The organism is Streptomyces sp. NPDC006193, from assembly GCF_040613915.1.
Lineage (GTDB): Bacteria > Actinomycetota > Actinomycetes > Streptomycetales > Streptomycetaceae > Streptomyces.
On record NZ_JBEXTB010000001.1, the window covers coordinates 15,733 to 73,403 of the forward strand.

General features: G+C 73.9%; 42 protein-coding genes (1 of these 42 running past the window's edge). 16 read left to right on the forward strand and 26 right to left on the reverse strand.

Going from position 1 to position 57,671, the window contains the following annotated elements; genetic code table 11:
- Nucleotides 1-274: 274 nt before the first annotated feature.
- From ABZ261_RS00100 to ABZ261_RS00140, 9 genes are all read right to left on the reverse strand, one after another.
- The gene (locus ABZ261_RS00100; protein ID WP_356854274.1) at nucleotides 275-1,198 is read right to left on the reverse strand and encodes an LD-carboxypeptidase; all 924 of its coding nucleotides are present in this window, start codon (nucleotides 1,196-1,198) and stop codon (nucleotides 275-277) included.
- Nucleotides 1,198-3,201: a prolyl oligopeptidase family serine peptidase gene (locus ABZ261_RS00105; RefSeq protein ID WP_356854275.1), complete on the reverse strand. Its 2,004-nt coding sequence runs from the start codon at nucleotides 3,199-3,201 to the stop codon at nucleotides 1,198-1,200. Before ABZ261_RS00105 ends, ABZ261_RS00100 begins: the two co-directional genes overlap by 1 nt.
- 3 nt (nucleotides 3,202-3,204) lie before the next feature.
- On the reverse strand, nucleotides 3,205-4,509 hold the full coding sequence (locus tag ABZ261_RS00110; RefSeq protein ID WP_356854276.1) for a M20/M25/M40 family metallo-hydrolase: 1,305 nt from the start codon (nucleotides 4,507-4,509) through the stop codon (nucleotides 3,205-3,207).
- Nucleotides 4,502-5,335, reverse strand: coding sequence for a M55 family metallopeptidase (locus ABZ261_RS00115; protein ID WP_356854277.1), 834 nt, complete (start codon nucleotides 5,333-5,335; stop codon nucleotides 4,502-4,504). The genes ABZ261_RS00110 and ABZ261_RS00115 overlap by 8 nt, the downstream gene beginning before the upstream one ends.
- Nucleotides 5,336-5,446: 111 nt before the next feature.
- Nucleotides 5,447-6,166: a class I SAM-dependent methyltransferase gene (locus tag ABZ261_RS00120; protein ID WP_356854278.1), complete on the reverse strand. Its 720-nt coding sequence runs from the start codon at nucleotides 6,164-6,166 to the stop codon at nucleotides 5,447-5,449.
- Nucleotides 6,167-6,306: 140 nt separating this feature from the next.
- Complete coding sequence (locus tag ABZ261_RS00125) at nucleotides 6,307-8,754, reverse strand: SpoIIE family protein phosphatase (protein ID WP_356854279.1); 2,448 nt, start codon at nucleotides 8,752-8,754, stop codon at nucleotides 6,307-6,309.
- A gap of 141 nt (nucleotides 8,755-8,895) precedes the next feature.
- Nucleotides 8,896-11,343 carry an MFS transporter gene (locus ABZ261_RS00130; RefSeq protein WP_356854280.1) on the reverse strand — a complete coding sequence of 816 codons (2,448 nt, stop codon included), beginning with the start codon at nucleotides 11,341-11,343 and terminating at the stop codon, nucleotides 8,896-8,898.
- A 177-nt stretch (nucleotides 11,344-11,520) separates the two neighbouring features.
- Nucleotides 11,521-11,964: an SRPBCC family protein gene (locus tag ABZ261_RS00135; protein ID WP_356854281.1), complete on the reverse strand. Its 444-nt coding sequence runs from the start codon at nucleotides 11,962-11,964 to the stop codon at nucleotides 11,521-11,523.
- A gap of 437 nt (nucleotides 11,965-12,401) precedes the next feature.
- Nucleotides 12,402-12,782 carry a hypothetical protein gene (locus ABZ261_RS00140; protein WP_356854282.1) on the reverse strand — a complete coding sequence of 127 codons (381 nt, stop codon included), beginning with the start codon at nucleotides 12,780-12,782 and terminating at the stop codon, nucleotides 12,402-12,404.
- 461 nt (nucleotides 12,783-13,243) lie between these two features.
- Between ABZ261_RS00140 and ABZ261_RS00145 the strand changes: the two genes are divergently transcribed.
- From ABZ261_RS00145 to ABZ261_RS00160, 4 genes are all read left to right on the forward strand, one after another.
- Nucleotides 13,244-14,806 (forward strand): alpha/beta hydrolase, encoded by a 1,563-nt coding sequence (locus tag ABZ261_RS00145; RefSeq protein ID WP_356854283.1) that lies wholly within the window; start codon nucleotides 13,244-13,246, stop codon nucleotides 14,804-14,806.
- Between the two features lie 796 nt (nucleotides 14,807-15,602).
- Entirely contained in the window at nucleotides 15,603-17,864 is a 2,262-nt protein-coding gene (locus tag ABZ261_RS00150) for a glycoside hydrolase family 18 protein (RefSeq protein ID WP_356854284.1), read from the forward strand.
- On the forward strand, nucleotides 17,864-18,691 hold the full coding sequence (locus ABZ261_RS00155; RefSeq protein WP_356854285.1) for a hypothetical protein: 828 nt from the start codon (nucleotides 17,864-17,866) through the stop codon (nucleotides 18,689-18,691). Before ABZ261_RS00150 ends, ABZ261_RS00155 begins: the two co-directional genes overlap by 1 nt.
- Nucleotides 18,692-18,801: 110 nt before the next feature.
- Nucleotides 18,802-19,326 (forward strand): GNAT family N-acetyltransferase, encoded by a 525-nt coding sequence (locus tag ABZ261_RS00160; RefSeq protein ID WP_356854286.1) that lies wholly within the window; start codon nucleotides 18,802-18,804, stop codon nucleotides 19,324-19,326.
- 7 nt (nucleotides 19,327-19,333) lie between these two features.
- Here the strand turns inward: ABZ261_RS00160 and ABZ261_RS00165 are convergent, their stop codons facing one another.
- The gene (locus ABZ261_RS00165; RefSeq protein ID WP_356854287.1) at nucleotides 19,334-19,915 is read right to left on the reverse strand and encodes an adenylosuccinate lyase; all 582 of its coding nucleotides are present in this window, start codon (nucleotides 19,913-19,915) and stop codon (nucleotides 19,334-19,336) included.
- 411 nt (nucleotides 19,916-20,326) lie between these two features.
- On the opposite strand from ABZ261_RS00165, the gene ABZ261_RS00170 reads away from it, so the two are divergent.
- From ABZ261_RS00170 to pssA, 9 genes are all read left to right on the forward strand, one after another.
- On the forward strand, nucleotides 20,327-22,132 hold the full coding sequence (locus ABZ261_RS00170) for a 3-hydroxyacyl-CoA dehydrogenase family protein (RefSeq protein WP_356854288.1): 1,806 nt from the start codon (nucleotides 20,327-20,329) through the stop codon (nucleotides 22,130-22,132).
- A gap of 136 nt (nucleotides 22,133-22,268) precedes the next feature.
- Complete coding sequence (locus ABZ261_RS00175; RefSeq protein WP_356854289.1) at nucleotides 22,269-23,102, forward strand: TetR family transcriptional regulator; 834 nt, start codon at nucleotides 22,269-22,271, stop codon at nucleotides 23,100-23,102.
- Nucleotides 23,103-23,531: 429 nt separating this feature from the next.
- On the forward strand, nucleotides 23,532-24,869 hold the full coding sequence (gene ccrA, locus ABZ261_RS00180; protein WP_356854573.1) for a crotonyl-CoA carboxylase/reductase: 1,338 nt from the start codon (nucleotides 23,532-23,534) through the stop codon (nucleotides 24,867-24,869).
- Between the two features lie 16 nt (nucleotides 24,870-24,885).
- On the forward strand, nucleotides 24,886-26,913 hold the full coding sequence (locus ABZ261_RS00185) for a protein meaA (RefSeq protein ID WP_356854290.1): 2,028 nt from the start codon (nucleotides 24,886-24,888) through the stop codon (nucleotides 26,911-26,913).
- Nucleotides 26,910-27,875, forward strand: coding sequence for a CoA ester lyase (locus ABZ261_RS00190; protein ID WP_356854291.1), 966 nt, complete (start codon nucleotides 26,910-26,912; stop codon nucleotides 27,873-27,875). The genes ABZ261_RS00185 and ABZ261_RS00190 overlap by 4 nt, the downstream gene beginning before the upstream one ends.
- 2 nt (nucleotides 27,876-27,877) lie before the next feature.
- Complete coding sequence (locus ABZ261_RS00195) at nucleotides 27,878-28,390, forward strand: MaoC family dehydratase (RefSeq protein WP_356854574.1); 513 nt, start codon at nucleotides 27,878-27,880, stop codon at nucleotides 28,388-28,390.
- A gap of 3 nt (nucleotides 28,391-28,393) precedes the next feature.
- Nucleotides 28,394-29,599, forward strand: a complete 1,206-nt coding sequence (locus tag ABZ261_RS00200; protein WP_356854292.1) for an acyl-CoA dehydrogenase family protein — start codon at nucleotides 28,394-28,396, stop codon at nucleotides 29,597-29,599.
- A 169-nt stretch (nucleotides 29,600-29,768) separates the two neighbouring features.
- Nucleotides 29,769-30,425 (forward strand): phosphatidylserine decarboxylase, encoded by a 657-nt coding sequence (locus ABZ261_RS00205; RefSeq protein WP_356854293.1) that lies wholly within the window; start codon nucleotides 29,769-29,771, stop codon nucleotides 30,423-30,425.
- A gap of 22 nt (nucleotides 30,426-30,447) precedes the next feature.
- Complete coding sequence (gene pssA / locus ABZ261_RS00210; RefSeq protein ID WP_356854575.1) at nucleotides 30,448-31,266, forward strand: CDP-diacylglycerol--serine O-phosphatidyltransferase; 819 nt, start codon at nucleotides 30,448-30,450, stop codon at nucleotides 31,264-31,266.
- A 679-nt stretch (nucleotides 31,267-31,945) separates the two neighbouring features.
- Here the strand turns inward: pssA and ABZ261_RS00215 are convergent.
- Nucleotides 31,946-33,064 carry a glycerate kinase gene (locus ABZ261_RS00215; protein WP_356854576.1) on the reverse strand — a complete coding sequence of 373 codons (1,119 nt, stop codon included), beginning with the start codon at nucleotides 33,062-33,064 and terminating at the stop codon, nucleotides 31,946-31,948.
- Nucleotides 33,065-33,249: 185 nt separating this feature from the next.
- Between ABZ261_RS00215 and ABZ261_RS00220 the strand changes: the two genes are divergently transcribed.
- Both ABZ261_RS00220 and ABZ261_RS00225 read left to right on the forward strand, forming a co-directional pair.
- Complete coding sequence (locus ABZ261_RS00220; protein WP_356854294.1) at nucleotides 33,250-34,326, forward strand: ADP-ribosylglycohydrolase family protein; 1,077 nt, start codon at nucleotides 33,250-33,252, stop codon at nucleotides 34,324-34,326.
- A 28-nt stretch (nucleotides 34,327-34,354) separates the two neighbouring features.
- Nucleotides 34,355-34,849 (forward strand): NUDIX hydrolase, encoded by a 495-nt coding sequence (locus ABZ261_RS00225; protein ID WP_356854295.1) that lies wholly within the window; start codon nucleotides 34,355-34,357, stop codon nucleotides 34,847-34,849.
- Between the two features lie 138 nt (nucleotides 34,850-34,987).
- Here ABZ261_RS00225 and ABZ261_RS00230 read toward each other — a convergent pair whose 3' ends face one another.
- From ABZ261_RS00230 to ABZ261_RS00280, 11 genes are all read right to left on the reverse strand, one after another.
- Complete coding sequence (locus ABZ261_RS00230; RefSeq protein ID WP_356854296.1) at nucleotides 34,988-35,479, reverse strand: methylated-DNA--[protein]-cysteine S-methyltransferase; 492 nt, start codon at nucleotides 35,477-35,479, stop codon at nucleotides 34,988-34,990.
- A gap of 10 nt (nucleotides 35,480-35,489) precedes the next feature.
- On the reverse strand, nucleotides 35,490-36,968 hold the full coding sequence (locus ABZ261_RS00235) for an AlkA N-terminal domain-containing protein (RefSeq protein WP_356854297.1): 1,479 nt from the start codon (nucleotides 36,966-36,968) through the stop codon (nucleotides 35,490-35,492).
- Between the two features lie 76 nt (nucleotides 36,969-37,044).
- Entirely contained in the window at nucleotides 37,045-37,866 is an 822-nt protein-coding gene (locus tag ABZ261_RS00240; RefSeq protein ID WP_356854577.1) for a methylenetetrahydrofolate reductase, read from the reverse strand.
- A 286-nt stretch (nucleotides 37,867-38,152) separates the two neighbouring features.
- A complete protein-coding gene (locus ABZ261_RS00245) occupies nucleotides 38,153-38,602 on the reverse strand; it encodes a hypothetical protein (RefSeq protein ID WP_356854298.1) in 450 nt (149 codons plus the stop codon).
- 143 nt (nucleotides 38,603-38,745) lie between these two features.
- Entirely contained in the window at nucleotides 38,746-43,284 is a 4,539-nt protein-coding gene (locus tag ABZ261_RS00250; RefSeq protein ID WP_356854299.1) for an SAV_2336 N-terminal domain-related protein, read from the reverse strand.
- A gap of 40 nt (nucleotides 43,285-43,324) precedes the next feature.
- A complete protein-coding gene (locus ABZ261_RS00255) occupies nucleotides 43,325-44,512 on the reverse strand; it encodes a MoxR family ATPase (RefSeq protein ID WP_356854300.1) in 1,188 nt (395 codons plus the stop codon).
- A gap of 20 nt (nucleotides 44,513-44,532) precedes the next feature.
- The gene (locus ABZ261_RS00260; protein WP_356854301.1) at nucleotides 44,533-46,587 is read right to left on the reverse strand and encodes a hypothetical protein; all 2,055 of its coding nucleotides are present in this window, start codon (nucleotides 46,585-46,587) and stop codon (nucleotides 44,533-44,535) included.
- Entirely contained in the window at nucleotides 46,584-47,837 is a 1,254-nt protein-coding gene (locus tag ABZ261_RS00265) for a hypothetical protein (protein ID WP_356854302.1), read from the reverse strand. The genes ABZ261_RS00260 and ABZ261_RS00265 overlap by 4 nt, the downstream gene beginning before the upstream one ends.
- A gap of 226 nt (nucleotides 47,838-48,063) precedes the next feature.
- The gene (locus ABZ261_RS00270) at nucleotides 48,064-48,573 is read right to left on the reverse strand and encodes an O-acetyl-ADP-ribose deacetylase (RefSeq protein WP_356854303.1); all 510 of its coding nucleotides are present in this window, start codon (nucleotides 48,571-48,573) and stop codon (nucleotides 48,064-48,066) included.
- 744 nt (nucleotides 48,574-49,317) lie between these two features.
- Nucleotides 49,318-50,736 carry an NAD(P)/FAD-dependent oxidoreductase gene (locus ABZ261_RS00275; protein WP_356854304.1) on the reverse strand — a complete coding sequence of 473 codons (1,419 nt, stop codon included), beginning with the start codon at nucleotides 50,734-50,736 and terminating at the stop codon, nucleotides 49,318-49,320.
- 87 nt (nucleotides 50,737-50,823) lie between these two features.
- A complete protein-coding gene (locus tag ABZ261_RS00280; protein ID WP_356854305.1) occupies nucleotides 50,824-51,669 on the reverse strand; it encodes an inositol monophosphatase family protein in 846 nt (281 codons plus the stop codon).
- A 330-nt stretch (nucleotides 51,670-51,999) separates the two neighbouring features.
- Here ABZ261_RS00280 and ABZ261_RS00285 point away from each other — a divergent pair, with 330 nt between their 5' ends.
- On the forward strand, nucleotides 52,000-52,674 hold the full coding sequence (locus ABZ261_RS00285) for a hypothetical protein (RefSeq protein ID WP_356854306.1): 675 nt from the start codon (nucleotides 52,000-52,002) through the stop codon (nucleotides 52,672-52,674).
- Nucleotides 52,675-52,708: 34 nt separating this feature from the next.
- Here ABZ261_RS00285 and ABZ261_RS00290 read toward each other — a convergent pair whose 3' ends face one another.
- The 4 genes from ABZ261_RS00290 to ABZ261_RS00305 form a co-directional block, all read right to left on the reverse strand.
- A complete protein-coding gene (locus tag ABZ261_RS00290; RefSeq protein WP_356854307.1) occupies nucleotides 52,709-53,728 on the reverse strand; it encodes a TIGR03842 family LLM class F420-dependent oxidoreductase in 1,020 nt (339 codons plus the stop codon).
- Nucleotides 53,729-53,739: 11 nt separating this feature from the next.
- Nucleotides 53,740-55,143 (reverse strand): dihydropyrimidinase, encoded by a 1,404-nt coding sequence (gene hydA / locus ABZ261_RS00295; RefSeq protein ID WP_356854308.1) that lies wholly within the window; start codon nucleotides 55,141-55,143, stop codon nucleotides 53,740-53,742.
- A 709-nt stretch (nucleotides 55,144-55,852) separates the two neighbouring features.
- A complete protein-coding gene (locus tag ABZ261_RS00300; RefSeq protein WP_356854309.1) occupies nucleotides 55,853-57,145 on the reverse strand; it encodes an aspartate aminotransferase family protein in 1,293 nt (430 codons plus the stop codon).
- A protein-coding gene (locus ABZ261_RS00305) for a nitrilase-related carbon-nitrogen hydrolase (protein WP_356854310.1) crosses the window boundary here: on the reverse strand, nucleotides 57,142-57,671 show its 3' portion. 313 nt of this gene lie beyond the right edge of the window; only the last 530 of its 843 coding nucleotides appear in the window; its start codon lies beyond the right edge, outside the window; the stop codon is at nucleotides 57,142-57,144. Before ABZ261_RS00305 ends, ABZ261_RS00300 begins: the two co-directional genes overlap by 4 nt.

Consider the following 57,671-nt stretch of genomic DNA (forward strand, 5'->3'; position numbering starts at 1 on the left):
GCCACAGGGCCGCCGGGCCACAGCACCGCAGCGCCACAGGGCCGCCGGGCCACAGCACCGCAGCGCCACAGGGCCGCCGGGCCACAGCACCGCAGCGCCACAGGGCCGCCGGGCCACAGCACCGCAGGGCCACAGGGCCGCCGGGCCACAGCACCGCAGGGCCGCAGGGCCGTAGTCAGGGCACCGCCCCTTACGTGCCGCAGGGCCGAAGGGTCAGGGCACCGCCCCGTGCCGGCCGCGGGGCGCCGGGGCGCGCCGTCGTGAAGCCGGTGTTTCAGCGCAGTGCCGGTTCGTCCAGGGTCAGCGTGCCCGCGTCCGCGTCGAGTTCGGCCGTGACGCCGAAGGGGATCGTCAGCGCCCCCTCGCCGTGGCCGAAGCCGACGTTCTCCGCGACCGGGACGCCGAGCGCGGCGAGCCGGTCGGCCAGCAGCGGCCGCAGCTCGGCGTAGCCGGCGCAGTCCTCCCATGAGCCGAGCAGCACCCCGCGCACCCCCTCCAGCCAGCCGGCGCGCAGGAGCTGGGTCAGGTACCGGTCGAGCCGGTACGTCTCCTCGCCCACGTCCTCCAGGCAGAGCAGTCCGCCGCGCGCCGAGGGCCGGGCGTGCGGGGTGCCGAGTTCCGCGGCGAGCAGGCACAGACAGCCGCCGAGGGTGACGCCGCGGGCGCGGCCGGGCACGAGGGCCGTGCCGCGGGAGGCGATCGTGCGGACCGTCTCCGGAGCGAACAGCGTGGCCCGCAGGTGCTCCTGGGCCCGGGCGTTCTTGACGAAGTCGGCGCCGGCCGCCATCGGCCCGTACAGGGTGGCCAGCCCCAGGCGGGTGGCGAAGGCCTCGTGCAGCACGGTGAGGTCGCTGAAGCCGACGAAGACCTTCGGCCCGGCCGCCCGCATCGCGTCCCAGTCCAGCAGGTCGATGATGCGCTGGGCGCCGTACCCGCCGCGGGCGGCGAGCACCGCGTCCACGTTCGGGTCGCACCAGGCGTTCTGCAGGTCGGCGGCACGGTCGGCGTCCGAGCCCGCCAGATAGCCGAACTGGGGATGCCGGTCGAGGACATGGGCGCCGGTGACGGGGTCGAGGTCCCAGCCGCGCAGCACGTCCAGACCTGCCTGGAGCCGCTCCTCCGGCACCGGTCCGCTGGTGGCGACGACGGCGACGCGCGCGCCGGGGGCCAGCCGGTGGGGCCGTGCGAGTTCCTTCATCAGGTCAGCTCCAGCTTCGGTGTGCCCGGCACCGGTTCCAGCCCGAACACCTGGGCGTACAGCGACAGTTCGGCCTCCAGGGCGCGGACCATGGTCTCGGCCCGCCGGAACCCGTGCCCCTCCCCCTCGAACGTCAGGTAGGCGTGCGGGACGCCCCGGCCCTGGATCCTGGCGAGGAGGCGCTCGCACTGCGCGGGCGGGCAGATGACGTCGTCCAGGCCCTGGAGCAGCAGGAACGGCACGGTGAGCCGGTCGGCGTGGGCGGTCGGGGAGCGTTCGGCGTACCGGGCCGGCGCCTCGCCGGGCGGGCCGATCAGCGACTCCAGGTAGCGGGACTCGAAGTCGTGCGTCTGCCCCGGGCCCCAGGCGGCGAGGTCGAGCACCGGGTAGATGATGGTGCCGCAGGCGTAGACGTCGGTCGTGGTCAGGGAGACGGCGGCGGTCCAGCCGCCCGCGCTGCCGCCGCGGATGGCGAGCCGGGCGGGGTCGGCGGCGCCCTCGTCGGCGAGAGCGCGGGCGACGGCCGCGCAGTCCTCGACGTCGACCACGCCCCACTGCTCGCGCAGCCGCTCGCGGTAGGCCCGGCCGTAACCGGTGGAGCCGCCGTAGTCGACCTCCGCGACCCCGATGCCCCGCGAGGTGAAGTAGGCGATCGCGAGGTCCAGTACGAGTGGCGCCCGGCTGGTGGGCCCGCCGTGCGCCCAGACGACGTAGGGCGGCAGCTCGCCGTCGGGCCCCCTGCGTGCCGGGTGGTGCGGCGGGTGGACGTGGGCGTGGACCTCGCGGCCGTCCGGGCCGGGGAAGACGCGGAGCTCCGGCCGCGGGTAGTACGCCGGGTCGACGGGGTCCCGGTGGCGGGCGCCGACGGCGCGGGCGCGTCCGGTGGCGGTGTCCAGTTCGACCACTTCCCAGGAGGTCCGCGGGCCGGCGCCGACCGCGAGCACGCGGTCGCCGAGGGTGGCGAGGCCGGCGGTGAACTCCGTCCACGGCCCGGCGGCGTCGACGGTCTCGCCGGTCTCCGGGTCGAGTATCCCGAGCGCGGCCGGGCCCCGGCCGTGGACGACGGCCAGCAGCCCGTCGTCCAGCGGCGCGAACCAGCGCAGCCCGAGCTGCCACAGCGGCCCGCCGAACTCCTCCTCGCGCGGGCACAGCGGGACGCCGTCGCGGTACAGGTTCCACCAGCCGCTGCGGTCGCTCGCGTACAGCAGGCTGCCGTTCGCGGCCCACTCGACCTGGGCGACGGATTCCTCCGGTCCGCCGGCCACCGGGTGCGCGCCCTCCAGCCGGCCGTCGTCCGTCACCTCGGCGACCAGCAGCTCCGTCCCGTCCCACGGCATCCGCGGGTGGTCCCAGCCCAGCCAGGCGGCCCTCCGGCCGTCGGGCGACAGCCGGGCGCCGGTGACGAACCGGTGCCGGGCGGGGGCGAGCTCACGGACGGCGCCGCGGTCGTCGGCGGCCGAGCCGTCCAGCGGCACGGCGGCCAGGACCCGCCGCACGTCGTCGGGGCCGTCGCCGGTGAACTCCTCCAGCACGCACCACACTTCGCCGCGGGCGAGGTCCACCCGCGGCTCGGCCCAGCGCAGCCCGCCGCCCACCGGGGACACGGGGGTGAGCGGGCGGGGCCGGCCGCCGGGCTCGAACCGGTACAGCCGCTGGTCGGGGAAGTGCACGAAGACGATCAGCGGCCGCCCGTCGTGCAGCACCCCGGTCCAGGGCCGGCCGCCGTACTCCATGACGCGGCTGCGCACGTTCCACGGCGCGGGCAGCACCGTCTCCTCGCCGCCGGCGCCGCCCTGCCGGGAGCGGGCTTCGCGCCCCGGCTCGTCGTTCCGGCGGCGGACCAGGGCCCGCCGGCCGCCCTCGGCGGGCCGGGGCTCGGTCCACCAGATCTCGTCGCCGACGAAATCCGCCCACTCCGGCCGGCCGTCGTGAGCGGCGGCGAGGGCCGCGTCGATCGGCGACGGCCACGATCCGTACGGCGCCGTGCGCACCTCGTCCCCCATCGTCTAGGCCGTCCGCAGGAAGCGGTCGAGGACGCGGACGCCGAAGTGCAGCGCCTCCACGGGCACGCGCTCGTCCACGCCGTGGAACAGCGCCTGGTGGTCGAGGTCCGCGGGCAGCTTCAGCGGGGTGAAGCCGTAGCCGGTGATCCCGAGCCGGGAGAACTGCTTGGCGTCCGTGCCGCCCGACATGCAGTACGGCACCACGTGCCCGCCGGGCGCGAACTCCAGCACGGCGGCCCGCATCCTCTCGAACACCGGCACGTCCACCGGTGCCTGCAGGGCCGTCTCGCGGTGTGCGAACTCCCACCGCACGTCCGGACCGGTCAGCTCGTCGAGCGTGGCGGCGAACTCCTCCTCGCAGCCGGGCAGACAGCGCCCGTCGACGTGGGCGACCGCCTCGCCGGGGATGACGTTGACCTTGTAGCCGGCGTCCAGCATGGTGGGGTTGGCGCTGTTGCGGACGGTGGCCTCGACCAGCCGGGCGGCCGGGCCGACCTTGTCCAGCAGCCGGTCCACATCGGTGAAGTCGGCGTCGATGCCGTACAGGGCGGCGAGCTCGGCCAGGGCGGCCCGTACGGTCGGGGTGAGCCGCGACGGCCACTCGTGCTCGCCGATGCGGGTGACGGCGGCGGCGAGCCGGGTCACCGCGTTCTCCGCGTTCACCTTGGAGCCGTGCCCGGCCCGGCCGCGCGCGGTGAGCTTCAGCCAGGCGGTGCCGCGCTCCCCCGCGGCGATCGGGTAGATCTCCCGGCCCGCTCCGTCGTGGAAGGTGAAGGCGCCGCACTCGCCGATGCCTTCCGTGCAGCCCTCGAACAGCTCGGGGTGCCGGTCGGCGAGGAAGCCGGAGCCGTCCTCGGCGCTGGCCTCCTCGTCCGCGGTGAACGCGAGGACCAGGTCGCGGCGGGGCCGCAGGCCCTGCCGGGCCCAGGACCGCACCACCGCCAGGATCATCGCGTCCATGTTCTTCATGTCGACGGCGCCCCGCCCCCACACCACCCCGTCCCGGACCTCGCCGGAGAACGGGTGGACGCTCCAGTCGGCGGCCTCGGCGGGCACCACGTCGAGGTGGCCGTGGACGAGCAGCGCGTCGGCGGACGGGTCGCTGCCCGCGATCCGCGCGACGACGTTGGTGCGGCCCGGGGTGCGCTCCAGCAGCAGGGGGTCAAGGCCCGCCCCGGCCAGCCGTTCGGCGGCGTACTCGGCGGCGGGCCGCTCCCGGCAGTCGCCACCGCCGCGGTTGGTGGTGTCGATGCCGATCAGCGCGGAGGTGAACTCCACGACCTCGTCCAGGGCCTGCGGGTCAGCCATACTGCTCCTCCACGGCGGCAGAGACGATCGTGGTGACCGCCTTGAACGTCCTGATCCCCTCGTACATGGTGGCGCTGGTGTAGGCCGCTTTCCGCTCGCCGGTGCGGGTGACGCCGGGGACGACGGTGGCGGCCGCCGCCAGGTGCTCGGCGTCGAACTCGACGGCGACCGTGAACGGCCCGGCGGCGACCGGCCGGTGACGGACCGCCAGCGCTGCCGCCTTCTCGGCAGCCGCCCGGATGTCGGCCGCGGTCCGGGCCGGGGTGCGGCACACCGCCGCGTACCGCGACACATGGTCCTTGACGGCGACCTTCAGCGCCTCGGGCGCGTAGCCGAGCGCGTCCTCGCAGGCCACGTCGTCGCCGGTGACGAGGACGACGGGGACGCCGTACTCGGCGACGACGTGCGCGTTGAGCAGACCCTCACTGGCGCGGACGCCGTCGAGCCACACCCCGGTGATCTGGTTGGCGAGGTAGGTGTGGGCGAGGACCCCCTCCATGCCGGCGCCCGCGTGGTAGCCGACGAACGCGACGCCGTCGACGTCGCCGTGCTGGACCCCCTCCACCATGGACAGCGCCTTGTGCCGGCCGGTGAGCATCTCGACCCGCTCGTCGAGCCGCTCCAGGAGCAGGTTCCGCATGGTCCAGTGGGCCTCGTTGACGAGGACCCGGTCGGCGCCGCCGTCGAAGAACCCCCGCGCGGCGGCGTTCACGTCCGAGGTGAACATCGACCGGCACCGCTCCCACTGCGGCGTCCCCGGCAGCACGTCGGCGGGCCACGTGACGCCCGTGGCCCCCTCCATGTCGGCACTGATGAGGATCTTCATGCTGCGTCACGTTACGCGCCGCGGGGCGGACAGGCCACGACCCCGGCGCGGCGGACCGGCCCGGCGGGCGGCCCCCCGCCGCCCGCCGGGCCGCCGCGCCCGGTCCCCCCCTCACGCCCCCGCGAGCACGAACCAGCGGGCGGGCAGGTCGATGCGGGTGCCGTCGGTGAGGTACTCGGTCTGCGGCAGGGTCGTCTCGCCCTCGTCGAGGACGGTGAGACCGGCTTCGGCGAGCAGGCGCGGGATCTCGTCGTCGGCGGCGTCGGCGGGCTTGAGGCCGTGGTGGAAGACGCGCCGCAGCTTGGGCGGCGGGCCCGCCGGCTCGGCCGCCGCGCGCCGCAGGACGTCCCGGGAGCCGGAGGTCAGTTCGACGACGAACGCGCGGCCTTCGATGCCGATGATCTCGGCGACGGCGGCGGCCACCGCGGGGCGGGCGGCCGGTTCGCTCTGATGGATGACGGCCCGCATGTAGACGTTGCTGTCGCCGAGCCGCTGGTGCAGGGCGCGCACGGCGTCGGCGTCGGTGAGGTCGAGCTGCTGGAACTCCACGTCGTCGTCGTGCGCGGCGCGGCGGGCGTGCTCGACGGCGGCGTGCGAGAGGTCGACGCCGACGGCGCGCGCGAAGCGGGTGGCCAGATAGCGGGTCTGGGTGCCGTTGCCGCAGCCGAGGTCGACGATCGGACGCTTCGGGTCGGCGTGCAGCAGAAGCAGTTCGCTGTGCGGTGCGGCGGTCAGGGAGGGGTCGGCGTCCCATATCGCCTCGCCCCGGGCATCAGAGGTTTCCCGCCAGTAACTCTCCCAGGCGGTGCGGTAGTTGTCCGAGACGTTCATGCGATTCTCCCCACGGGTCGGTATTCCGTGATCGGGATATCGCGGGGGCTGAGACCGGGGCAAGAGCCGGGAGTCCACCTTCACGAGATGTACGGGTTCCGGCCACATGGGACGGCGCGCGGTGTCCGGCCTGCCCCGGTTCAGCGGTGGGCGGTGAGTGCCTGCTCGAACCAGACGGTCTTGCGGTGCCCGGTGGCGCTGGCGCCCCATTCCCGGGCCAGCCGGCTGACCACGCGCAGTCCGCGGCCCGACTCGTCCCAGGGGCCGGCGGCGAGTATGGCGGGCAGGGCGGGTTCGTCGTCGGTGACCTCGAACAGCAGGGCGTCGGTGCGGACCACCCGCAGCTCGATCCGGTCGCCCTCGGCATGCCGGACCGCGTTGGTGACGACCTCGCTGACCAGCAGCTCGGCCGTCTCCACGGCCTGCGGCAGATCCCAGTCCAGCAGCCGCTCGCGGACCAGCCGGCGGGCGCGGGCCACCTCGCGCGGGTCGGCGTCGAGCCGCCACGCGGCGACGTGGTGCTCGGGGATGCCGTTGAGGCGGGCCATGAGCAGGGCGACGTCGTCCTTGCGTCCGCCGCGGGTGTTGAGCGCGCGGATGATGGTGTCGCAGGCGTCGTCCATGGAGGCCGCGGGATGGGCTGCGGACTCGCAGAGCGCGGCCAGGCCCTCGCCGATGTCGGAGCCGCGCACCTCGACCAGGCCGTCGGTGCACAGCACCAGCCGGTCGCCGGGCGCGACCGGGACCCGCCGGACCTCGAAGGGGACGCCGCCGACGCCGATCGGGGCGCCGGTGGGCAGGTCGAGGAGCTCGCTGCAGCCGTCCTCGGCGCGGACCAGCACCGGCGGGATGTGTCCGGCGTTGGCGAGGGTCAGCTCGCCGCGGATCGGGTCGTAGACGGCGTACAGGCAGGTGGCGAGGTAGGTGTCGCCGAGCCTGCGGGCCAGGTCGTCCAGGTTGCGCAGGAGCTGGGCGGGCGGGGTCTCCATGGCGGCCATGGTCTGCACGGCGATCCGCAGCTGGCCCATCATGGCGGCCGAGTTGAGTCCGTGGCCCATGACGTCGCCGACGACGAGGGCGGTGCGGGAGCCGGAGAGTTTGATCGTGTCGAACCAGTCGCCGCCGATGCGGCCGAGCCGCGTGCCGGGCAGATAGCGGGTGGCGAAGTCGCAGCCGGCCATCCGCGGGCTGACCTGCGGCAGCATGCTGTCCTGCAGGGTGTCGGCGACGTTCTCCTGGTAGGTGTACATACGGGCGTTGTCGAGCACCAGGCCCGCGCGGGCGGCGAGTTCGGCGCCGGTGGTGCGGTCCATGTCGTCGAACTGGGGGCGGTCGGGGCGGCGCATCAGCACCATGAAGCCGAGGACGACGTTGCGCGCCTTGAGCGGCACGATCAGCAGGGAGCGGCCGGTGATCAGCGGCCTGAGGTCACGTTTCTCGAACTCGCCGGAGATCTGCTCGGACAGCTCCTCGGTGACCCGCGGGATCAGCACCGGTTCGCCCGTCACCATGCACCGGTAGAACGGGGTGTGCTCGGGGAAGGCGAAGGCCTCGCCGACCGGAACGGTGTCGTCCCAGCGGCCCGGTTCGTCGTTGTGCTCGACCCAGACCCGGAACATCACGGTGCTGGCGTCCGGCGGCCCGTCCGGGAATCCCTCGCCGGCCAGCACCGCGGCGCGCAGGTGGGTGCCGGCGAAGTCCGCGAACCGGGGTACGGCGGCGCTGGTGACCTCGCGGATGGTCTCGCCGAGGTCGAGGGAGGAGCCGATGCCGGAGCTGACCTCGTTCAGGAACTCCAGCCGCTCGCGGACGGCGGCGTACTCGAGGTCGTCCTCGGCGCCGGCCGGGACCACGGCGACCGCCGGCCGCTGCCGCGGGACGACGGCGTGGGAACGGGTGCGGCCGGGACGCCGGGGCACGCCCCAGTACGGGGTGACGGGCACCCGCTCGCACTGGCTGAACTCCAGGACGGGATAGCCGAGTTCGAGGACCTGGGAGACGATGCGGGCGCTGAGCCCCGGGCCCATGTTGGGCAGGATCTCGGGCAGCCGCCGTTCCAGGTCCTCGGAGCCGGGCAGTTCGGTGTGGCGGGCGAAGCCGGGCGAGATGCGCTCGGCGGTCTCGTCGTCGTAGCCGCGTTCCTCGCGCAGCCGGGTGGCGTCGGCGGCCAGGACGAGCAGCCGGGAGGCGCCCGGCCCGACCAGCGGGTAGGCCCACCACAGCACGTCGAGCCGGCCGCCCTCGGGCGGGTGGGCGGAGAGGCGGGCGCGGCCGGCCGAAGCGTAGGAGCTGTGCCCGCCGAGCGAGGACTCCAGGTCGGGGCCGGGCCCGTGGTACGCATCGTAGGCGTCCGGCATCGCGGCGGTCTCCGGGTCGTCCGGCAGGGCGCCGGAGACGGGCAGCAGGTCCGCCGCGGGGTGCCCGACGGCCTCCTCGCGGCTCACGCCGAACAGGCGCCGCGCGCCGCTGCTCCAGTGGGTCACCAGACCGGCGCGGTCGACGACGACCACGGCCAGCGGGATCCGGCCCGCCGCGGTGCCGCCGGCGTCCTGTTCGGGGACGGTGTCCCGCTCGCTGCCACGGTCCATGGCCCAGGCCCTCTCTCCCCACGGCTGTACGCAAACGATCTGTGCCGCCCGCCCCTACGGTAAGGCGGCCTCCGGTCGCGATGTGCGGCAATCTTGGAATTGGTCCCACCGGATCGCACCGGCGCGCTCATGTGCGCCCCCTCAGTCCTCGTGGCCGAGCTGCAGGTCACGCTCGGTGCGGCCGCCGCCCGCGACCTGCAGCACCGTGGCGACCGGCGGGTAACCCGCGGCGATGACGGTGTACTCGCCGGAGGAGAGGTCCACGAACCGGAACGAGCCGTCCGCTCCGGTGGTGAGCGTGTCGACGACGTTGCCGGCGGCGTCCAGCAGGGTCACCCGCGCGTCCTCCACGGGACGTCCGCCGCCGGCCCGCACGGTGCCCTTGAGGACGGCGCCGCCCGCGAGCTCGATGTCCTGCCGGGTCTCCCGGGCGGCCTGCACGGTGACCGGGAGCGCGGCGGGCCGGTAGACGGGGGCGCTGGCGGCCAGGGTGTACTCGCCGGCGACCAGCTCGGTGATGACGTAGCCGCCCTCGCGTCCGCTGCGGGTGGAGGCGACGACCTCGCCGTGCACATTGGTGAGGGTGACGGTGGCGTCCCGTACGGGGGTGCCGTCGGCGGTGAGCACGCTGCCGGCGAGGCGCCCGGCGCCGCCGAGGACGACGTCGAGTTCGACGGGGCGTTCGCCGACGGTGACGGAGACGGCCTGCGGCTGGTGTCCGCCGGCCGCGGCGATGAGCACGTACGACCCGGAGCCGGGCGTGCCGAGCGCGTACCGCCCGTCGTCGCCGCTGGCGCCCCGCCCGATCTGCCGGCCGGCGACGTCGATGAGGGTGAGGGCGGCGCGGGGCACCACGGTGCCGTCGGGGTGCTGCACCGTGCCGCAGACGGGGACCCCGGCGCCGTGGGCCGTGCGGCGGGGAAGGGGCGGGCCGCCGGCCGGGGGCTGGGTGCGGGCGTGCGGAACGGTGGGGTGCGCCGGCGCGGTCTCCGGGCCGGCGGCGGGGGCGTGGTGGGACACCAGGGGTTTCTCCTTGAGGAAGCAGGCGATGAGCAGGCCGAGGACGAGCACCGGGACGAGGAACAGGAAGATCCGGGGCATCGCGTCGGCGTAGGCGCGGATGTAGGCGTCGCGCAGGGCCGGGGGCAGCGCGTGGACGAGCTGCGGGGTGAGTGATTCGGGGTCGGGCAGGCCGGCGCCCGCGCGCAGGGCCGGTTCCCGGCGCAGGGCGTGGCCGAGCCGGTCGGCGAAGAGGGTGCCGAAGACGGCGGCGCCGACGCTGCCGCCGATCTGCCGGAAGTAGTTGTTGGCGCTGGTGGCGGTGCCGAGGTCGGCGGGGCGCACGGAGTTCTGCACGGCGAGGACGAGGACGGGCATCACCAGGCCGATGCCGGCGCCGAGGACGGCCATCCAGATGCTGTAGTGCAGCCGGGGCGTGCCGGTCTCCAGCCGGGACAGCAGCCACATGCCGACGGCGGAGACGGCGCTGCCGAGCACGGGCAGGATCCGGTAGCGGCCGGTGCGGCTGATGAGCTGGCCGCCGAGGACGGAGGCGCCGACGATGCCGGTCGTCATGGGCAGCATCAGCAGCCCGGACTCGGTGGCACTGGCCCCGTCGACCATCTGCAGGAAGGTCGGCAGGTAGCCGGCGGCGCCGAACAGGGCGACGCCGATCACCAGCCCGACCAGGCCGCTGACGTTGAAGACGGAGTCGCGGAACAGCCGCAGCGGGATGAGGGGTTCGGCGGCGAAGCGCTCGGCGACGAGGAAGAGGACGGCGGCGGCGAGGGCGCCGGCGCCGAGGCCGAGGATCCGCCGGGAGTCCCAGGCGTACTCGGTGCCGCCCCAGCTGGTGAGCAGGACCAGGCAGGTGGAGGCGGCGGCGAGGAGCAGCGCGCCGGGCACGTCGAAGCGGGCGCGGCCCCGCGGCCGGGGGAGTTTCAGGACGGCGGTGACCACGGCGAGGGTGACCAGCCCGAAGGGCACGTTGAGGTAGAAGCACCAGCGCCAGGAGAGGTGGTCGGTGAAGTAGCCGCCGAGCAGCGGGCCGGCGACGGAGGCGAGGCCGAAGGCGGCGCCGATCAGGCCCATGTACCGGCCGCGCTCCCGCGGCGGCACGATGTCGGCGATGATCGCCTGCACGCCGATCATGAGGCCGCCGGCGCCGGCGCCCTGCAGCGCGCGGAAGGCGATGAGCTGGTCCATGGTGGCGGCCCGGCCGGCGAGCGCGGAGCCCAGGACGAAGACGGCGATGGCGAACTGGAAGACGCCCTTGCGGCCGACCAGGTCGCCGAGCTTGCCGTACAGGGGCAGGCCGACGGTGGAGGTGAGCAGGTAGGCGGTGATCGCCCAGGACATCTTGTCCAGGCCGTGCAGTTCACCGACGATCTTCGGCAGCGCGGTGGCGACGATCATCTGGTCGAGGGCCGCCAGCAGCAGCGCCAGCAGCAGCCCGAGGAACACCAGCCGCACGCGGCGCGGCCCGATTCCGGCGCCCGGTGCGGGAGGCGGCGAAGGCGCGGCGGCGCCCGCCTCGCCGGCGGCCGCCTCCACGACCGGCTCCTGCCGCACCGGTGCCGTCCCGCCCACGTACCGCTCCCCTCGTCACGCCTGTCGCACGTCCCGCGCGAGGCGACAACTGCGGACGCCCGCGCCGGGTTACGGCGGCGCCCGGGAGAGGGCGGAGATCCACCCGAACCGGTGAAGGGACCGAACCGGCGAAGGGGTGCGCCAGGAGCAACGCCCCTTCGCCGGAGGGCTCTTGGGTTACTTCTCGACCTCGGCGGCGAGGTTGGCGAGCAGGGCGTCGTAGATCCGGCCGAGGCCCTTGGGGGCGAAGGTCCTCTCGAAGAAGCCGCCGATGCCGCCGGCGCCCTGCCAGGTGGTGGTGACCTGGACCCGGGACCTCCCCTCGCCGGCCGGGGTGACGCGCCAGACGGTGACCATGGAGGAGTTGCGGTCCTTCTCGACCAGTTCGCCGTCGGTGGGCTCGCTGACCTCCAGCAGGCAGTCGCGCACGCGCTTGCTGGTGGCCTGGAGCTTCCAGTGGACGAGAGTGCCCTCGCCGTCGCCGCCCTCGCGCACCTCGTACTCGCTGAAGTGCTCGGGCAGCAGCTTGCGCCGTGTGCCGCGGTAGTCGGCGAGGGCGTCGAACACCTTCTCCGCGTCCGCCGCGACGACCCGCTGTGTAGTGGCCTCGACCTGCGCCATTGCTTCCTCCAGGACCTGGTTTGCCGGGAACGGGGCAAGCCAACCACCCCGGCGCCCGGCCGCCCAAATCGGGGACCGCACGATCATGGGAACGTCTGTTCCCTTCCGGGCCCAGCCCTGTCGAGGAGGCGTCATGCGCCGGGAGAACCTCACGGAGGAGAGCGAGCACGGCCGGGCCGCCGACGCCGCGCTGTTCGGCGCGCGGACGCATGCGACCGGCCGTGACCTTCACGTGGCCGTACATGGCGCCGTTCGAGAGCGTCACCGTGACGCCGAAGCCTCCAGGCGCCCCTGAGCCGCGCGGAGAACCGGCACACGCCCACCACGCCGCCCGCCGCCCTTCGGGCGGCAGGCTGCCGTACACGCGCTGCGGCTCGTGCCGGCCGGCGGCCATGGCGAAGAGGTCTCGGCGGGATCACATCCAGAAGCCGCAAGGCTCACCTGATGGAGACGTCGGTTACGCGGGCTCCGGACGATGCCGACCGGTCGCTCCACGGAACCTTGAGGGTCCCCTCGTAGACAGCATCGTTTCCGACGCGCTTCTCCAACTCTCGCGTCGTCACCGCGTTGCCGTCGGTGTCGAGGAAGGAGAGGACGACCGTATACGTGAGCGGGTCCGGTCCGTCGTTGCGGATGCGGTAGCTCGCCTTCGCCACCCGGCCTTTCGCCGTCGTCTCCACGCGGAGCTGGGTGACGGTGACGTCGTTCTCCGGCTTGTAGGTGCTGTCTCCCTCTTCAGGGTCGGCATCGCCGGCGCATGCGGACACGGACAGGAGAACAGCGAGCAAGAGTCCGGCAGGACGTGTCCGCATGGTCAACGCTCTACTCCTCACGATGACGGTGCGGCAGACTCGGCGACTTGAGGGCGTCAGCCGGATCGGAAGCGCTCCTCCCGGCCATCTGCTCTTCCAGTGTGGCAGGTCCGGGCTCATCCTCCATAGCTCGGAACTGAGTTGGGCTGACGTTCTCTCCTTCGTTCTCGCCTCGAGCCCGGGGCGGTCCGGATCAACCCACGGCGTGCGTTCGCCAGGCGCGCACTGGTCCGCCTGACGAGACGCCACCGGGCAGCAGCCCGACGCAGCCACTACCGACGACGGTCCACCGGCGAACCCCGCTGGACAGATCACGAAACCGCGCTGGAGTATTAGGGGGCATCCCGCACCCCGATCGGGTCAGGTATCGCCGGAACGCGTTTTTCCGGGCCCCGATCCCGGGACCGATGCGGCGAGAACCGTGAGCCTCGCGGTCCGCCGCCACCCTCCGTCCCGGGAGGACCCGTATGAGAACACGCGCAGCCGTGCTGTGCGCCGTCGCCGCCGTGCTGGCGGGCTCGGTCACCGCCCTGCCCGCCCGGGCGGCCGCCCCCGCCCCGGCGCCGGAGCCCGCCTGGAAGAAGTGCGGCACGAGCGACTATCCCACCCTCCAGTGCGCGTCCCTGAAGGTGCCGCTGGACCACGCGCACCCCTCGGGGCGGCAGATCACCCTCGCCCTGTCCCGCGTCCCGCACACCGCGGCGAACCCCCTGGGCCCCCTGCTGGTCAACCCCGGCGGTCCCGGTGGCAGCGGTCTGACGCTCGCCGCCTTCGTCGCCTCGGCGCTGCCGAGGAGCGTGGCGGCCCGGTACGACGTCATCGGCTTCGACCCCCGCGGGGTGGGCCGCAGCGAGCCCGCACTGACCTGCGCGAAAGGCCACTTCGCGCCGGTACGCCCGGACAGCGTGCCGGCCACGGCCCGCCTGGAGCGGGCGAACCTGGAGCGCGTGCGGTCCTTCGCCGCCGCCTGCGGCCGCCGGTACGCCGCTCTGCTGCCGTACATCGACACCGTGAGCGCCGCCCGGGACCTGGACGCCGTCCGGCGGGCCCTCGGCGCGCAGCGGCTCAGCTACTTCGGCTACTCCTACGGCACCTATCTCGGCGCCGTCTACGCGAAGCTGTACCCCGAGCGGGTCCGCCGCCTGGTGCTGGACTCGGTCGTCGACCCGACCGGCGTCTGGTACGAGGACAACCTCGGACAGGACTACGCCTTCGACGAGCGGCACCGGGCGCTGATGGCCTGGATCGCCCAGCACGACGCCACGTACGGGCTGGGCCGGGACCCCGCGAAGATCGAGGCCCGGTGGTACGCGATGCGGGCGGCCCTGGCGAGGAGGCCGGCCGCGGGCAGGGTGGGGGCCGCCGAGCTGGAGGACACCTTCGTCCCCGGCGGCTACTACAACGGCTACTGGCCCTACCTGGCCGAGGCGTTCGCGGCCTACGCGCGCCACGGGGACACCGGCCCGCTGGTGGAGGCGTACGAGAACTTCGGCGCCGTGGACGCCTCGGGCGACAACGGCTACAGCGTCTACACGTCCGTGCAGTGCCGTGACGCCCCCTGGCCGCGCGACTTCGACCGGTGGCGCGCCGACACCTGGAGGGTGTACGCGAAGGCGCCCTTCATGGCCTGGAACAACGCCTGGTACAACGCGCCCTGCGCGTTCTGGCCGGCGGCCGCGCGCAAGCCGGTGGACGTCGCGAACGGCAAGCTGCCGCCCGCGCTGCTGTTCCAGGCGACCGAGGACGCGGCCACCCCGTACCCCGGCGGGGCCACCGTCCACCGGCTGCTGGCCGGCTCCAGCCTGGTGGTCGAGGAGGGCGGCGGCAACCACGGCGTCACGCTGAGCGGCAACGCCTGCCTGGACGGGTACCTGGCCGCGTATCTGACCGACGGCAGGGTGCCGCGCGGCCACGGCCCGGTCGACGCGGTCTGCGCGAAGTCACCCGACCCGAAGCCGCTGACGGCGAAGACGGCGTCGACGACGTCCCGCGGCTCCACCCTGCACGGCCTCCTGGGCTTCCGCCGCTAGGGGTTTCGTCCGGATCAGGCCGCATCCGGCCGCGGCGTCCGGTGCGGTGCGGCGCCCGGCGGAGGATCATCCGCGTACGGGCGTGCCCGGTGGTCCGAGAACGCGGCGGGGCGCCGTGCCGGGCGTCGCGGCCCCGGGCCGATCCGAACGGGAGCCCCTGGGTGCGCGGGACGAGCGGGCGCGGCCCCACCGGCACGGCCGGCGGCCAGGTGCGCGGCCTGCCCGGCCCGCTGCGGGCAGCGCATGCGGGACATCACCGTCTCGAATGCGGGCTCGCCGGATCGAAACGCTCCCTCTCGCGCGCCGGCGGCATGCCGGTGGGCCGCACGACGGTGGAGTCGACGGACACCCGTCCGGTCGATGCCGTCGCCGGTGCCCGCCGGGTCCTCCGGCGGGAACGGGTCGATCCGGCCCGACATCGCATCGGTGACCAAGGGATCGGCCGGGCCCGGTTCAAAGGTCTGACCGACCCGTCGACGAGACACACGCCAGGCCCTGCCTCCCTGGTCGGCGCCGTGCCCGGACGAGGGGGGCGGGAAGACGAAGCGCGGTCCGGCGGGCGACGGCGAGTTCGCCGGGTGTACCCCGCAAGGTGCCGCGGTGTGCGGCGGCCGACGCACCGCTCGACGGTGTCGCGCTGCGTGTACGCCTCCGCGTCGACGGGCGGGCGCCCGCCGATCCCACCGCAGCGCGGGGTGGCGCAACACCGCCCCGGGCACTTGGCCCGCGGCCGCATTCGCTCCATAGTCTCCAGTGATCCCGGTCACCCAGGTCCTCGGCAAGGAGTGAGTCCTCCATGGGCGTTTCCTCGGATTACCTTGATGTTCCCGAGTGGGTCGCGAAGCCCGATGGATACCAGACGGGAGCCGTCACCAAGTACAAGGGCAACATCTTCCGCGCCGTCTTCTGGGCCGAGGAGCCGGGGGTGGGCGACGCGAACACGAACGGGTGGCGGTTCTTCGACGAGTTGTACGACCAGACCCCGCACTCGCCGGTCGAGCAGTCGAAGATCATCGCCTACATCCCCACCTGGCGAAGGAACGAGGGGTTCGACTACGGCGACGGCGAGATGTATCAGTACATCACGCACGGGATCATCGCGTTCCTGGAGTTCAGCGAAAGCGCCCTCGGGGAGTTCGACCCCGCGTCCGTGGCGGACGTCAGGGCGGTCCTCCCGGACATCGTCGTCGCCGCGAACTTGTCCGGTACGAAAATGATGGTCGCGCTGGGCGGCGCGGACGACTACGCGTTCCTTAGGCTGATGACGGTCGCGGGGAACGATCCGGCCGCCCCGGAGTTCGACCGGGCCGTGCGCAACGTGGTGGACTTCGTCACCGACCACGGCCTGGACGGTGTCGACCTCGACATGGAGTGCTGGTGGGGCAGGCCCGGTGAGGCGGATCAGGGCGGCCGGCTGAAGAGTGACGGGCCGCATCCCGCGGGACGGGGTCTGACGCTGTTCGCCCAAAAACTGAAGCAGGCCATGCCCGGCAAGATCGTGTCGGCGACCACGTTCGGCACCTCGTGGTACGGCAACAACTACGACCCGGCGATCGCGGACCACGTCGACTGGCTCGGCGTCATGACCTATGACTTCACGGGCTCGTGGGACCGGTCTCCGGTGGGGCCGCACACCGCCCTGTTCAAGATCCGCGGCAAGGACACGTCCGACGTGCGCGCGGCGGACGTCTACCTGGAGTCGTATCTCCCCGAACAGCAGGGCGCCTGGCCGGGGCCGCGCACGGGCGGCGGTGCGCCGGCCACGGACGCGGAGAACATGGCGAACAACCCGATCACGTCGGTGGAGGACTCCCTCTGGTACTGGACGAACCCGCTCTTCGTCAACTGGCAGGGGCCGGGGCAGGCGGTGCCCCGCAGCAAGATCGTGGCCGGGGTGCCGCTGTACGGCTACGACTTCGCCGCGGCCAAGGACCCGGACCCCGTGACCGGGCAGGTGCCTTCGGGGTACAAGGTCATGACGTACCGGGAGATCCTGACCGCGTTCCCGGACGCCTACAAGGCCGCGGACGCCAACATCAAGGTCAGCGGACGCACACCCCGCCCCGCTCTCAACGAACCCCTGCCTCCGGGGGAGTACCCGTACGCCCACAACATCTATTTCGAGACCCCGGACACCGCCGTCCGCAAACTGCAGTTCCTCCAGGACGTGGGGGCACAGGGCGTCATCGTCTGGGAACTCACCAATGACGTCTGGGCCGAGGGTAAGAGCATCATCAAGGCCCTCTACCGCGCCTCCGGGAACGCCGCACCCTCGCCCGCCACCAACCCGCCGCGTCCGGCGGCCAGCCAGTGCCTGTGGGACGCCGTCGGATTCCTGGGCGGAGTGACCGACGATCTGCAGTTCAAGGACGACGGGAACACCCGGCCCGGTGTGCAGCAGTTCGCGGCCCGGCTGTGGAACATCCCCGACGGCCAGGACTGGAAGAGCGTCGCCCGGACCTCTCCGGCGGTGATCAAGAGGCAGTACTTCAACGGCCCCACCCGCATCGACGACAAGGGGGCGCTGGGGCTGTGGGGGCAGTTCGACGTCGTGGGAGCGGACGATGTCCCGGCCTGGTACTGGGGTCACATGACGAGGGTGGACGGGGCCCCGTCCGGGTACACGCGGTACGCGTCGCGCCTGTGGGGCCTCTCGCTCAGCGACGACTGGCAAGCCGCCGCGAAGAAGACCCCGGCGCTCGTCGCGGGTCAGTACTTCGACGAGCCGTCAAGCATCGACGACCGGGGAGTCGGCGGCCTCTACGGCTATTTCGACGTCAAGGACGAGCTGAGCACCGTGCCCGATTTCGTGACGCAGTGGCGCGGGTCCAACAACTGCACCTACTGCCTAATCGACCCCGCGCCGTTCCCGAACAACGTGGACAAGGTGAACCTGACGACCACGATGACCGTCGCGGAGGGCACGCCCTTCCTCTACTCGGTGCTCACCCGGGGCGACGGGTCGCTGGGCTTTCCCGACGGGGTCGTCATGAGCTCGAGGACCCCGGCGGGACCACCTACGACCACGACGTCCAGAACGACAAGCAGTTCGTCCTGATGTCCGGGTCCTCGGTCCGGGCCGTGATCGTCAAGGACCCCCGGCCGGGCGACTGGACCATGCGCATGAACGTGCCGAAGGGTGCGCAGTTCCACTGTGAGTGCAACACCGTCCCGAACGCGGACGTCTTCGACACCATGGTGGGGACCTGGCAGGAACTCAGCAGATGGAAGGGGCTCGAAACCCGGGACACCAGCGGGGCGCAGATCGCGGCGTTCCTGGGCCTCGCGGTGGTGGTGCTGCTGGCGCCCCTGTCGGCGCAGGTCGTCGTCACGGCCATGCTCGTGGCCGCCACCGGAGCGGCGCTGGCGTGGTCGGCTTCGGACACCGCGGCGGAGCTGTCCCGCAACGTGGCGGAGGTCTCGGGAATCGTCACCAAGATCATGAAGGACGTCCAGAAAGAAGGCTTCGCGGCGTTGGGGAAGTACAAGGACCTGATCGGGAAGAACATCTCCGACGAGGAGTACGAGGTCATTCGTGCGCGCCCCTGGGCTCTCTTCCAGTGGATCGGGATCCACCGCCGGGTCTACGAGGTCGTCGAGCACATGACGGACGCGGAGGAGCAGAACGCCGTACGCCATGTGTACTGGCAGTGCCTGCTCAAGAAGAGGCTGGGTGAAGAGTTCGCCGTGGCGATGGGCGACGCACACGAGCGCGGCCGCCCCGGGTCCGACGCGGACAACCGGGCGGACGAGATCAACAACGGCATCGGCCTCCGGCTCGCGGACGAGGTGGCGTCCGAGGAAGAGTGCCTCAAGCGCGCTCGGGAGATGTGGAAGGCGGGCGAACTGGCCACGCGGCGCGACCTGGAGTCGGACCCCACCTGAGGCGGGCGCGCCGTACGCGGCAGGGGCGGGCGGTCCTCCCCGTCGAGGCGCCCGGCGGGGCACGCGGATAACCGGGGGCGCGGCGGAGGCCCGGCCCCTAGGGTTCCGTCATGGACCAGGACGACACGCTCATCCGCCCGATGACCCTCGCCGACTGCGACCGCGTCTCGGCGATCCGCACGCGCGGCTGGCGGCACGCCTACCGCGGGCTGGTGCCCCAGCCGTACCTGGACGGCCTCGACGGCGCGGCGGACGCCGAGCGCCGCCGGGCGCGGTTCGCCGAGGGGGACGGCCCGGTGGTGAACCTGGTCGCCGAGCGGGCCGGCACGGTCGTCGGCTGGGCGGCGCACGGGCCGTACCGGGACGGTGCGCAGCACACCGGGGACGCCGAGCTGTACGCGGTCTACGTGGACCCGGCGCACCTCGGCGGCGGGATCGGGCGGGCGCTGCTCGACGCGTCGGTCGAGCGGTGCTCGGCGTATCCGCGGATGCTCCTGTGGGTCCTGGAGCGCAACACCCGTGCCCGCCGCTTCTACGAGCGCGCCGGGTTCCGGGCCGACGGCGCCGTGGAACCCTTCGAGGTGGACGGCGTGCGCGTGCCCGAGGTGCGGTACGCCAGGAGCCTGCGCGGCTGACCGGGCGTCACTTCCGCTGCTGCCGCGGGAGGCGCGCGAGCGCGTGCACGGCCGCCTCCGCGAGCGCCGGGTGGGCGAGGGCCTCGTTCAGCACCCGCCGGGCGCGGACGTCGCCGAGCGCGCCGAGACCCTCCACGCAGGCGAGGGCGACCCGCCGGTAGGGGTCGTGCGGACGCAGCCGCCGCTCCAGGGTGGTGATCAGCGCGGGCACGGACTCCGGGGCCCGCAGGGCGACCAGGAGCCGTACCGGGTGCAGCGCGTAGGCGACGCGCAGTTCGTTGGTGGCGAGGGCGGCGGCGGCCCGGGCGGTGCGCGGGTCGCCGAGCCGGGCCAGGGCGTGGGCGGCGGAGGCGCAGCGCGGCGGGTCGCGGTGGTTGAGCAGCAGGACCAGGGACTCGAAGGCGCGCCGGTCGCCGGCGAGGCCGAGGCGGAACGCGGCCAGCTCCCTGGCCCACAGCGGCTGCCCGGGCGCGGTGAGCACCTGTGCCAGGTCGTCGTGGTCGTCCGTCGCCAGCAGGCGGTGGAACGCCGCCGAACCGCCCGACTCCTGCCGTAAGCGCTCCGTGAGCGATCGCAACTCCTCGTCCACGAGGTCCAGCGTAGGCGGGTCGCGGCGGCCGAGGGAGGTACATCACAAAGTCGGCCGCCCGTCAGGGACTAGCGCGCTCGTTACCGGCCGGTTAAGCTCATACGAGCGAGTAACCCTCGTGCTTCCGCCGATGACGGTCTGGTGACGCGGCCGTCGTCGGGGACACCCCGCGCCCCCCGGGCGACGGGGAGCCAGTCGGTTCGGTACGCGGTGCGTACCGCAGGACGACCCGGCTTCGGGACAGAGCCGGTCGGACATCCGCCGCTGCCGGGCGTGTGCACGCCCGTGACACCGGCGCCACCGGGCGTGTGCGCTCGCAGCCCGGCGACACCCGCACCTCTCCGCACCGCGGTGCGCCCCCGGCGCACCCGGTGCGCCCCTCGTCGTCACCCTCATTCCTGGAGTCCCGCGATGGCCGCTCCCCAGTCCGACCCGTCCCTGTCCCCGCTCAAGACGATCGCCGTCGTCGGCCTCGGCACGATGGGCACCGGCATCGCCGAGGTCCTCGCGAAGGCCGGCCGCGAGGTGATCGGCATCGACGTCAGCGAGGCCCAGGCCGCGAAGGCCCTGGCCGCCCTGGAGACCGCCACCGCCCGCGCCGTGGCCCACGGCCGGCTCACCGAGGAGGAGCGCGCCGACGCGCTCGGCCGCGTGCGCACATCCACCGACCTCACGGCGGCGGCCGACGCCGACCTCGTCATCGAGGTGGCCCCGGAGTCGTACGAGATCAAGCAGCAGATCCTCCGCGACCTGGACGGCGTGGTCCGCCCGGATGCGATCCTGGCGACGGGCACCAACGCCCTGTCGGTGACCCGGCTCGCGGCCGGCTCCGCCCGGCCCGAGCGCGTGCTCGGCCTGCACTTCTTCAATCCGGCCCCGGCGATGAAGCTGGTCGAGGTGGTCTCCTCGGTGCTGACCGCGCCGCAGGCCGTGGCCGCCGTCACCGACCTCGCGGTCGAACTCGGCAAGGAGCCGGTCGCGGTCGGCGACCGCCCCGGCTTCGTCGCGGACGGGCTGCTCTTCGGCTACCTCAACCAGGCCGCCGCGATGTACGAGGCGAAGTACGCCTCCCGCGAGGACATCGACGCCGCCATGCGGCTCGGCTGCGGTCTGCCGATGGGCCCGCTGGCCCTGCTGGACCTGATCGGCATCGACACCGCCCGCACCGTGCTGGACGCCATGTACGCCGAGTCCCGGGACCGGCTGCACGCCCCCGCCCCGATCCTGGGGCAGCTCAGCGAGGCGGGCCTGACCGGCCGCAAGGCCGGGCGCGGCTTCTACACCTACCGGGCGCCGGGCAGCGCGACGGTGGTGCCGGACGCGCTGACCCCGGCGGCGGACGGCACGCCCGCCGCGGGCCGGGAGGTCCGCTCGGTCGGCGTCGCGGGCTCCGGGACCATGGCCTCCGGCATCGCCGAGGTGTTCGCGAAGGCGGGCTACGAGGTGGTCCTGGCCGCCCGCACCGAGGAGAAGGCCCGGGCGGCCAGGGCCCGCGTCGGCGCCTCCCTCGCCCGGTCCGTGGACAGGGGCCGGCTGACCGCGGAGGCCGCGGCCGGGATCCTGGACCGGATCGTCCCGGCGGGTTCCTACGACGCCTTCGCCGGCGTCGACCTGGCCGTCGAGGCGGTCGCGGAGGACCTGGACGTCAAGCGGCAGCTGTTCGCGGCGCTGGACAAGGTGTGCCGGCCGGGCGCCGTCCTGGCCACCACCACCTCCTCGCTGCCCGTCGTCGCCTGCGCCCGCGCCACCACGCGCCCGCAGGACGTGATCGGCATGCACTTCTTCAACCCGGCGCCGGCGATGAAGCTGGTGGAGGTGGTGCGCACGGTGCTGACCGGGGACGAGGCGCACGCGACCGTGCGCGGGGTCTGCGAGCGGATCGGCAAGCACGCGGTCGACTGCGGGGACCGGGCGGGCTTCATCGTCAACGCCCTGCTGTTCCCGTACCTCAACAACGCGGTCAAGATGGTCCAGGAGCACTACGCGTCCCCCGACGACATCGACGCGGCGATGAAGCTGGGCGGCGGGTACCCGATGGGCCCGTTCGAACTGCTGGACGTGGTCGGCCTGGACGTCTCGCTGGCCATCGAGAAGGTGCTGCACCGCGAGTTCCGCGAGCCGGGCCTCGCCCCGGCCCCGCTGCTGGAGCACCTGGTGGCCGCGGGCTGCCTCGGCCGCAAGACCGGCCGCGGCTTCCGCGAGCATGCCCGCCGCTGACGGCGCCGGCGACCGGTTCCGGGCGGGGCAGGACTGGGGCGGGCTGCTCGGCCCCGCCGGCCCTCCCCCGCCCTCCCGGGGCGGGGGAAACCCCGCATCCGCGCACCGGCCTGCGCGGATGCAGTACGTTCGGGTCATGTCCCAGCCCGCCAAGTCCTCCCGTACACCAGCTACGTCCGACGCGCCGGAGAGCGCCGCAGGCAGCCGCGCCGCCGCCCAGCGGCTCAAGATGCGCCGAGAGCTGGCGGCCGCCGCCATGGAGCTGTTCGCGACCAAGGGGTACGAGGCCACGACCGTCGACGAGATCGCGGCCGCCGCCGGGGTCGCCCGGCGCACCTTCTTCCGCCACTTCCGCTCCAAGGAGGAGGCGATCTTCCCGGACCACGACGACACCCTGGTCCGCGCGGAGGCGGTGCTCAACGCCGCACCGGCGCACGAGCACCCGCTCGACACCGTGTGCCGCGGCATCAAGGAAGTGATGAAGATGTACGCGGCCCGGCCGGAGATCTCCGTGGCCCGCTACAAGCTCACCCGCGAGGTGCCGACCCTGCGCGAGGCGGAGATCGCCTCCGTGGCCCGTTACGAGCGGCTCTTCACCCGCTACCTGCTCGGCCACTTCGACGAGCACGCGCACGCCGACGACGCCAACGACGACCCGCTGCTGGCCGAGGTCGCCGCCTCGGCGGTGGTCACCGCCCACAACCACGTCCTGAGGCGCTGGCTGCGGGCGGGCGGCCAGGGGGACGTGGAGGCCCAGCTCGACCACGCCTTCGCGATCGTGCGCAGGACCTTCGGCAGCGGCATCGGGGCCGGCCGCGGCACGGCCGCGCGGCCGGCCGCCGCGGCGGCCCCGGCGACGGCCCCGGCGGTGGCCTCGGCGCACGGCGAGGTGCTGGTGACGGTGGCCCGTACCGACGCTCCCCTGGAGGAGGTCATGCGGACCATCGAGGAGGCGCTGAAGGAGCGCTGATCCCTGGTTCGTCCGTGCGGAACGGCCACCCCGCGGGGTGGCCGTTCCGCTGTGTCAGGGGCCGTTGCCACGGGGGTTCGGGGCCCCGTTCGATCGATCATCGCTCATCTGTTACGTAAAGATTTCATCTGAGAGCGATTTCTGGCACTCAGTGCCTTGTCACCTGACACGCCGTGTCATACGTTGAAGGGGTCCGGGCGGCCGGCGCACCACGACCACACCGTGCGCCGACTGTCCCCGCGGGCCGGCGGCCCGCGCGTCCGGACGCCTGCGTCACAGGCAACCTCCCGCGCCACAAAGCGCTGCCGAAGCACCGCGCCGAACCGACGGCACCTCCCTACCGACCCTCAGCAGCACTCACCGCAGCACCGACGAATCCGTAGGCGCCCCTCCCTCAGGGCGCTCACCGCCGGAGGCAACACCGTGACCGTGAAGGACATCCTGGACGCGATCCAGTCGGACGACGCCACGTCCGCCGACTTCGCCGCCCTGCCGCTCCCCGAGTCGTACCGTGCGATCACCGTGCACAAGGACGAGACGGAGATGTTCGCGGGTCTGGAGACCCGCGACAAGGACCCCCGCAAGTCGATCCACCTCGACGAGGTGCCGGTGCCCGAACTGGGCCCGGGCGAGGCCCTGGTGGCCGTGATGGCCTCCTCGGTCAACTACAACTCCGTGTGGACCTCGATCTTCGAGCCGCTGTCCACCTTCGGGTTCCTGGAGCGCTACGGCCGCACCAACGAACTGGCCAAGCGGCACGACCTGCCGTACCACATCATCGGCTCCGACCTCGCCGGCGTCGTCCTGCGCACCGGCCCCGGCGTCAACGCCTGGAAGCCCGGCGACGAGGTCGTCGCGCACTGCCTGTCCGTGGAGCTGGAGTCCTCCGACGGCCACAACGACACGATGCTCGACCCCGAGCAGCGCATCTGGGGCTTCGAGACCAACTTCGGCGGTCTCGCCGAGATCGCGCTGGTCAAGTCCAACCAGCTGATGCCGAAGCCGGACCACCTCAGCTGGGAGGAGGCCGCCGCGCCGGGCCTGGTCAACTCCACCGCCTACCGCCAGCTGGTCTCCCGCAACGGCGCCGGCATGAAGCAGGGCGACAACGTGCTCATCTGGGGCGCGAGCGGCGGACTCGGCTCCTACGCCACCCAGTTCGCGCTGGCCGGCGGAGCCAACCCGATCTGCGTCGTCTCCAGCGAGCAGAAGGCGGACATCTGCCGCGCGATGGGCGCCGAGGCGATCATCGACCGCACCGCCGAGGGCTACCGGTTCTGGAAGGACGAGGAGACCCAGGACCCGAAGGAGTGGAAGCGCTTCGGCAAGCGCATCCGCGAGCTGACCGGCGGCGAGGACGTCGACATCGTCTTCGAGCACCCCGGCCGTGAGACCTTCGGCGCCTCGGTCTACGTCACCCGCAAGGGCGGCACCATCGTGACCTGCGCGTCCACGTCCGGCTACATGCACCAGTACGACAACCGGTACCTGTGGATGTCCCTGAAGCGGATCATCGGCTCGCACTTCGCCAACTACCGGGAGGCCTGGGAGGCCAACCGCCTCATCGCCAAGGGCAAGATCCACCCGACCCTCTCCCGGGTCTACTCCCTGGAGGACACCGGGCAGGCGGCGTACGACGTCCACCGCAACCTGCACCAGGGCAAGGTCGGCGTGCTGTGCCTGGCGCCCGAGGAGGGCCTCGGCGTGCGCGACGAGGAGATGCGCGCGCGGCACGTCGACGCCATCAACCGCTTCCGCAACGTCTGAGGGCCCGGAGTCACAGATGACAGAGCGTCAGAAGGACCGTCCGTGGCTCATGCGGACGTACGCCGGCCACTCGACGGCGGAGGCGTCCAACGAGCTGTACCGGCGCAACCTCGCCAAGGGCCAGACCGGTCTGTCGGTGGCGTTCGACCTGCCGACGCAGACCGGCTACGACCCCGACCACATCCTCGCCCGCGGCGAGGTCGGCCGGGTCGGCGTGCCCGTCGCGCACCTCGGTGACATGCGCCGGCTGTTCCAGGACATCCCCCTGGAGCAGATGAACACCTCGATGACGATCAACGCCACCGCCATGTGGCTGCTGGCGCTCTACCAGGTCGTCGCCGAGGAGCAGGGCGCGGACGTCACCAGGCTCCAGGGCACGACCCAGAACGACATCGTGAAGGAGTACCTGTCCCGCGGGACGCACGTCTTCCCGCCGGGGCCGAGCCTCCGCCTGACGACCGACATGATCGCGTACACGGTCTCGCACCTCCCGAGGTGGAACCCGATCAACATCTGCAGCTACCACCTGCAGGAGGCCGGGGCCACGCCGGTGCAGGAGATCGCGTACGCGATGTCCACCGCGATCGCCGTCCTGGACGCCGTCCGCGACTCGGGCCAGGTGCCGCAGGAGCGCATGGGCGATGTCGTCGCCCGGATCTCGTTCTTCGTCAACGCGGGCGTCCGCTTCGTCGAGGAGATGTGCAAGATGCGCGCCTTCGGCCGCATCTGGGACGGGATCACCCGCGACCGGTACGGCATCGAGGACCCCAGGCAGCGCCGGTTCCGCTACGGCGTCCAGGTCAACTCGCTGGGCCTGACCGAGGCGCAGCCGGAGAACAACGTCCAGCGGATCGTGCTGGAGATGCTCGCCGTGACCCTGTCGAAGGACGCCCGCGCGCGTGCCGTGCAGCTCCCCGCCTGGAACGAGGCCCTGGGCCTGCCCCGGCCCTGGGACCAGCAGTGGTCGCTGCGCATCCAGCAGGTCCTCGCCTACGAGAGCGACCTGCTGGAGTACGAGGACCTCTTCGAGGGCTCGAAGGTGATCGAGGCGAAGGTGGAGCAGCTCGTCGCGGACGCCCTCGCGGAGATCGACCGCATCCAGGAGATGGGCGGCGCGCTGGCCGCCGTGGAGTCCGGCTACCTGAAGTCCCGGCTGGTCGCCTCGCACGCCGAGCGCCGGGCCCGGATCGAGTCCGGCGAGGAGAAGATCGTCGGGGTCAACATCTTCGAGGGCACCGAACCGAACCCGCTCACGGCCGACCTGGACACCGCCGTGCAGACGGTCGACCCGGCGGTCGAGGCCCGTGTCGTCGCGTCCCTGCGGCGCTGGCGGGACACCCGCTACCAGCCGCCCTTCAACCACCCGCGGCCCTGCAAGGCGCTGGAGCGGCTGAAGGAAGCCGCCAAGGGCACGGAGAACCTGATGGAGGCCACCCTGGAGTGCGCCCGCGCCGGCGTCACCACCGGCGAGTGGGCCGGGGCGCTGCGCGAGGTGTTCGGCGAGTACCGGGCGCCCACCGGGGTCTTCGCCGCTCCGGTGGCCGTGGCCGCCGAGGCCGGCTCGGCGCTCGCCGGGGTCCGCGCCAGGGTGGACGCCACCGCCCGCGAGCTGGGCGTCGCCCGCCTGCGCTTCCTGGTCGGCAAGCCGGGCCTGGACGGGCACTCCAACGGCGCCGAGCAGATCGCCGTCCGCGCGCGCGACGCCGGCTTCGAGGTGGTGTACCAGGGCATCCGGCTGACGCCCGAGCAGATAGTGGACGCGGCGCTGGCCGAGGACGTGCACGCCGTGGGTCTGTCCGTCCTGTCCGGATCGCACGCCCAGCTGGTCCCCGATGTGCTCCGGCGGCTGCGTGTGGCCGGTGCCACAGATATACCGGTGATCGCCGGTGGCATCATCCCCAACGGTGACGCCGAGCAGCTGAAGGAAGCCGGTGTGGCCGCCGTCTTCACCCCGAAGGACTTCGACATCACCCGGATCATCGGCCGCATCGTCGACGAGATCCGGAAAGCGAACAAGCTCGACCCCCTGGAGGTCCCCGCATGACCACCCCCGTCAACCGCCTCCGTCCGCGGCGCTCCTGCCTGGCCGTGCCGGGCAGCAACCCGCGCTTCCTGGAGAAGGCGCAGGGCCTCCCCGCGGACCAGGTCTTCCTGGACCTGGAGGACGCGTGCGCGCCGCTCGCCAAGCCCGAGGCGCGGCACACCATCGTCAAGTTCCTCAACGAGGGCGACTGGACGGGCAAGACCAGGGTCGTGCGGGTGAACGACTGGACGACGGAGTGGACCTACCGGGACGTCGTCACGGTCGTCGAGGGCGCGGGCCCGAACCTCGACTGCATCATGCTGCCCAAGGTGCAGAACGCCCAGCAGGTCGTGGCGCTGGACCTGCTGCTGACCCAGATCGAGAAGACGATGGGCTTCGAGGTCGGCCGCATCGGCATCGAGGCCCAGATCGAGAACGCGCAGGGCCTGAACAACGTCAACGAGATCGCGCAGGCCTCCCCGCGCATCGAGACGATCATCTTCGGCCCGGCCGACTTCATGGCGTCGATCAACATGAAGTCGCTGGTCGTGGGCGAGCAGCCGCCCGGCTACCCGGCGGACGCCTACCACTACATCCTGATGAAGATCCTGATGGCGGCCCGCGCCAACGACCTCCAGGCCATCGACGGCCCCTACCTCCAGATCCGCAACGTCGACGGCTTCCGCGAGGTGGCCGGCCGCACCGCCGCGCTGGGCTTCGACGGCAAGTGGGTGCTGCACCCCGGCCAGGTCGACGCCGCCAACGAGGTCTTCTCGCCCTCCCAGGAGGACTACGACCACGCCGAGCTGATCCTGGACGCGTACGACTACTACACGTCCGAGGCGGGCGGCAAGAAGGGCTCGGCGATGCTCGGCGACGAGATGATCGACGAGGCCAGCCGCAAGATGGCCCTGGTCATCGCGGGCAAGGGCCGGGCCGCGGGGATGCGGCGCACGTCGACGTTCGAGATCCCGGAGGCGTGAGCATGCAGTTCGGACGCACCTACGAGGAGTTCGAGGTCGGGGCGACGTACAAGCACTGGCCGGGCAAGACGGTCACGGAGTACGACGACCACCTGTTCTGCCTCCTCACCATGAACCACCACCCGCTGCACCTGGACGCCCATTACGCCGAGCGGACGACGGACTTCGGCAGGAACGTCGTGGTGGGCAACTACATCTACTCGCTGCTGCTCGGCATGTCCGTCCCGGACGTCTCCGGCAAGGCCCTCGCCAACCTGGAGATCGAGTCGCTCCGGCACGTCGCGCCGACCTTCCACGGCGACACGGTCTACGGCGAGACGACGGTGCTGGACAAGTGGCCGTCGAAGTCGAAGGGCGACCGCGGGATCGTCCATGTCGAGACCAGGGGCTACAAGCAGGACGGCACCCTGGTGTGCGTCTTCCGCCGCAAGGTGATGGTGCCCACCGAGACGTACCTCAAGGAGCGCGGCGGCGAGCAGCCGGGCCGCCCGGAACCCGAGCAGCAGGAGAAGTAGGCCATGGCCCGTCTCGCCCAGACCGCCGGTCTGACCGACGTCCAGCAGGAGATCGTCTCCACCGTCCGGGACTTCGTCGACAAAGAGATCATTCCGGTCGCGACCGAGCTGGAGCACCGCGACGAGTACCCGCAGGCGATCGTGGACGGCCTGAGGGAACTGGGCCTGTTCGGTCTGATGATCCCCGAGGAGTACGGGGGGCTGGGTGAGTCCCTCCTCACCTATGCGCTGTGCGTGGAGGAGATCGCCCGCGGCTGGATGTCGGTGTCCGGCATCATCAACACCCACTTCATCGTCGCGTACATGCTCAAGCAGCACGGGACGCAGGAGCAGAAGGACCACTTCCTGCCGAGGATGGCGGCCGGCGACGTCCGCGGCGCCTTCTCCATGTCCGAGCCGGGCCTGGGCTCCGATGTGTCGGCCATCACGTCCAAGGCGGTGCGGGACGGCGACGAGTACGTGCTGAACGGCCAGAAGATGTGGCTGACGAACGGCGGCACGTCCTCCCTCGTGGCCGTGCTGGTGCGAAGTGACGAAGGACACCCCGAGGGCACGGCGCCGCACAGGTCGATGACCACCTTCCTGATCGAGAAGGAGCCGGGCTTCGGCGAGGTCCGTCCGGGCCTCACCATCCCCGGCAAGATCGACAAGATGGGCTACAAGGGCGTCGACACCACCGAGCTGATCATGGATGACCTGCGCGTTCCGGCGGACCGGGTGCTCGGCGGGGTCACCGGCCGAGGTTTTTACCAAATGATGGACGGCGTCGAGGTCGGCCGGGTCAACGTGGCCGCGCGCGGCTGCGGCGTCGCCCAGCGCGCCTTCGAGCTGGGCGTCCGGTACGCCCAGCAGCGCCACACCTTCGGCAAGCCGATCGCCCAGCACCAGGCCATTCAGTTCAAGCTCGCGGAGATGGCCACCAAGGTCGAGGCCGCGCATGCGATGATGGTCAACGCGGCACGCAAAAAGGACTCCGGGCAGCGAAACGACCTGGAGGCGGGGATGGCCAAGTACCTCGCCTCCGAGTACTGCAAAGAGGTCGTCGAGGACGCCTTCCGGATCCACGGCGGCTACGGCTTCTCCAAGGAGTACGAGATCGAGCGCCTCTACCGCGAGGCCCCGATGCTGCTGATCGGTGAAGGCACCGCCGAGATCCAGAAAATGATCATTGGTCGCAGACTGCTCGAAGAGTATCGGTCCGAGGGTTGATTGTCCGGATACGGGGTGTTTTCAACGAGAAGAAGATCACACCCCGTAGACGCTCTTCGGCCGCCGACTCGGCTTCCTGGCTTGCCCAGTTGCGCCCTACGACCGGTACGATCCCGGAAAGCCGCCGTCCCCCGTCGAAGCGCGGCATCATCCGCTACGAAGGTCATCCATGCCCCACAGCCAAACCTCTGCACCTCGCGACAGCCGAGCCGGCGTACGCCTCGCGCGCGGAGCATCGCCGTGGCTTCTCCCGACCGTCGCCACCGCAGCCCTCAGCCTGGCCCGCGCCCGCCGCTCGGGTGCCGCCAAGGCCGTCGCCGTGCCCGCCACCGCGCTCGCGGCGGGCATGCTGTGGTTCTTCCGCGACCCCGAGCGCGAGATCGCCCAGGGCCGGGTCATCTCGCCGGCCGACGGCGTGGTGCAGAGCATCATGCCGTGGAAGGACGGACGCACCCGCGTCGCGATCTTCATGAGCCCGCTCAATGTTCATGTCAACCGTGCACCCCTCTCGGGCACGGTTACGTCGGTCGAGCACATCCCCGGCGGCTTCGTTCCGGCCTTCAACAAGGAGAGCGAGAACAACGAGCGCGTAGTCTGGCACTTCGACACCGAACTCGGCGACATCGAGATGATCCAGATCGCCGGCGCGGTGGCCCGCCGCATCGTGCCCTACGTCCCTCAGGGCACGAAGGTCGAGCAGGGCGACCGAATCGGTCTGATCCGCTTCGGCTCGCGTGTCGACCTCTACCTGCCCGAGGGCGTGGAGGTCGCGGTCGAGGTCGGACAGAAGACCGTGGCTGGGGTGACTCGCATTGACCGTGATTGATCCGGAGACACAGGCGGGCTGGGTGCCCGAGGCCGACGACGTGGACGACGAGGAGGAGATGCCCCTCTCCCTCCGCCTCTCGATAGCGGACACCCTCACCCTGGGCAACGCCACGTGCGGCTTCATGGCGGTGTACTTCACCACCACCGGCATCCTGATCCCGCACCTCACCGGCAGCCAGGAGTCCGGCATGGCCCGCCACAGCGCGGCCACGGCGGTCATCCTGATGCTCTGCGCGGCGGTCTTCGACCTGTTCGACGGCCTGGTGGCGCGGAAGCTGCGCTCCTCCCCCATGGGCGCCGAGCTGGACAACCTGTCCGACCTGATCAGCTTCGGCCTCGCGCCCGCGTACTTCGTGCTCGTCTACGGCATGGTCGCCGACGACGCGCACCAGCGGGTGGCGGCGGTGGGCGCGATCGTGGTGCTGCTGGCGGTGGTGCTGAGACTGGCCCGCTTCAGCTGCGTGACGATGAAGGACGGCGTGTTCCAGGGCATGCCCTCGCCGTTCGGCGCGCTGACGGTCGTCTCGATCGTGCTGCTGGAGCTGCCGTTCGTGGCGACGCTGCTGGCGATCCTGGGGACGGCGTGGCTGATGGTGAGCCGCGTCGAGTACCCGAAGCCGCGGGGGCGTCTCGCCGGCGCGATGCTCTCCTGGATCGTGCTGTCCATGGGACTGCTGGCGGCCTGGGCCTTCGACGCGCCGAGCGGCCAGCTGCTGCTCCAGACGGGCTGCGCGCTGCAGCTGGTCATGGGCGCGGTGATCCCGCTGTTCGCCACGGCTCGGCGGGTGAACAACTTCCGCGACAACCGGCGGGAGGCGCGCGCGGCGCAGTTGCCGTAGCCGCCGACGCCGAAGGGCCCCGGACCCGGGCAGGGTCCGGGGCCCTTCGCCTTGCCCCGCCCCCCTTGCAGCCCCCGGCCCGTGGGACGACTCGCCGGAAGGCCGACGACGGCCCGGCGAGCGCGGAGAGCGGACGAGGGCGGCAGACGGCCGACGACCCGGGTCGGCCGCGCGGCAAACGCCCGGCGGCCCGGCAGACGCAGGCGACGGCCCGGAGGTTCCGGTTGCCCGGCCGGGCCGGTCGGCCGGCGGACCCGGACGCCACAGGCGACGAACCCCACAGCCCGGACGAACCGGACGGCCGGCGGACCGGACGCCACAGGCGACAAACCCAACGGCCCGGACGAACCGGACGGCCGGCGGACCCGCACGGCTCAGCGGCGAGCCCGGAGGGTCCGGGCCGCACAGGCGACGAACCCCACAGCCCGAAGGAACCGCACGGCCGCGGACCCGCACGCCACAGGCGACGAACCCCACGGCCCGGCAGGGCCCGGCGACGCAGCGGTGGGGCCGAGGACACGGCTGGTCCGGGCGGATGGCGGGTCCGGGCGGTGCAGCGGTGAGCCCGAGGGGCCCGGTGGGCCGGTGCGGGGCGGGGACGGGAGACCCGGAAGGGCCGGTGGCCGGGGTGGAGTCCCCTCAGCCGGGCGGGGGCTCGGGGAGGTCAGGTCAGGTCAGGTCAGGTCAGGTGGGCTTCCGCCAGGTGCATGGCGACGCGCTCCAGGAGCGGTCCGGCTTCGGCGATGCACCGGGACAGGTCCGGTTCGACGGATGTCAGCGGGTAGGCCCGGGCGATCCCGGCCCGCAGCAGGGCTTCCGCCGGCAGGGCGAGCCGCCCGCACACCGCCACGACCTCCTTGCCCGCGGCACGGGCGGCGGCGGCCACGCCCGCCGGCGCCTTCCCGTGCAGGGTCTGCGCGTCCAGGGAGCCCTCCCCCGTGATGACGAGGGTGGCCCGCTCCACGGCGGAGGCGAAGCCCAGCACGTCCAGCATGACCTCGATGCCGGGACGGAACCGGGCCCCGAGCAGCAGGGCCCCGTAGCCGACGCCCCCGGCCGCCCCCGCACCCGGCGCCGCCGCGTACTCGGCCGCCCGCGGGCCGGCCTCCGCCTCCAGGACCTCCGCGAAGCGGGCCAGCGCCCTGTCGAGCCGGTCGACGTCGCCCGGTGAGGCGCCCTTCTGCGGGCCGTACACCGCCGCCGCGCCCGTCGGCCCGGTCAGCGGATTGCCGACATCGCCGGCCAGCACCAGGTCGACCGAGGACAGCCGCGGGTCCAGGCCGGAGAGGTCGGCGCGGGCCAGGCCGGCGAGGCCGCCGCCGCCCGGCGGCACCGGCTCCCCCGCCTCGTCCAGGAACCGGGCGCCCAGCGCCGCCAGCATCCCCGCGCCGCCGTCCGTCGTCGCGCTGCCGCCTACGCCGAACACGATCGTCCGCGCCCCCGCGTCCAGCGCGGCCCGCAGCAGCTCCCCGGAGCCGTACGACGACGCCGTGAGCGGGGCGAGGACCCCGGCCGGCAGCCGTTGCAGCCCGCTCGCCTCGGCCATCTCCACCACCGCCGCGCCGGCGCGCACCGCGAACGCGGCCCGCACCTCGTGGCCGAGCGGCCCGGTGACGACGACCTCGCGCCGCTCGAAGCCGGCGGCGACGGCCGCGGCCACGGTGCCCTCGCCGCCGTCGGCCACGGGCAGCGCCTCGATCGCGAGATCCGGCACGACCCGGCGCAGCCCGGCCGTCACCCGCTCGGCGACCTGCACGGCCGTCAGCGAGCCCTTGAACTTGTCCGCGGCGATCAGCACCCGCCGGCTCCCGTCCACTGCGGCGTCCGCCACCTCGTCTCCCCCTCGCTCCGGCACCGGCCCGCGCACGGCACGGCCGGTGCGCCGTCCGGACCCTAACCGCCGGGCGCCCACGCCGCCATGCCCCTCCCGCACCCCGGCGCGCCGCCGGGGAGTCCGCCGGGCAAAGTGGGTACACCCCTGCCATGGGCACCCAGCGCACCGGACCGGACGACCTCGCCGACCGCATCCACGGCGGCTGGCTCGGCCGGATCGCGGGCAACATGCTCGGCAAGCCGGTCGAACAGGGCGAGGTGTGGACCCGCGACCGCATCGACCGCTATCTGCGCCGGGCCGAGGCGCTGCCGCTGACCGACTACCTGCCCGAGCCCGCCGACCCGGCCGAGGCGGCGATCATGCGTCCGGAGTGGCGCCAGTGCGTCCGCGGCCGGATCCACGGCAGCTGCCGGGACGACGACGTCGACTACGCGATCCTCGGCCTGCACCTGCTGGAGACCCACGGCTTCGGCTTCAGCACCGAGCAGGTCGGCGACCTGTGGCTGCTCGGGCTGCCGTACCTGCAGACGTTCACCGCGGAACGGGCCGCGTACCGCAACCTCGCGAACGGGCTCAAACCGCCGCTGACGGCGACGTACGACAACCCGTACCAGGAGTGGATCGGCGCGCTGATCCGCGCGGACGTCTACGGCTGGACCTGCCCCGGCGAACCCGCGCGGGCCGCCGGCCTGGCCCGCCGGGACGCGGTGCTGTCGCACACCGGCAACGGCGTGTACGGCGCGATGTTCGCGGCGGCGCTGATCGCGGCGGCCTTCACCGCGCCGGCCGTGCGCGACGCCCTGGAGACCGCGCTCGGCGTGATCCCGGCGAGCAGCCGCCTGGCCCGCACCGTGCGCCGGGTCGCGACCTTGCACGAGACGCGGCTGCCCTGGGAGGAGACCCTGGCGACGGTGTCCGCGGAGACCGTGGGGCTCGGCTGGATCCACACCGTCCCGAACGCCGCCGTCCTCACCGCCGGCCTGCTCTACGGCGACGGCGACTTCACCCGGACCATCGCCCTGACCGTGCGCGGCGGCCTGGACACCGACTCCAACGGGGCGACCGCCGGCTCGGTGGCCGGTGTCCTCACCGGGGCGGACGCCATTCCGGCCCGCTGGCGGGACCCGCTGGAGGACACGGTGCGCAGCGCGGTGTTCGGCTTCGACGGCGTGCGGATCAGTGCGCTGGCGGAACGCACCCTGCGCCTGGCGGCGAGCCGGTCATAGTCCCGGCGTGGCCGGTTACCCTTCCCCCATGACCGCGACTGCTGACTTCGCCGCGTACATCGCGAGCCTGCCCCGGGTGCTCGCCGGCGCCGCCGCGCTCTTCCGGGACGCCGAGGGGCGGGTGCTGCTCGTCGAGCCGAACTACCGCGAGGGCTGGGCGCTTCCGGGCGGGACCGTGGAGTCCGACGACGGGGAGACCCCGCGGCAGGGCGCGCGCCGGGAGACGCTGGAGGAGATCGGCCTCGACCGGGAGCTCGGCCGGCTGCTGGCGGTGGACTGGGTGCGCGGCGACGGCCGGCCGCCGCTGGTGGCCTACCTGTACGACGGCGGTGTGCTGACCGAGGCCGACCTGAAGGCGATCCGCCTGCAGGAGGAGGAGCTGCTGTCCTGGCGTCTGGTCGCGCCCGAGGAGATCACCGCCCACCTGCCCGGCGCGCTGGGCCGCCGCGTGCTGGCCGCCCTGGACGTCCTCGCGGACGGCTCCGGCACGGCGGAGCTGGAGAACGGCCACCGGGTGGCGTGACCGCTCGGCCCTGCGGATCCCGCGGCTCGGGGTCCACCTCCCGCAGCGCCTCGCCGCGGGCGGCGAACCCGACGGGGTCGGCGCCCGCGCCGCCGCGTCCGCGCCCGGATCCGGCGGCCCGGTCCCGTCCCGGCGTCCTCAGAACAGGGCGGTTCCGCGTTCGAGGTCCAGCAGCCGCCGTTTGCGCTCCAGGCCGCCGCCGTAGCCGGTGAGGCTGCCGTCGGAGCCGACGACGCGGTGGCAGGGGACGATGATGCCGACGGGGTTGCGGCCGTTGGCCAGTCCGACGGCGCGGGAGGCCCGGGGGCTGCCGAGGGCTTCGGCGAGTTCTCCGTAGGTGCGGGTCTCCCCGTACGGGATGCGGGTCAGCTGCTGCCAGACGCTGCGCTGGAACGGCGATCCCCGCAGCCCCAGCGGGACGGTGAACTCCCGGCACTCGCCCGCGAAGTAGGCCCGCAATTGCTCGACGGTGTCGGCGAACACGGGCAGGCTGTCGTCGCGCGGGCCGAAGGTCTCCTCGCCGGGGCGGTGGCGCTGGCCGGCCATGTACAGGCCGCACAGGGCGCCGTCCGCGTCGGCGACGAGGGTGAGGGGGCCGTACGGGCTGTCGGTCACGGTATGGCGGTTCACGTCGGGTCCTCTATGCCGGAAGGTGGTTGACGGGGTGGGTGTCGGTCGCCCACAGGTACTGCACCGCGTACGCCCGCCAGGGCCGCCAGCTCGCCGCGCGGGCGGTGAGCGCGGCCGGGGTGGACGGCAGGTCCAGCTCGCGTGCGGCGCGCCGGACGCCGAGGTCGGTGGGGAGGAACGCGTCGGGGTCGCCGAGGGCGCGCAGGGCGATGACGTCCACCGTCCACGGCCCGAAGCCGGGCAGCGCCCGGAGCCCGGCGCGCGCCTCGGCCCAGTCGGCCTCCGGTCCCAGGTGCAGCGTGCCGTCCGCGAGGTGACGGACGAGGGCGGTGAGGGTGGCGCGGCGGGCCCGGGGCATCGCCAGGGTGTCGGGGTCGAGGTCCGCCAGTGCCCCGGGGGCCGGGAAGAGGTGGGTGAGGCCGCCCTCCGGATCGTCCAGGGGCGTGCCGTGCGCGGTGACCAGGCGGGCCGCGTGGGTGCGGGCGGCGGCCGTGGACACCTGCTGCCCGAGCACGGCCCGGACGGCGAACTCGGCCTCGTCGACGGTCCGCGGCACCCGGCGGCCCGGCCCCCGGTCCACCAGCGGCGCGAGCGCCGGGTCGGCGCGCAGCCGGTCGTCCACGGCCACCGGGTCGGCGTCCAGGTCGAGGAGGCGGCGGCAGCGGCTGATGGCGACGGTCAGGTCGCGCAGGTCGCCGAGCGTGAGACGGCAGGCGATGTGGTCGGGGCGGGGCGCGAGGGCGACGACGCCGTGCCCGTACGGCAGCCGCAGCGTGCGCCGGTAGGCGCCGTCCCGCCATTCCTCGACCCCGGGGACGGCGGTGGCGGCGAGGTGCCCGAAGAGGTTGGACGGGTTCAGCGGGGCGCGGAACGGCAGCCTCAGGGTGAGCGCGCCGGGGGCGCCGGCGCCGTCGAGCGGGGCCCTGGAGCGCAGCTCGCTCGGGGACAGGGCGAACACCTCGCGGACGGTGTCGTTGAAGGTGCGGACGGAGGCGAAGCCGGCCGCGAACGCGATCTCCGTCATGGGCAGGCCGGTGGTCTCGATGAGCAGCCGCGCGGTCTGCGCGCGCTGGGCGCGGGCGAGCGCGAGGGGCCCGGCGCCCAGTTCGGCGCGGAGCTGCCGTTCCACCTGCCGGGTGCTGTAGCCGAGCCGGGCGGCGAGACCCGGCACGCCCTCGCGGTCCACGACGCCGTCGGCGATCAGCCGCATGGCCCGGGCCACCACGTCGGCGCGGCGGTTCCACTCCGGGGAGCCGGGGCTGGTGTCGGGCCGGCAGCGCTTGCAGGCCCGGAAACCCGCCTGCTGGCAGGCGGCGGCGCTCGGGTAGAACGTCATGTTCTCCGGCTTGGGCGGCACGACCGGGCAGCTCGGCCGGCAGTAGATCCGGGTGGTCAGGACGGCCGTGAAGAACCATCCGTCGAACCGCGCGTCCTTGGACCGCACGGCGTGCACGCAGTGCTCCCGGTCGAGGTGCGTCCTTGTCTGCATGTGCCCAAGCATCGGCCACCGCGCGGCCCGGCCGCTGGCGGGAATCCGACACGTACCCGGCCTGGCCTGGGCGGCCTCACGGCCCGGTGGCCGCCGCGGTGCCCTCCTGGCGGAACCGGGCGACCCACTCGGCGGTGGCCCGCAGCCCGCCGAAGGTGTAGAAGTGCACCTTCACGGTGCCGTGCCGTGCGGGGTCGTAGCCCTCGGCCAGGGCGTGCAGGAAGCGGTCCGGACCGGCCGTGCCCATCAGGTGGGTCAGCGAGAAGCCGTACTTGCGCGCCACGGAGGCGCTGGTGCCGACGCCGAACCGGGTGGCGTAGCCGAGCAGCCGGCGCACCCCCGCCGGTCCGGGGACGCCGATACGGACCGGCAGGTGCACCTCCCGGGCGCGCAGGGCCTCCAGCCAGGTGAGGACCGGGTCGGCGTCGAAGCCGAACTGGGTGATGACGTCGCCGGTGAACCGGTGGGCTCCGAGGGCGGCCGCCTTGTCCGTGAGCGCCGTCCACAGGGTCCGCTCGGCTATGCCGGGGTGGCCCTCGGGGTAGCCGGCGATGCCGACGTGCCGGACGCCGTGCCGCCGCAGCGGGCCGGTGCGCAGCACGGCGAGGGCGTCCTCGTAGGGGCCCTCGGGCCGGGCGGGGTCGCCGCCGACGACGAACACGTTCCCCGCGGTGCCGTCGGCCTCCAGTGCGGCGAGGAACTCCTCCAGCGCGGGCCGGGAGGGCAGCCGGCGGGCGGAGATGTGCGGCACGGGGACGAAACCGAGGCGCTTGACCGCGCGGGCCGCCGCCAGCCGCGTCGCGGTGTCCTCGCCGGCGAGGAAAGTGATGTTGATCCGGGTGCCCGGCGGGATGCTGTCGCGGGCCGCCTCCAGCCCCGGCACGTCCTTGCCGGTCATCTCCAGGGAGAAGTCGTCCAGCAGGGAGGCGCCCGGGCCGGACCCGGCGCCGTGCGGGCCGGGGGCGCCGCCCTCGGGCGCGGCGGTGAGAGCGGGCTTCATCGTGCTCCTCGTCGGCGGTGGTCTGACCCCGGCCGATGATGCCACGCGCCCACCGCGGCCCACGTTCCAGGGGCGCCGGCCGGGACCCGCGGGCCCCGGAGCGCACCGCGTCCGCGGCCGCGGCCCGTGCCGCCCGCTCACGCCCGGTGGACGTCGGCCGGCAGCCGCCCCGGCAAGGCCCGGATCAGCTCGCCGCTTCCTGCCGGGACGCCAGGGCCCAGATCACGAAGACGTCGATCGCCATCATGATCACCGACCAGACGGGCGCGTACGGCAGGAACAGGAACTGCGCGACGAGGCTGAGGGCGACCAGGAACAGCCCGGCGAAGCGGGCCCAGGCCATGTCCCTGAGCAGGCCGATGCCGGTCAGCAGGACCAGGGCGCCGATGATGATGTGGATCGTGCCCCAGCCGGTCAGGTTCAGCCGGTAGACGTAGCTGCCCATGCGGAGGTAGACGTCGTCCCCGGCGACCGCGGCGATCCCCTGGAAGAGGGCGAGGATGCCGCTGCACACCATCAGGACTCCGGCGAAGGTGACACCGCCGGTCACCCAGCCGCCCCGGGCGCCGGCCTGCCGCTGCTGCCACGAGCCGCCCGAGGGGGCCGGTCCGGTGGAGTGCGCTGCCTGGCTCATGAGCGTGTCCTTTCTGCGTCCCCGTTCGTTCGGCGCCGCGCGCTGGGGGGAGTACGCGGGCACTCCGAGCGTTGGCCAGGCACCCTCCGGCCGCACTGCGGCGTAGGCCGTCCGGGTGACCCGGGGTCTGCCGGCGGCGCCCGTCAGCCGGCGTCGGCGTCGCGGAGCGCGCCCAGGACCCCTTCCAGCGACGGGACGACCGCGTCGGCGCCCGCGGCGCGCAGCCGTCTGGCCTCTTCCTCCGTGGCCGCGAGTCCCAGGGACCGGACGCCGGCGTGCCGGGCCGTCCCCAGGACGGCGGGGGAAGCGCTGATCAGGAGGGTGCGCTCCGGGGGCGCCGCCATGTTCCGCACGGCCCGCAGCAGGAGCGGCGGAGCGTGGCCGGGGGAGGCGGCCGGCAGGGCCCGCGCGTAGATGTGGGGCCCCACGGCCTCAGCGAGACCGTGCTCCGCCAGGTATCCCAGGACCGCGTCGACGGAGCACTCGGCCAGCACGGCCGTCCGCACCCCGCGCGCCCGCCAGGCCCGCAGCAGCGGAGCGGCGTACGGGGTCGCCGACGCGGAGCGGACGGCTCGGCGTTCCACCTGGGCCAGGTACGCCTCCGCTTCGTCCAGTACGGCGCTGTCCGGCGCCCGGTCGGTCAGCGCGGCGAGAACGGCGTAGGGGTCACCGGCCGCCTCCTGCGGCACCTCCGTGTGCGGGAGCCTGCGGGCGACCAGCGCGAGGAGGTCGTCGGCGACCGCGGCACGGCGCTGCGGGGTGAAGACGCCGCAGACGGCGGAGCCGAAGTCGAGGACGACGGCTTCGGCGGCCCGGACCAGCCGCCGCATCTCCCGGGGCGCCTCCCGTGTCGGCCGGGACGCCGGTGGCATACCGGTGAAGACCGTCTCCCCCTCGAACACGAGTCCGTCGAGTTCCATCGTTCCCCGTGACGAGAACGCGGAGAAGTCGGCTCCCCGGGCGAAGTGGCTGCCTGCGAAACCGACGTCGCCCAGGCAGACGGCTCGGGCGAAGACGGCGTCATCGGCGAAACGGGTGTCACGGAACTGCGTGTCCCCGCGGAACTCGGCACGCGCGAAGGACACGGGACCGTCGAAGCGCACGCCGTCCCATACCGCCACACCGTCGAAGCGGACCCGATCGTGCACCACGGGACCGTCGAAGCGGCAGGAGCGGAACGTGGTCTCCCCCCGGAACCGGCTCCGCTGCCAGTCGACGACCGTGCGGAAGACCGTCGTGTGGACGTTCACCGAGCCCTCCAGAACGGTGTCGTTCATCGACACGGCCCCGTCGAACCGGACGGCGAAGAAGTCGACCGGTCCTTCGAAGAACGCCGTCTCGAACGACACGTCGCCGAGGAAACGCGCGTCGGCGAATCCGGCCCCGTCCGAGAACGCAGCGCCGTGGAAGTCGCTCTCGGCGGTGAAGACCACCGACCGGAACTCAGCGCGGGAGAACAGAGCTTGCCGGAATCGTGCGCGGCCCAGGAGCGGCCGGCCCGTCTCGGGATCGCGCAGGGCGTCGAGAAGCTGCTGGAGCAGGGCGGGGGTGAAGGACGTGCCGGAGAAGTCGACCGCCGCCCCGGGGGCCAGCGTCGCCAGGTACCGCGACCGTGCCTGCGCGGTCAGGTGGGCGAGGCAGGCCGCGAGTCCGGGGACCACTCTGCCCGTGCACCCTCGCGGGTTCCCGACCGTGGCGTCCGCCCCGCACACCGGCCAGGGCGGGTCGGCTCGGGACCCCCGCCGGTCCGGTTCGGACGCCTCCGCGATGTCCTGTCCCAGGAGCACGGCGTCCCCCGTGAAGACCCACCCGAGCGGTGCTCCGGCCGGACCCTGCGGTACCAGCTGCCTCTCCCACCGCGTGCCGAGCAGGCCGGTGATCCGCCGGCGCACGGAGGGGGAGACCGTCAGCACGGTCCGGACCCGGTCCGGTGCGTGCGTGCCGCTCAGGAGCCGGTCGCGGAACCGGTGGTCGCCCGCCATCGCCGTGGCCTCCTCGACGGCCGGCCCGGTCAGTCCCCCGCCGTCGGCGTCCTCCACGTCGCCCCCGGCCAGCGCCATGCCCACGACCAGCCCGAGGCCGGACAGCGAAGGCGACGCGGCGAGGGCCTCGGGCAGCGCGGCGAGCAGCCGGCCGGCGCCGCGCAGTGCGTACGGGGCGGCGAACTTCACGAGCAGGTCGGTTCCCGACCGGGCCGGCGCGCGAAGGACCGTGCCGTCCACCCGGCCCGCAGCCAACAGCTGGCTCACTGTGTCGGCGACGGCCTGTTCCGCGAGGCGGTGGACGTCTCCGCCTCCGCTCCCCCGACGCAGTCTGACTTCGAGGGCGGCGCACAACGGCCCGCCTCCGCCGTCATCCGCGCCGTCCTCGGTGATGTCCCCGGCGGTGTCCTCGGCGCCGTCCCCGGCGTCCTCGGCAGAGTGCTGGGCGGTGTCCTCGGCGCCGTCCTCGGTCCCGGCGGCAGCGGTGTCCGGCTCGGCCCCGTCGGCCGGATGCGCCTCCTGCTGAGAAGAAGGCCGCATGAAGCGCTCCAGCGCCGCGCGGAAACCGGGGTCGCCGAGCAGGTGGCTGATCGGGACGGCCGGCACCGGCCCGCCGGGCTCCCAGGGGCAGATCAGGCCGACGAGCGAGCCGTCCCGGAACAGCGGAGCGCCCGCGAGCTGCGGCCAGCCGCCGATGTGACCGGGGAAGACGATCTCCACCCGCCATGCGCCGGCGGTCCCGGGAAGGACCCGCCCGGCGAGTTCGAGCGGGTCGTCGCCGCGGGTGAGGGTGTGGACGCGCACGGGTCCGGGCGGCACGGCCGCTCCGGCGGGCAGGCGCAGCGGGTCCGTCCCCGTCCAGGCGCCGGTGGCCCCGGGCACGTCCTCCTCCGTCAGGATCAGGGTGGCCCCGGCCGGTCCCGGTCCCCCGGTCCGGACGACACGGCCGGCGACGGACCGGCCGGCGGCGCGCACCAGAACGCCGGCGCCGGGCGCGCGCGTGTCCCCCCGGCAGGTCAGCACCAGCCGCGGTGTCAGCAGGACGCCCGCTGTGCTTGCGGCAGGGTCCTGCGCCGGCGGTCCGACGGCGACGACGGACCGGGCAGGGCCGGCGCCCTCGGGGGGCGGTCCGACGGCGGGGTCCGGCCCCGGCGTCGGGCCGTCCGCGAAGGGCTGCGCGTCCGCCGGGACGGCACGCCCGCCGTGCGCTCCGGGGCCCACCCGGGTCGCGCCGAACTCCCTGACGGCGCCGCGCCGGCGGTCCAGGTACTCCCACAGGTGCTGTCGGACCACTTCGCGGACGGTCGCCACGTCCGAGCGCAGCTGGGAGCCCAGCAGGGCCTCGCGCACACCGGGCAGGAAGTCGAAGGCCAGGTCGTCCGGGGCGGTGTCGGCAGGGACCGCGCCCCACGGGCGGAACAGTCCGCCGAGGGCGACCTCGGCGAGGTGGCCGTGTTCGGAACCGGGCAGCAGGGCGCGCCGTACGAGCGTGATGACCGGCAGTGTGAGCGGCACCGCCGCCAGGTGCGCGGCGAGTTGCTGGGCCGTCGGCGAGGCGCCCGCGCGGAACCGCTCGACCGCCTCCAGCCCCTGCGGTGCGTGTGCCACGTCCGGTCTCCGCGGCGCGGCCGTGGTGTCCGGGGGCTGCGGGCCCGGGTCGAGGCGCAGGCCGGCCAGCCGGTGCCAGCCGTCGTCCCCGGAGACGAGGCGGGAGAGCCTGACCAGGCTCGCGGAGCGTGCGGAGATCATCGGCACCGCCGGGGCGGGGGCCGTCCGCGCGGCCGCCGACCGGGCGCGCCGGCGCCGGGCGGGCGATGCCTGCACGGCGGCTCGGCGCCACGACCGCGTCGCCGACGCCGGCCGGTCGGACCGGAAGCGCAGGGTCACGGGCCGGGCGGCGGCCCGGTGCCACAGCCGTTCGGGCAGGACGTTGAGCACGGCCACCGAGTTGTGGCCGCTCCAGCGGTCCAGCACGCGGTGCAGCGCTCCCCCGCCCCACCCTTCGGCCACCGTGTCCGTGACCACGAGGATCAGCCGGTGGCCGGAGGGGTCGGCGATCTCCGAGGCGCTGCGCAGCTCGCCGCCGCGCCGGTGGGCCACCCTGGGCTCGCCGCCGCCCTCCGAGCCGGTCAGGTACCAGGTGCGCACGTCCCGGAAGACGCCGCTGCGGGTCAGCACCCGGCGCAGTTCGTCCACCAGATCGGCCCACAGCAGCATCGAGTGGTGGGCGTCGACGACGAGCGCCAGGTCCAGCCAGCGGCTCTCCGACGGCAGGAGCACCGGTGACGGGATCAGCTCCTCGATGGTCCGTTCGACGGTGGCCTGCTCGTCCAGGCGGTCGCCGACGCCGCCGATGGACCGGCGTCCGACGGCCCTGAGGGCGCGCATCAGGTCCAGCGGTTCGTGCAGCGACGCCGCTCTGGCCACGCGCAGGGGCGTCCCCCGGCGCCCGACGTCCGCCTGCTCACCGGCGCGGGCCGGGAAGAGCTGCTGGCCCGGCTCGCGCGGGGCGGGGGCGGCGGGCGGGTCCGGTGCGGGGGCCGGGGTGTCGTCGCCCGGCGGTTCCGCGGCGGGCTGCCCGCTGCCGCGGGGCGGGGCGGCGGCGTCCACCCGTGCCGCCAGCCACAGGATGTCCGCGATCTCCTCCGCGCCGGCCTCCGGACCGCTCTCGGCGAACGCGCTCAGCAGTTCTTCGATCACGCGGCGCTCCCCGCCCGGCCGGCGTCCCGCGCCGGCCCGCTCACGCCGGAGGCCCCGTCAGGTGCTGCAGCACCGTGTCGAGGAAGCGGTCGCGGTCCTCCTCGCCCGTCCACGCCCGGCTGAGCCGCAGCTGGATCGCGTTGAGGAGCTGGTCGGTCGCCAGGTCGCCGTCCGCCCGCCGGTCGATGAAGGCACGGAGCAGGTCCTGGTACTCGCTGTGCTCCTCGACGTCGACCCCGAGGCGCCGCCGCACGATCCGTGCGAGTTTCTGCGGGCCGGGCGGCTCCAGGTGCAGCCGGACGCAGCGGCGCAGGAAGGCCGGGGGGAACTCCCGCTCCCCGTTGCTGGTGAGGATCACGACGGGGAAGTGCCGGCACTGCACGCGACCGCCCTCGATGCGCACCAGCCGGTCCGGCCCGTCGTCGGTGGCGATGCGCACCGACGGCTCCTCCACGGACAGCCGGGCCAGTTCGGGGATCTCGAAGCCGCCGTCCTCGAAGAGGGTGAGCAGGTCTCCGGGCAGGTCGATGTCGCTCTTGTCGATCTCGTCGACGAGCAGCACCCGGGGCTGGTCCTGGGGCAGCAGGGCGGTGCCCAGCGGGCCCAGGCGCAGGAACCGGGAGACCGAGGAGGCGGCGGAGGCGGCGGAGGCGGCGGAGGCGGCGGAGGACGGGAGGTCGCCGTCCGCGGGGGCTGTGCCGTTCCCGGCCGGCGCGGGCGCGGGGGCTGCCACGTCCCCGGCCCGCGCGCGGCCGCCCGCGCCGTGGTCCGCCGTCGCGCCGGCGGCCGGGGCCGGGGCGCCCAGCAGATGACGCAGGTTGGCCTCCTGCAGCCGGCCGATGGCGTCGTACAGGTACAGGCCGTCGCGCAGGACGGTGCGGCTGGTGATCGGCCAGTGCAGCACGGGTCCGAGGCCCAGGTCCGCCGCGACGCTGTGCGCGAGCGTCGACTTGCCCACGCCGGGCTTCCCGGTGATCAGCAGCGGCCTGCGCAGGTACAGCGCCGTGTTGACGATGTCCTTCTCGGCCTCGTCGGGCACGTAGCCGGCCCCGCGGTCCAGGGTCCGCTGCCATGCCGGGCCCGAGCAGCCGGGCGGCCGGTAGGTGGGGTCGGGGGTGCCGTCGAAGGCCCGCCAGGGAGGCGGCGGCGTCCGCTTGAGCCGGGCGAGCCGGTCCGCCCGGTCACAGGCGCCCTGGTAGAGCCACCAGTCCTTCGCCGTCGTCTCCATCCGCGCTCCCCCTGGTTCCGTCATGCTCGCGACGCGTCGGCTGCCGGCGCCCCCCGCAGGGAGCGGACGTCCACCGTGCATTCGGGATCGTCCCACAGCAGGGCGAGCCGGCCCGCGGCGCCGTTCCCGGCGGAACCGGCGTGGGCGAGACGCAGCTCGTGGACCCGGCGGGGCAGCGTCAGGACGTTCGCGGTGGGGACGCCGTCCGCGTCGGGCCGCAGCAGGGCGGCGAGTTCGCCGTCGCCGGCGCCCACGGCGGAGGGCCCGCCGCCCCGCCACCACACGGCCGCCGGGACACCGCCCTCCAGCGCGGCGTCGAGCGCCTCGTCCGTGCGCGCGTCCGAGGTGTCGGCGACCACGCAGGCCGGCGGCCCGTCCATGCCGAGGGCGACGCCGAGGGTACTCGTCACCTGCGCATCGCGCACGATCTGCACGGCCCGGCGGTGCTCGCCTCCGTGGGTGCGCAGCCATCGCCACTTGCGTTCCCACAGCGCTCTGGCGTCCTGGCGTTCGTCCGGGCAGCGGACCACCACTTCGTGCAGCACGCCGAGCGGCCTGTCCTTCCCCGGCCGGCGGCCCGGCACGGTCCACTGGTCGAACGGGGTGTCGAGCAGCTCGAACGGCACATGGAACTCCACGCGCCGCACGTCCGGGCCGGGGGCGTCCGGCGTGCTCGCCGCGCACGTGTCCCGCACCCGCTTGAGCTGGCGCCCCAGTTCCTGCCGGACCTGGTCCAGGCGCAGCGGGCGGCCCTCCGATTCCCAGACGGCCGTGACGGAGGCGCCCCGCCGGAGCCGGACCCGGGCGAGGTAGGCGTCCTCCTCCTCGGCGGCCGGGTCCAGGCGGACGTGCAGCACGGTGGCCGAGCGGGAGGGCTTCGGGGGCGGCGGCAGCGCGGGAACCGCCAGCCGGCACCGGGTCCGCTCCACCCACTCCTCCAGTCGCGCGGCCCACCGGCGGTCCGTCGCCCGGTCGGCGAGGAAACGCACGAACGGCAGGGTCATGGGTATCTCCGGCCGGCCGCCCTGCCGGTCGTCGAGGTCCCGGGCGATGTCGATCAAGCTGTCGGCCGGCAGCCCCTGGCGTACGGGGGTCGTGCAGCCCGCGATCCGGAAGGCCCAGGCGTAGGCGTCCCAGGTCTCCTCGGGCAGGGGGCGGTCGGCCAGGACCTCGCCCAGCGCGTCCCAGGCCGGCTGGTCGAGCCGTGCGGCTCTGGGCGGCACGGGCAGTTCGTCGTCGGCGAGGAACGTGCACTCGTCCCAGTCGCGGTCCCGGATGAACTGCGGATTCTGCCAGGCCTGCCCGGCGGCCCGGAGCCGCGCGAACCGCTCCCGGACGGCGGAGGAGATCCCGGCGAGGTCGAGGACGCACTCGGACACCGACCGCTGCCCGAACTCGGCGAGCAGCGCCTCGGTGAACTGGCCCGCCCCGGCCTCCGGGTCGTTCTTCACCGGCTCGCCGGTACGGCCGGCGTACAGCTGGAACTGGCGTCTGCCCTGCACCACCCGCCCGGCCCCGTACTCCACCCGGCCGGGGTTCAATCCGCGCGGCTGGTCGACGCGGCAGGCGTCCACGAGGGCGGCTTGCAGAGGGAACCGGGACTGCGGCACCTTGTCGGTGCGCCACCAGCGCAGCGCGGAGTCGAGGTTGAGGTGCCGGATCTCCCCGGGGTGGGCGTCGGCGCACACCAGCACCATCTCGTTGTCCCGGCCGAGGAAGCCGTGCCCGGCCCAGTAGATCCACAGCATGTCGCCGTCGCACGCGGCGAGTTCGCCCAGCAGCGCGTCCTTCACGTGCTGCTCGGTCGCCGGCCGTGACCGTGCCCGCAGCTCCGCCGCATCGGGCAGGCCGGACCAGTCGAGCCGCTCCGGGGACAGCGGGGACAGCAGCAGACGCACATGGGCCGACGGCACTTTGCACGGGCCGGTGAGCCACCCCGCGAAGCGCACCGCGTCACTCGCCGGGCCCCGCAGGTCCATCCTCGGGCCGAGGCCGTACTTCTCGACCCCCACGACCAGGGCGAAGGTGCGTTCGGGGCACAGGGTCGCGGGGAGCGTGCCGTGCCGGTCGCTCACTCGATCTCCGCCACGGCGGCCGCGATGCGGTCGTAGAGGCCGTCCGTCTTCCAGTAGGCGCTGTGGCTCGGCCAGAACGGCTGCCCGCTGCTGACCTCATGGTCGGTGACCCTGGGGTCGCCGTCGAACACGGGTTGCGCCACGAAGGCCAGCAGGTCCTGCCGGTCGTAGACGTTCAGCCAGCGCGGGAAGCCCTCCGGCAGCGCCTCGCCGGGCGCGAGGGCGGCCAGCGCCCCCAGCTCGTACAGGTACGGCGCCTGGGAGCCGACGGTGACCAGCAGGCGCGGGCCCCGTACGGGCCGTCCGCTCTTCGCGCCGGAGGCGAGGAGGTCGACGAGCGCGACACCGCCCAGGCTGTGGCCGATCAGCACCGTCGGGCCGTCCTCCTCGGCGATGGCCTCGCGCAGCCGTTCCCTCAGCGTCTCGCCGCGGACCTGGTAGCGGAGGACGTCGCCGAAGAAGGGGGTGGCTCTGCCGGTGAGGGGACTGCGCCACAGGTTCAGCACGGGCTGCGTCGTCACCCGCAGGGCGAGGGTGCCGAGGACCGCGGCCACTCTGTCTCCGGGCATGCGGGCGCCACCGCCGAGGCGGGCGGTGAGCAGCTCGACCAGGCGGTCCCGTTCGGAGCCCAGGCACTCGGCGTCGGGACCGGCCGTGGCGAGCGCGACGGCCACCAGGGCCCTGGCGAGGGCGTCGGCCAGTTCCCGGGCGGCGGCCTCCTCCTCCGCGGTCTCGGCGGCCAGGGCCGCCTCTTCCGCGAAGCGAGCGGCGTGCAGCGCACCGGCGTAGTGCGCGTACAGCCCGGTGGCGCGCAGCAGGGCGCCGAGTTCGTCGTCCTCCGGCGGGTCGGCGGGGAGTTCGGCCAGCAGCTCCATGACCCCGGCGCCCGCCGGACGCGCTCCCGGCACGCCGAAGCCGTCCGTCCGGTCCTGGAGCTGGGCGAGCACCCGCAGCTCGCAGAACGGGTCGGCCAGCAGCAGCGCCCACTCCGCCGCCTCCGCGTCCGGCGGCGCGAGGGCCACCGGGTCGCCGTCGAGGGCCGCCGGGTCGCCGTCGAGGGCGCGGGTGCGGTCCCGGCCGGGGGTCGACCGGCTACCGGCGGTCAGGGGCACGCCGAACGACTCGCCCCAGAAACAGGAGGAGACGGTCGCGTCGGGGAACCGCTGCAGGAGACGCTCGCGGATCCTGCCGAAAAGCACCTCGTGCCGCTCGCGCCGCACACCGGTGCCGTGGACGAACATGAATCGCATCGCAGTCTCCCCGTCCCCTCGCTCGCCCCGACGATATCGCCAACTCGCCGTCGGGGGACGGCAAAAGCCACGTCGAAACGGTCGCCCTTGCGCACGCCGCCGCCGCGGCCGGCCCTGCGCACGCCGTCGCCGCGGTCGCCCCTGCGCGCGGCCCGCCGCCGCCCTCGGCGCCCGCCCGGCCCCGCCGGCCCCGGCTCCTCGGCCCCGGCCGACCGGGTGTCCGTCTTCAGCCGACCTGCCGGGCGAAGGCCGCGTACGCCCGCTCGTCGAAGAGGACGAACCGCACCTCCTCGACCGCCGTCGGCGTGGACCGGACCGTCTCCACCGCGATCCGGGCCGCGTCCTCCACCGGCCACCGGTACACGCCGGTGGAGACGGCCGGGAACGCCACCGTCCGGGCGCCCAGCTCGTCGGCGACACGGAGGGACTCGCGGTGGCAGCTCGCGAGCAGCTCCGAGCGGTCCTCGGTCGCGGACCAGACGGGCCCCACGGTGTGGATCACCCAGCGGGCGTCCAGCGCCCCGGCCGTGGTGGCCACGGCCCGGCCGGTGGGCAGGCCCTCGCCGTACCGCGAGGCGCGCAGCCTGCGGCACTCCTCCAGGACGGCGGGGCCGCCGCGGCGGTGGATCGCGCCGTCCACGCCTCCGCCGCCGAGGAGGGAGGAGTTGGCCGCGTTGACGACGGCGTCGACGCGCTGCCGGGTGATGTCTCCCCGGACCAGGGTGATCGTGGTCATGCCTGCCTCACTCCCGCTGTACGACCGAACCGGACGACTCCCTGCAAGCCGCCTTCCCCGCCGGGACGGATCAAGTGTCGGCCACTTGCCGCCGCGGGACGGCTCTGGGCGCGTTGCTACCCGCCGCGGGCGGCTGCTCCCGGTACGCCGCGCCCTGCCGCGGGCGGCTCCCGGCACGCTCCGACGCCCTGGACGGCCTCATGCCGGTGCGCCCCCTCTCCACCGCGGACGGCTCCCGGTACGCCGCGCCCTGCCGCGGACGGCTCCCGGCACGCTCCGACGCCCTGGACGGCCTCATGCCGGTGCGCCCGCTGTCCGCCGCGGACGGCTCCCGGTACGCCGCGCCCAGCCGCGGGCGACTCCCGGCACGCTCCGACGCCCTGGACGGCCTCGTGTCGGCTCGCCCCCTCTCCGCCGCGGGCGGCTCCCGGTGCGCCCGCTCTCCGCGCGGGCGGCTCACACCTGCCGCGGTGCCCCGGCGGCTCGCGTCTTCGGCGGTTGCCGCCGGACGGCTCGCGCCGCCGCGGACGGCCGCCGGAGGCTGAACGCCGCCGAGACAGCCGGCCGGCGCACACGCCCCCCGCCCGCGCGCCGGCCGGCTCACCCCGCGCAGCCGTCCGCCAGGCCACGACGACAGCCGCCGTCGGACCGCTCACGGCAGTCGGGCCGCCGCAGCCCCGGGGACCGTCCCCCCGGGCTTCAGCGGTCCCCGGCTCGGGTGCGCCTTCCGGAGCTGCGGCCGGATCACGTCTGCCGCAGTCTGCGCCAGACGGCCTTGGCCGCGTTGTGGCCCGACATGCCGTGGACGCCGGGGCCCGGCGGGGTGGCCGAGGAGCAGATGAAGACGGCCGGGTGGGGGGTGTGGTACGGGAACAGGGACGGCTTGGGGCGCAGCAGCAGCCGGAGGCCGGAGGCCGCGCCGCAGGCGATGTCGCCGCCGACGTAGTTGGCGTTGCGGGCGGCGAGATCGGCGGGGCCGGCGACGGCGCGGGCGAGCACGCGGTCGCGGAAGCCGGGGGCGAAGCGCTCCAGCTGGCGTTCCATGACCTCGGTGAGGTCGCCGGACCAGCCGTTCGGCACGTGGCCGTAGGCCCAGAAGACGTGCTTGCCCTCGGGCGCGCGGGTGGGGTCGACCACGCTGGGCTGCACGGTGATCATGAAGGGCCTGTCGGGGGCGCGGCCCTCGCGGGAGGCGGCGCGCAGGGCGGCGCCGATCTCGGCCCGGCTCGCGCCGATCTGGACGGTGCCGGCGACGCGGGCCTCGGGCGCGGTCCAGGGCACGGGACCGTCCAGCGCATAGTCGATCTTGAAGACGCCGGGGCCGTAGCGGTAGCGCGCGTAGTGGTCGCCGAACCCGGCGATGCGGGCGAGCGCGGTGGGCGAGGTGTCGAAGACGTAGGCGCGGGCGGGCGGCAGGTCGTCCAGGCGCTTGACCTCGTAGTCGGTGTGCACCTCGCCGCCGAGGTCCGCCAGGTAGCCGGCGAGGGCGTCGGAGACGGCCTGGGAGCCGCCGCGGGGCACCGGCCAGCCGCGGGCGTGCGCCGCGAGGGCGAAGACCAGTCCGACGGCGCCGGTGGCCGGGCCGCTCAGCGGTGCCATCACATGGGCGACCAGGCCGGCGAAGAGGGCCTTGAACCGCTCGTCCCTGAAGCGGCGCATCAGCCAGGTGGACGGCGGGAGGCCGACCAGGCCGAACCGGGCCAGGGTGACGGGGTCGCGCGGGAGCGCGGTCAGCGGCAGGGACATGAAGTCCCGGACGAGGGTGTCCCAGTGGGCGAGGAGCGGCTCGACCAGCCTGCGGTACGCGCCCGCGTCGCGCGGCCCGAAGGAGGCGGCGGTCTCGGCGACCGACCGGGACAGCACGGCCGCGGTGCCGTCCGGGAACGGGTGGGCCATGGGCAGCGGGGCGTGCAGCCACTCAAGGCCGTAGCGGTCGAGCGGCATGGCGCGGAACGCCGGGGAGTTGATGCCGAGGGGGTGGGCGGCCGAGCACGGGTCGTGCCGGAAACCGGGGAGGGTCAGCTCCTCGGTGCGGGCGCCGCCCCCGACGGTGGGCTGCGCCTCGAACAGGGCCACGGAGAAGCCGCGGCGGGCCAGCTCCACGGCGGCGGTCAGTCCGTTCGGCCCCGCACCCACCACGACCGCATCGAGCATCGACGGCACCTTGGGACCCCTTCGTCAGCCGACGGCCTTCACGATCAGGATATGCCGGGGGACGGCCGCTCCCCCCGCCCGGGTCGCTCCGGGGCTTCAGGACCCGGTGCGCAGCAGGCCGGCCACCCGGCGGGCGGTGGCGGCGTCCCGGGCGGCGGTGAACGGCAGGGCGTTGCCGCCGGTGATGCGGAACGGCTCGCCCGTCGGCGTGACGTGCATGCCGCCCGCCTCCTCGACGAGGAGCAGACCGGCCGCGTGGTCCCAGGCGGCCTCCCAGGAGAACGCGACCGCGTCCAGCTCGCCCCGGGCGACGGCCAGGTACTCCAGGCCGGCGGAACCGCACGGGCGCGGGGCGACGCCGTCGGTCCACAGGGCGCGCAGCGCGCGCTTCTGCTCGTCGGTGGTGTAGTCCGGGTGGGAGGTCGCGACGACGAGGTCCCGGCCGGGCGCGGCAGGCCCCGCGAACAGCCGCTTCCCGTCGAGGAAGGCGCCCCGGCCGCGGACGGCGGTGGCGAGCTGGTCGCGCGCCGCCGCGTACATCCAGGAGGCGATCACGACGCCCCGGTGGGCGAGGGCGACGAGGGTGCAGAAGCCGTCGTCGCCGTGGACGAACTGGCGGGTGCCGTCGACCGGGTCGACGATCCACACCGGCGCCTCGCCCTTGAGCGCCTCGTACACCGCCGGGTCGGCGTGCACCGCTTCCTCGCCGACGACGGCCGAGCCCGGCAGCAGGGCGCCCAGGGCCTCGGTGAGCCACAGCTCGGCGAGGCGGTCGGCGTCCGTGACCAGGTCGTGGGGGCCGGTCTTGCGGTCCACCTCGTGCTCGGCGAGGCGCCGGAAGCGGGGCAGGATCTCGGCCGCGGCGGCCTTGCGGACCGCTTCCTCCACGTCGGCCGAGCAGCGGGTCAGAAACTCCTCGATGGTCTCCGTCTCTTCGATCATGCCTCCATGAGAGCACGTCCCGCCGACAATCCCCGCCCCGCCGGTGCACGCCCGGTGGAACGGGGGTGAACAGCGTGGGGGCCGGCGGCGCGGCCCGGGGCGCGCAGGGCGGCGGCGGAGAGGAAGTGCGGCTGCCGCCGGCCGAGCGGACGGGGCGGGTGCCGTGAGGTCGGGCAGATATGGGGCATAGCCGTACCGACGGAGCGAGCTGCCGTGACCGGCCTCGTACGCAGCGAGTTGACACTTCCGCCTCACAGGCGGTCATGTGAGACTGTCGTCCCCGTCCACCCTGCGGACCCCTCCGCACCCCTCCCCCACGAGAAGTGCGCCGTGCGTTCCTTTCCTCTGCCGCTCGCTCTCACCGCGCGTCTGTCGCCGGTCGCGGTGCTCGCCTGCGCCGGCTGGGCGTTGACGTCCGGTCCGGCCGCGCAGCCCGCCGCCGGGCACCGGACGGCCCCCGAGGCGCCCGCCGCGTCCGCCCCCGCCGCCCCCTCGTCCACCGCGGCCCCGAAGCGGTACACCAGCGCGCCCGCGCCCTGCGCCGGCGTGCCGGCGGCCGTCGTCAAGTCGCTGGTGCCGGGGGCGAAGACGGCCGGCAAGGAGATCCCCTCGACGGACAGCGAGCTGCGCCGCACCTGCTCCTGGAACGCGCTCAAGGGCTTCGACTACCGCTGGCTCGACGTGTCCTACGAGATCAGCGGCTCCGACGAGCAGGCACGCAAGGAGTACGGGCAGCGGGTCGCCGAGAAGAGCGGCGGCGGGGCCGTGCCCGGACTCGGCGACAGCGCGTACTCGGTCGTGAACCTCACCACGGAGGACAAGCAGGAGACCCGCGAGGGCGTGGTGCTGGTCCGGGTCGCCAACGCCCTGGTGGTCGTCACCTACAACGGCAGCGACTTCGAGACCCGGAAGGCCCCCGGCACGGACGAGATCAACAAGGGGGCCATCAAGGCGGCGAAGGCGGCGGTCGCCGCGCTGGGCGGCGGCCGGGCACAGGCCGGCTGACGCCCGCCGGTTCCCGCGGACCGCGCTGCCGGGGTCAGGAGCCGACGGCGGGGACGACGCGGCTGCCGTAGGCGTCGATCGTGGCCTCCTGGGCGTCGTGCATGTCGTACACGGCGAACTGGTCGACGCCCAGCGCCCGGAGAGCGGTCAGTTTCTCGATGTGCTTCTCCACGGGGCCGATGACGCAGAAGCGGTCCACGATGTCGTCGGGCACGAACCGCGTGTCCGGGTTGCCGCTGCGCCCGTGGTGGGCGTAGTCGTAGCCCTGGCGGGCCTTGATGTAGTCGGTGAGTTCGGCGGGAACCCGCGAGGAGTGCTCCCCGTACCGGGTGACCAGGTCGGCGACGTGGTTGCCGACCATGCCGCCGAACCAGCGGCACTGCTCGCGCGCGTGGGCGAGCGCGCCGGGCGAGTCGTCGTCGGTGACATAGGCGGGGGCGGCCACGCAGACCGTCACCTCGGACGGGTCGCGGCCGGCGGCGGCGGCCGCGTCCCTGACGGTCCTCACCATGTACTCGGTCAGGTACGGGTCGGCGAGCTGGAGGATGAAGCCGTCGGCCTCCTCGCCGGCCATCTTCAGCGCCTTCGGCCCGTAGGCGGCCATCCAGACGGGGAGTTCGGCGCCCTCCTTGATCCACGGGAAGCGGATCGTCGTGCCGCCGAGGTCGGCCTCCTCGCCGCGGCCGAGGGCGCGGATGACCTTCATGGCCTCGCTGATCCGGGCGAGGGTGACGGGTTTCCGGCCGGCGACGCGCATCGCGGAGTCCCCGCGGCCGATGCCGCAGACGGTGCGGTTGCCGAACATGTCGTTGAGGGTGGCGAAGGCGGAGGCGGTGACCTCCCAGGTGCGGGTGCCCGGGTTGGTGACCATCGTGCCGACCTTCAGCCGCGCGGTGTGGGCGAGGATCTGGCTGTAGATCACGAACGGTTCCTGCCAGAGCACGGCGGAGTCGAAGGTCCAGCCGTAGCGGAAGCCGTTGCGCTCGGCGCGCTGCATCAGGCTGACGACACGGGAGGCCGGCGGGTCGGTCTGCAGCACGAGTCCGAAGTCCATGGGCGCCACTCCTAGGCGAGGTACTGACAGGTGGAGCGCGGGGTGTAGAGGCCGTGTCCGGCGCGTCCGGTGTACTCCCGCTGGTCGATGACGAGTTCGCCGCGCGACAGCACCGTCTCGACGCGGCCGGTGACGCGCCTGCCCTCGTACGCCGAGTAGTCGACGTTCATGTGGTGGGTCTCGGCGGACAGCACCTGTTCGGCGTGCGGGTCGTAGACGACGACGTCCGCGTCGGCGCCCGGGGCGAGGGTGCCCTTCTTCGGGTACAGGCCGAACAATTGGGCCGGGGCGGCGCAGGCGATCTCGATCCACCGGCGGCGCGAGATGTGCCCGTCGACGACGGCCTGGTGGAGCAGGTCCATGCGGTTCTCCACGCCGGGCAGCCCGTTGGGGATCTTCGAGAAGTCGCCGCGGCCGAGTTCCTTCTGCCCGGCGAAGCAGAACGGGCAGTGGTCGGTGGACACCACCTGCAGGTCGTTCGTGCGCAGGCCCCGCCACAGGGCGGCCTGGTGCTCCTTGGGCCGCAACGGGGTGCTGCACACGTACTTGGCGCCCTCGAAGCCGGGCTCGGCGAGGTTGTCGGTGGACAGGAACAGGTACTGCGGGCAGGTCTCCCCGAAGACGTTCCGGCCCTCGTCGCGGGCGCGGGCCAGCTCGGCGACCGCCTCCAGCGCCGAGACGTGCACGACGTACAGGGGGGCGCCGGCGACCTGGGCGAGCCGGATGGCCCGGTGGGTGGCCTCGGCCTCCAGCAGGGCCTTGCGGACCTCGCCGTGGTAGCGGGGGTCGGTCTCGCCGCGGGCGAGGGCCTGTTCGACCAGCACGTCGATCGCGATGCCGTTCTCGGCGTGCATCATGATCAGTCCGCCGTTCCCGGCACAGCGCTGCATGGCGCGCAGGATCTGGCCGTCGTCGGAGTAGAACACCCCCGGATAGGCCATGAACTGCTTGAAGCTGGTCACGCCCTCCTCGACCAGCAGGTCCATCTCCTTCAGCGTCTCGTCGTGGACGTCGGAGACGATCATGTGGAAGGCGTAGTCGATCGCGCAGTTGCCCTCGGCCTTGGCGTGCCAGGCGTCCAGGCCCTCGCGCAGGGTGCGGCCGACGCTCTGCACCGCGAAGTCCACGATGGTGGTCGTGCCGCCCCAGGCGGCGGCCCGGGTGCCGGTCTCGAACGTGTCGGAGGCGAAGGTGCCGCCGAACGGCAGCTCCATGTGGGTGTGGGCGTCGACGCCGCCCGGGATGACGTACTTCCCGGTGGCGTCGATCTCGCGGTCGGCGGTGAAGGCCGCGGCGGCGGGGGTGGTGGAGGCGGCGAGGGCGGCGATACGGCCGTCCTCGATCAGGACGTCGGCGTGCATCTCGTCCGACGCGGTGAGGACGAGACCACCGCGGATGACGGTACGGCTGCTCATGCTGCTCCCTCGGTCAAGGCTGCGGCTGCGATCGGGGCGCGGTCGGGCGCGGTCGGCGGGGGTACGCCCGCAGGGCGCGCTCGCGGTGGGGCCGCCGGTGGCCGCCGGCCTCGTGGCGCCCGGCCGGGTCCGGGCTCCGGGCGGGGACGCTCTCCGTGCCGCCGCCTCGCCGGCGCGCCGGGTCCGCGGGTCCGGCGGCGGGGACGGGCCGCGGGAGGCGGCCGAGGGGGCGAGGGCGCGCCCGGCGCCGGCGAGGTGCGCAGCCGGTACGGGAGGCCGGCGGCCGGCCCGGTGAGGGCGGTCCGTACGGTCTCCGGCACTCCGGTCGCGGCGGGTGTCCGCCGCGCGGGCCGCGCCCGGCCCGCCCCGGCCGGCTCGGCGCCGGGGGACGGCCGGTGCGGCGCGAACGCGGGCGGCCCGTACGGCCCGGCCGCCCGGCGCACCGCCCCGGGCGGCGCGGGAAGGACCCGCCCCGCAGCGAGGCCGGCGGCCCCGGCGACGCGCGCCCGGTGTGCGGGCCGGTCGCTGCGGCCCCGGCCCGCGAGCGCCTCCGGCCGCCCGGCGAGCGCCCGCTCCGCGGCCCGCGCCCGGTGCGCGGGGAGAGCGGGTCCGGGCGGCCGCCGGCCGGGGCTCCGGGACTCCGAGCTGGTGGTCATGGCCGTGCACCTGTTCTCTCGACGGCTCCTCGGCTGCTCCGGCAGGGCGTCCGTCAGCCGTCCTCGTACGTGCTTCTCAGCGCGCGTTCCAGGATCGCCGCGCCCTCCTCGGCCTCGGCGACGGTCAGGGACAGCGGCGGGGCGATCCGCAGGGCGCTGGTGTCGTGCCCGCCGCCCTTGCCGATGAGCAGCCCGCCCGCGCGTGCCGCCTCCAGCACCGCGGCGGCGGCCTGCGGGTCGGCCTCGTCCGTGCCCGGTTCGACCAGCTCGACGCCGATCATCAGTCCCCGTCCGCGTACCTCGCGCACTCCGGGCAGCTGGGCGGTGGCCGATCGCAGCCGTTCGATCAGCAGCCCGCCGACCCGCCGGGCGTTGCCCTGGAGGTCGTGTTCGAGGAGGTAGGTGAGGTTGGCGAGGCCGGCGGCCATGGTGAGCTGGGTGCCGCCGAAGGTGGAGATGCTGTTGGCGTCCAGGCAGTTCATGATCTCGGCGCGGGCGACGACCCCGCCGATGGACATGCCGTTGCCGATGCCCTTGGCGAAGGTGACGATGTCCGGCGGGCCGTTGCGGGCGTGCGCCTGCCAGCCCCAGAAGTGGTCGCCGGTGCGGCCCCAGCCGGTCTGCACCTCGTCGGCGATCCACAGGACGCCGTGCGCGGACAGCACCTCGCGGAAGGCCGCGTACAGTCCGTCGGGCGGGGAGGTGAAGCCGCCGACGCCCTGCACGGGCTCGGCGATCAGCGCGGCGGGCGGCCGGGTGTGGCCGAGGACGTCCTTCAGATCGGCGACGCACGCGTCGATGAACGCGCGGTCGTCCAGTCCGGCGAACGGCCCGCGGGTGCGCACGCCGCCGTGGACGTACAGGGTGTGCAGCGGGGACAACGAGGTCGGGGACCAGCCGCGGTTGCCGGTGATGCCGACCGTGCTGAAGGACCGGCCGTGGTAGCTGTTGCGCATGGCCAGAACGGTGTTGCTGCGGCGGTGCGCGGTGGCGAGGAGCAGGGCGGTGTCGTTGGCCTCGGTGCCGGAGGTCGTGAAGAACACCCGGGCGTCCGGGATGCCGCTGATCCGGGCGATGCGCTCGGCGAGTTCGACCATCGGCCGGTTGAGGTAGAGGGTGGAGGAGTGGATGATCCGGCCGGCCTGCTCGCTGACCGCCTTGGTCACCTCGGGCAGCGCGTGCGCGGTCATCGTCGTCAGGATGCCGCCGAAGAAGTCCAGGTACCGGTTGCCGGCGGAGTCCCAGACGTGCCGGCCCTCGCCGTGCGTGATCTCGATCGGGTCGTCGTAGTACAGGGCGAGCCAGTCGGGCAGCACCCTGCGGTGGCGGGAGTGGAGGTCGCTCACGGCTGCACCAGCCCTTCGTAGGCGTCGGGGCGGCGGTCGCGGTAGAAGGCCCACTGCCGCCGCACCTCCTCGATGAGGTCGAGGTCGAGGTCGCGGACCAGGAGCTCCTCGTCCTGGTCGCCGGCGACCTCCCCCACGAACTGTCCGCGCGGATCGACGAAGTACGAGGTCCCGTAGAAGTCGTTGTCGCCGTACTCCTCCCGGCCGACGCGGTTGATGGCGGCGACGAAGTACTCGTTGGCGACGGCCGCGGCGGGCTGTTCGAGCTGCCACAGGTGGGCGGACAGCCCCCGGTGGGTCGCGGACGGGTTGTAGACCAACTGGGCCCCGTTGAGGCCGAGTTGCCGCCAGCCCTCCGGGAAGTGCCGGTCGTAGCAGATGTAGACGCCGACCTTGCCGGCGGCGGTGTCGAAGACGGGCCAGCCCAGGTTGCCGGGTTTGAAGTAGTACTTCTCCCAGAAGCCTCTGACCTGCGGGATGTGATGCTTGCGGTACTTGCCGAGGTAGGCGCCGTCGGCGTCGATCA

Bases quoted from the DNA above. Each gene is read 5' to 3' on its own strand.
- ABZ261_RS00150 (WP_356854284.1), top strand. From the start codon at position 15,603: ATGGGCGTTTCCTCGGATTACCTTGATGTTCCCGAGTGGGTCGCGAAG.
- ABZ261_RS00190 (WP_356854291.1), top strand. From the start codon at position 26,910: ATGACCACCCCCGTCAACCGCCTCCGTCCGCGGCGCTCCTGCCTGGCC.
- ABZ261_RS00200 (WP_356854292.1), top strand. From the start codon at position 28,394: ATGGCCCGTCTCGCCCAGACCGCCGGTCTGACCGACGTCCAGCAGGAG.
- ABZ261_RS00100 (WP_356854274.1), bottom strand. From the start codon at position 1,198: ATGAAGGAACTCGCACGGCCCCACCGGCTGGCCCCCGGCGCGCGCGTC.
- ABZ261_RS00235 (WP_356854297.1), bottom strand. From the start codon at position 36,968: ATGCAGACAAGGACGCACCTCGACCGGGAGCACTGCGTGCACGCCGTG.
- ABZ261_RS00175 (WP_356854289.1), top strand. From the start codon at position 22,269: ATGTCCCAGCCCGCCAAGTCCTCCCGTACACCAGCTACGTCCGACGCG.
- ABZ261_RS00160 (WP_356854286.1), top strand. From the start codon at position 18,802: ATGGACCAGGACGACACGCTCATCCGCCCGATGACCCTCGCCGACTGC.
- ABZ261_RS00255 (WP_356854300.1), bottom strand. From the start codon at position 44,512: ATGGAGACGACGGCGAAGGACTGGTGGCTCTACCAGGGCGCCTGTGAC.
- ABZ261_RS00290 (WP_356854307.1), bottom strand. From the start codon at position 53,728: ATGGACTTCGGACTCGTGCTGCAGACCGACCCGCCGGCCTCCCGTGTC.
- ABZ261_RS00225 (WP_356854295.1), top strand. From the start codon at position 34,355: ATGACCGCGACTGCTGACTTCGCCGCGTACATCGCGAGCCTGCCCCGG.
- ABZ261_RS00110 (WP_356854276.1), bottom strand. From the start codon at position 4,509: ATGGCTGACCCGCAGGCCCTGGACGAGGTCGTGGAGTTCACCTCCGCG.
- ABZ261_RS00240 (WP_356854577.1), bottom strand. From the start codon at position 37,866: ATGACCGGCAAGGACGTGCCGGGGCTGGAGGCGGCCCGCGACAGCATC.
- ABZ261_RS00265 (WP_356854302.1), bottom strand. From the start codon at position 47,837: ATGCGATTCATGTTCGTCCACGGCACCGGTGTGCGGCGCGAGCGGCAC.
- ABZ261_RS00220 (WP_356854294.1), top strand. From the start codon at position 33,250: ATGGGCACCCAGCGCACCGGACCGGACGACCTCGCCGACCGCATCCAC.
- ABZ261_RS00135 (WP_356854281.1), bottom strand. From the start codon at position 11,964: ATGGCGCAGGTCGAGGCCACTACACAGCGGGTCGTCGCGGCGGACGCG.
- ABZ261_RS00205 (WP_356854293.1), top strand. From the start codon at position 29,769: ATGCCCCACAGCCAAACCTCTGCACCTCGCGACAGCCGAGCCGGCGTA.
- ABZ261_RS00270 (WP_356854303.1), bottom strand. From the start codon at position 48,573: ATGACCACGATCACCCTGGTCCGGGGAGACATCACCCGGCAGCGCGTC.
- ABZ261_RS00245 (WP_356854298.1), bottom strand. From the start codon at position 38,602: ATGAGCCAGGCAGCGCACTCCACCGGACCGGCCCCCTCGGGCGGCTCG.
- hydA (WP_356854308.1), bottom strand. From the start codon at position 55,143: ATGAGCAGCCGTACCGTCATCCGCGGTGGTCTCGTCCTCACCGCGTCG.
- ABZ261_RS00115 (WP_356854277.1), bottom strand. From the start codon at position 5,335: ATGAAGATCCTCATCAGTGCCGACATGGAGGGGGCCACGGGCGTCACG.
- ABZ261_RS00280 (WP_356854305.1), bottom strand. From the start codon at position 51,669: ATGATCGAAGAGACGGAGACCATCGAGGAGTTTCTGACCCGCTGCTCG.
- ABZ261_RS00155 (WP_356854285.1), top strand. From the start codon at position 17,864: ATGTCCGGGTCCTCGGTCCGGGCCGTGATCGTCAAGGACCCCCGGCCG.
- ABZ261_RS00105 (WP_356854275.1), bottom strand. From the start codon at position 3,201: ATGGGGGACGAGGTGCGCACGGCGCCGTACGGATCGTGGCCGTCGCCG.
- ABZ261_RS00185 (WP_356854290.1), top strand. From the start codon at position 24,886: ATGACAGAGCGTCAGAAGGACCGTCCGTGGCTCATGCGGACGTACGCC.
- ABZ261_RS00170 (WP_356854288.1), top strand. From the start codon at position 20,327: ATGGCCGCTCCCCAGTCCGACCCGTCCCTGTCCCCGCTCAAGACGATC.
- ABZ261_RS00145 (WP_356854283.1), top strand. From the start codon at position 13,244: ATGAGAACACGCGCAGCCGTGCTGTGCGCCGTCGCCGCCGTGCTGGCG.
- ABZ261_RS00120 (WP_356854278.1), bottom strand. From the start codon at position 6,166: ATGAACGTCTCGGACAACTACCGCACCGCCTGGGAGAGTTACTGGCGG.
- ABZ261_RS00195 (WP_356854574.1), top strand. From the start codon at position 27,878: ATGCAGTTCGGACGCACCTACGAGGAGTTCGAGGTCGGGGCGACGTAC.
- ABZ261_RS00125 (WP_356854279.1), bottom strand. From the start codon at position 8,754: ATGGACCGTGGCAGCGAGCGGGACACCGTCCCCGAACAGGACGCCGGC.